This is a genomic window from Pedobacter sp. GW460-11-11-14-TSB4 (genome assembly GCF_059423705.1).
This window is the reverse complement of sequence record NZ_JBWKYI010000006.1, coordinates 173,014-230,684: the sequence shown is the minus strand read 5'-3', so window position 1 is coordinate 230,684 and position 57,671 is coordinate 173,014. Positions and strand designations below refer to the sequence as shown.

The 57,671-nt window shown below is 40.6% G+C and carries 39 protein-coding genes (2 of these 39 only partly in view); 36 read left to right on the top strand and 3 right to left on the bottom strand.

Translation table 11 applies throughout. The features are described 5' to 3' along the window. A protein-coding gene (locus AC07YT_RS08735; protein ID WP_086544974.1) for a GumC family protein crosses the window boundary here: on the bottom strand, window positions 1-1,836 show its 5' portion. It extends 570 nt beyond the left edge of the window; the window shows 1,836 of its 2,406 coding nt (coding positions 1-1,836); it begins with the start codon at window positions 1,834-1,836; its stop codon lies off the left edge, out of view. After that, on the bottom strand, window positions 1,836-2,651 hold the full coding sequence (locus AC07YT_RS08730; RefSeq protein ID WP_086544975.1) for a polysaccharide biosynthesis/export family protein: 816 nt from the start codon (window positions 2,649-2,651) through the stop codon (window positions 1,836-1,838). Before AC07YT_RS08730 ends, AC07YT_RS08735 begins: the two co-directional genes overlap by 1 nt. 497 nt (window positions 2,652-3,148) lie before the next feature. Between AC07YT_RS08730 and AC07YT_RS08725 the strand changes: the two genes are divergently transcribed. From AC07YT_RS08725 to AC07YT_RS08640, 18 genes are all read left to right on the top strand, one after another. Beyond that, entirely contained in the window at window positions 3,149-3,523 is a 375-nt protein-coding gene (locus AC07YT_RS08725) for a hypothetical protein (RefSeq protein WP_086544976.1), read from the top strand. Window positions 3,524-3,703: 180 nt separating this feature from the next. After that, window positions 3,704-4,099 carry a hypothetical protein gene (locus AC07YT_RS08720; RefSeq protein ID WP_086544977.1) on the top strand — a complete coding sequence of 132 codons (396 nt, stop codon included), beginning with the start codon at window positions 3,704-3,706 and terminating at the stop codon, window positions 4,097-4,099. A gap of 569 nt (window positions 4,100-4,668) precedes the next feature. After that, window positions 4,669-5,010, top strand: coding sequence for a hypothetical protein (locus AC07YT_RS08715; RefSeq protein ID WP_086544978.1), 342 nt, complete (start codon window positions 4,669-4,671; stop codon window positions 5,008-5,010). Between the two features lie 672 nt (window positions 5,011-5,682). Further along, a complete protein-coding gene (locus tag AC07YT_RS08710) occupies window positions 5,683-6,423 on the top strand; it encodes a glycosyltransferase family 2 protein (RefSeq protein ID WP_086544980.1) in 741 nt (246 codons plus the stop codon). A gap of 183 nt (window positions 6,424-6,606) precedes the next feature. Then, a complete protein-coding gene (locus AC07YT_RS08705; protein WP_086549233.1) occupies window positions 6,607-7,644 on the top strand; it encodes an MraY family glycosyltransferase in 1,038 nt (345 codons plus the stop codon). Between the two features lie 648 nt (window positions 7,645-8,292). Next, complete coding sequence (gene gap / locus AC07YT_RS08700; protein WP_086544981.1) at window positions 8,293-9,279, top strand: type I glyceraldehyde-3-phosphate dehydrogenase; 987 nt, start codon at window positions 8,293-8,295, stop codon at window positions 9,277-9,279. Between the two features lie 167 nt (window positions 9,280-9,446). After that, window positions 9,447-10,772 (top strand): paraquat-inducible protein A, encoded by a 1,326-nt coding sequence (locus AC07YT_RS08695; protein WP_086544982.1) that lies wholly within the window; start codon window positions 9,447-9,449, stop codon window positions 10,770-10,772. Between the two features lie 35 nt (window positions 10,773-10,807). Next, window positions 10,808-12,145, top strand: coding sequence for a paraquat-inducible protein A (locus AC07YT_RS08690; protein WP_086544983.1), 1,338 nt, complete (start codon window positions 10,808-10,810; stop codon window positions 12,143-12,145). A 1,357-nt stretch (window positions 12,146-13,502) separates the two neighbouring features. Further along, a complete protein-coding gene (locus AC07YT_RS08685; RefSeq protein WP_086544984.1) occupies window positions 13,503-13,940 on the top strand; it encodes a GNAT family N-acetyltransferase in 438 nt (145 codons plus the stop codon). A 5-nt stretch (window positions 13,941-13,945) separates the two neighbouring features. Continuing rightward, the gene (locus AC07YT_RS08680) at window positions 13,946-15,139 is read left to right on the top strand and encodes a phosphoglycerate kinase (RefSeq protein ID WP_086544985.1); all 1,194 of its coding nucleotides are present in this window, start codon (window positions 13,946-13,948) and stop codon (window positions 15,137-15,139) included. 289 nt (window positions 15,140-15,428) lie between these two features. Then, window positions 15,429-16,403 (top strand): 3-keto-disaccharide hydrolase, encoded by a 975-nt coding sequence (locus AC07YT_RS08675; protein ID WP_086544986.1) that lies wholly within the window; start codon window positions 15,429-15,431, stop codon window positions 16,401-16,403. A gap of 188 nt (window positions 16,404-16,591) precedes the next feature. After that, the gene (locus AC07YT_RS08670; RefSeq protein WP_086544987.1) at window positions 16,592-17,245 is read left to right on the top strand and encodes a M23 family metallopeptidase; all 654 of its coding nucleotides are present in this window, start codon (window positions 16,592-16,594) and stop codon (window positions 17,243-17,245) included. 109 nt (window positions 17,246-17,354) lie between these two features. Then, on the top strand, window positions 17,355-17,735 hold the full coding sequence (locus AC07YT_RS08665) for a carboxypeptidase-like regulatory domain-containing protein (RefSeq protein WP_086544988.1): 381 nt from the start codon (window positions 17,355-17,357) through the stop codon (window positions 17,733-17,735). 1,019 nt (window positions 17,736-18,754) lie between these two features. Next, complete coding sequence (locus AC07YT_RS08660; protein ID WP_086544990.1) at window positions 18,755-21,190, top strand: glycoside hydrolase family 95 protein; 2,436 nt, start codon at window positions 18,755-18,757, stop codon at window positions 21,188-21,190. Between the two features lie 65 nt (window positions 21,191-21,255). Continuing rightward, window positions 21,256-24,168, top strand: coding sequence for a DUF8487 domain-containing protein (locus AC07YT_RS08655; protein WP_494945279.1), 2,913 nt, complete (start codon window positions 21,256-21,258; stop codon window positions 24,166-24,168). Window positions 24,169-24,539: 371 nt separating this feature from the next. Next, the gene (locus tag AC07YT_RS08650) at window positions 24,540-27,866 is read left to right on the top strand and encodes a SusC/RagA family TonB-linked outer membrane protein (RefSeq protein WP_494945278.1); all 3,327 of its coding nucleotides are present in this window, start codon (window positions 24,540-24,542) and stop codon (window positions 27,864-27,866) included. A gap of 11 nt (window positions 27,867-27,877) precedes the next feature. Beyond that, window positions 27,878-29,683, top strand: coding sequence for a RagB/SusD family nutrient uptake outer membrane protein (locus tag AC07YT_RS08645; protein ID WP_494945277.1), 1,806 nt, complete (start codon window positions 27,878-27,880; stop codon window positions 29,681-29,683). Window positions 29,684-30,112: 429 nt separating this feature from the next. Then, entirely contained in the window at window positions 30,113-31,543 is a 1,431-nt protein-coding gene (locus tag AC07YT_RS08640) for a sulfatase (RefSeq protein ID WP_086544992.1), read from the top strand. Between the two features lie 106 nt (window positions 31,544-31,649). Here the strand turns inward: AC07YT_RS08640 and AC07YT_RS08635 are convergent, their stop codons facing one another. Beyond that, the gene (locus tag AC07YT_RS08635; protein ID WP_086544993.1) at window positions 31,650-33,221 is read right to left on the bottom strand and encodes a PepSY-associated TM helix domain-containing protein; all 1,572 of its coding nucleotides are present in this window, start codon (window positions 33,219-33,221) and stop codon (window positions 31,650-31,652) included. A gap of 438 nt (window positions 33,222-33,659) precedes the next feature. Between AC07YT_RS08635 and AC07YT_RS08630 the strand changes: the two genes are divergently transcribed. From AC07YT_RS08630 to ftsZ, 18 genes are all read left to right on the top strand, one after another. Further along, a complete protein-coding gene (locus AC07YT_RS08630) occupies window positions 33,660-36,785 on the top strand; it encodes a SusC/RagA family TonB-linked outer membrane protein (RefSeq protein ID WP_086544994.1) in 3,126 nt (1,041 codons plus the stop codon). 25 nt (window positions 36,786-36,810) lie between these two features. Continuing rightward, a complete protein-coding gene (locus AC07YT_RS08625; RefSeq protein ID WP_086544995.1) occupies window positions 36,811-38,673 on the top strand; it encodes a RagB/SusD family nutrient uptake outer membrane protein in 1,863 nt (620 codons plus the stop codon). A gap of 83 nt (window positions 38,674-38,756) precedes the next feature. After that, window positions 38,757-41,054 (top strand): hypothetical protein, encoded by a 2,298-nt coding sequence (locus tag AC07YT_RS08620; RefSeq protein WP_086544996.1) that lies wholly within the window; start codon window positions 38,757-38,759, stop codon window positions 41,052-41,054. Beyond that, window positions 41,035-41,463: a hypothetical protein gene (locus AC07YT_RS08615; protein ID WP_494945276.1), complete on the top strand. Its 429-nt coding sequence runs from the start codon at window positions 41,035-41,037 to the stop codon at window positions 41,461-41,463. The genes AC07YT_RS08620 and AC07YT_RS08615 overlap by 20 nt, the downstream gene beginning before the upstream one ends. A 102-nt stretch (window positions 41,464-41,565) precedes the next feature. Next, on the top strand, window positions 41,566-41,841 hold the full coding sequence (locus AC07YT_RS08610; RefSeq protein ID WP_494945275.1) for a PIN domain-containing protein: 276 nt from the start codon (window positions 41,566-41,568) through the stop codon (window positions 41,839-41,841). Window positions 41,842-42,300: 459 nt separating this feature from the next. Next, the gene (gene mraZ / locus AC07YT_RS08605; protein WP_086544998.1) at window positions 42,301-42,768 is read left to right on the top strand and encodes a division/cell wall cluster transcriptional repressor MraZ; all 468 of its coding nucleotides are present in this window, start codon (window positions 42,301-42,303) and stop codon (window positions 42,766-42,768) included. Continuing rightward, on the top strand, window positions 42,758-43,663 hold the full coding sequence (gene rsmH, locus AC07YT_RS08600) for a 16S rRNA (cytosine(1402)-N(4))-methyltransferase RsmH (protein ID WP_086549235.1): 906 nt from the start codon (window positions 42,758-42,760) through the stop codon (window positions 43,661-43,663). The genes mraZ and rsmH overlap by 11 nt, the downstream gene beginning before the upstream one ends. Then, a complete protein-coding gene (locus AC07YT_RS08595) occupies window positions 43,660-44,082 on the top strand; it encodes an FtsL-like putative cell division protein (RefSeq protein WP_086544999.1) in 423 nt (140 codons plus the stop codon). The genes rsmH and AC07YT_RS08595 overlap by 4 nt, the downstream gene beginning before the upstream one ends. Beyond that, window positions 44,072-46,168 carry a penicillin-binding protein gene (locus tag AC07YT_RS08590; protein ID WP_086545000.1) on the top strand — a complete coding sequence of 699 codons (2,097 nt, stop codon included), beginning with the start codon at window positions 44,072-44,074 and terminating at the stop codon, window positions 46,166-46,168. The genes AC07YT_RS08595 and AC07YT_RS08590 overlap by 11 nt, the downstream gene beginning before the upstream one ends. Before the next feature lie 74 nt (window positions 46,169-46,242). Beyond that, window positions 46,243-47,700, top strand: a complete 1,458-nt coding sequence (locus AC07YT_RS08585; RefSeq protein ID WP_086545001.1) for a UDP-N-acetylmuramoyl-L-alanyl-D-glutamate--2,6-diaminopimelate ligase — start codon at window positions 46,243-46,245, stop codon at window positions 47,698-47,700. Continuing rightward, entirely contained in the window at window positions 47,700-48,947 is a 1,248-nt protein-coding gene (gene mraY, locus AC07YT_RS08580; RefSeq protein WP_086545002.1) for a phospho-N-acetylmuramoyl-pentapeptide-transferase, read from the top strand. Before AC07YT_RS08585 ends, mraY begins: the two co-directional genes overlap by 1 nt. Window positions 48,948-49,135: 188 nt before the next feature. After that, window positions 49,136-50,524 carry a UDP-N-acetylmuramoyl-L-alanine--D-glutamate ligase gene (murD, locus tag AC07YT_RS08575; RefSeq protein WP_086545003.1) on the top strand — a complete coding sequence of 463 codons (1,389 nt, stop codon included), beginning with the start codon at window positions 49,136-49,138 and terminating at the stop codon, window positions 50,522-50,524. Window positions 50,525-50,539: 15 nt separating this feature from the next. Further along, on the top strand, window positions 50,540-51,727 hold the full coding sequence (locus AC07YT_RS08570; protein ID WP_478358660.1) for an FtsW/RodA/SpoVE family cell cycle protein: 1,188 nt from the start codon (window positions 50,540-50,542) through the stop codon (window positions 51,725-51,727). 84 nt (window positions 51,728-51,811) lie between these two features. Then, the gene (murG, locus tag AC07YT_RS08565) at window positions 51,812-52,915 is read left to right on the top strand and encodes an undecaprenyldiphospho-muramoylpentapeptide beta-N-acetylglucosaminyltransferase (protein WP_086545004.1); all 1,104 of its coding nucleotides are present in this window, start codon (window positions 51,812-51,814) and stop codon (window positions 52,913-52,915) included. Between the two features lie 80 nt (window positions 52,916-52,995). Next, entirely contained in the window at window positions 52,996-54,351 is a 1,356-nt protein-coding gene (gene murC, locus AC07YT_RS08560; protein ID WP_086545005.1) for a UDP-N-acetylmuramate--L-alanine ligase, read from the top strand. After that, window positions 54,344-55,594 (top strand): cell division protein FtsQ, encoded by a 1,251-nt coding sequence (locus AC07YT_RS08555; RefSeq protein WP_086545006.1) that lies wholly within the window; start codon window positions 54,344-54,346, stop codon window positions 55,592-55,594. The genes murC and AC07YT_RS08555 overlap by 8 nt, the downstream gene beginning before the upstream one ends. Before the next feature lie 5 nt (window positions 55,595-55,599). Continuing rightward, window positions 55,600-56,958 carry a cell division protein FtsA gene (ftsA, locus tag AC07YT_RS08550; RefSeq protein WP_086545007.1) on the top strand — a complete coding sequence of 453 codons (1,359 nt, stop codon included), beginning with the start codon at window positions 55,600-55,602 and terminating at the stop codon, window positions 56,956-56,958. 130 nt (window positions 56,959-57,088) lie between these two features. Continuing rightward, on the top strand, window positions 57,089-57,671 hold the beginning of the coding sequence (gene ftsZ / locus AC07YT_RS08545; RefSeq protein WP_086549237.1) for a cell division protein FtsZ. Its footprint extends 1,049 nt past the window's final position; 583 of the gene's 1,632 nt are visible here — the first part of the coding sequence; it begins with the start codon at window positions 57,089-57,091; its stop codon lies off the right edge, out of view.

Here is a 57,671-nt window from a genome sequence, read left to right as displayed (position 1 = left end):
CACTTTTTTGTCAATAATAGATAAAGTACCGGCAAGATTTAGACTTACGAACGATTTCCCTTCTCCTGAAACCTCTGAAGTAATACAAATTACCTTAGTTTCCTGATCACTGGCCATAAAACTTAGGTTCGTTCGCACCGACCTCACCGATTCGGCAAATATAGATTTTGGGCGTTCTATCGATAAAACGCTTTCACCAAGGCCAACTTTTTTAGGGTATTTTAAAATTACCCCAATAATAGGAGTTGCGGTTAAGCCCTCAATCGTCTCAATATCGTACAGATAAGGATTTAATATTCTGACCAATAAAATTAAACCCAGGCCCGAAAACAAACCCATAAATAAATAAGAAGAATAAATTTTCTTCGGCACAGGAGAGATCGGGAAAAAGGAAGGCTGTGCGACACTGATAATGGTGGCGCCCGAAATTACGGCTGCTGAGCTAATCTGCGCAGAGAGTTTTCGTTCAAACAGCATCGAAAACATACGCTGGTTGATGTCGAAATTGCTTTGTAATTTTGCAAAATCATTTTGTTTGGCTGGTATACTACCCAGAGCCTGATTGGCCAGGCCAATTTGTCCGTTAATGTAACTGATGGTTTTTTGATTACGCTCGTGCAATAACCGGATATTGGTTACAATAGCCTGTTTCACTTCATTAATTTGCCGGTTAATATCTTGTATGGGTTGAGCATCAGCATTGAAATTCTGTAACTTATTTTCTCTATTAATGATAAGTGCATTGAGTTGTGCTATTAAACCAGTTAAGAGCGTACTGTTGGTGCCCTCTAAGTTAAGGTTAAGCTGTATCCGATCCTTATTGTTTTTTACTTGTGTTTCTAATTGCTGAATACCCAATTCTTGCAGTTGTAATTCAGCAATCTGGTTTTGTAGATTGCTGATTTTCGAATTTCCCAGTTCCCTATCGCTAGTTGGATCGATGAGTTTGTTACTGCTTTGAAAGGTGGAAAGTTTGTTGCCCGATTTATTTACCTGGGCATCTAAAAACGCAATCTGACTATCCAGATAGTCTATAGTTTGTTTAGCTGACCTTTTCTTAAGCCTTGCATCATTTTTTACATATTGTTTGATAATCTCATTCAATACATTGGCGGAAAAAACCGGATTACTATCGGTATGTGTAACCCCCATAATATTGGTGTTTTTCTCCTGTTCGAACACATTTAAGCCACCAGCAGCCCGGCCATACAGATCTCTGGTTCCATTAAATTTGAAGCTATAATTACCAGTAGCTGGGATTTCTGTTTTAACGGTAAAAACCATATTCCCCATGCTTATGGCCTGCCCATAACGATATTTTTTCAAATGCTGATTATTATCGTCGCTGCTTGATAGTTCGAAAGTCCGGTTATCAACAGGTTTAACTGCATAGGTAGCCCTGCTGAAATTAACAGAATCTTGCGTTAAAATATCAACCTGAAATGGCTGTGTGGGATAAAGTTCGGTTACCCGTACTCTCCCTTCCAAATAATAGCTAATTTTATAATCAAGATTCTTTAATGCATTTAAAATTACATCTTCCGATCGCATAATAATACCTTCGGTTTGAATCTGATTCTGATTAAAAGGACGATAATTTACAGGAGAACCAGGCAGAGAAGTCATTTGTTGCTGCTGGTCGCTGTCTAGTTTTAGCGAAGCCGAAGTAATATAAATAGGGGTAATGCTCCGCACATAAAGCCAGGCCATTACAAAGCTGATCAATACTGTTCCGGCAACCCAATACCATCTACTCAAGAAAATCAATACGATTTTCCAATAGTTAATGGTCTGGCTGGCTAACTTTCTATTTTCGGTTGGTGTAGTGTTATCCATTAGCGGGTTAAGGTAAAGATTAATACAGCCAGATTGACTACCACCAGCAAGGGTTGTACAATGTTATTCACACTGGTTAGCTTTTCGCTCAATGCCGAGCTCTTGGTTTGTTGCAATACGATAATATCGTTATTTTGAAGAATCAGCTTTTTACTGGCTAAACTGTTAATGTCGTTTAAGTTAACGTAGATAATTTCAGGATGGCTTCTGTCGCCACGAATAATTTTTAGGGTCTTAGGATCAGCGGTTTTGTTAATACCCCCTGCTTCACCAATAATATCAATTAAGGTGGTATTTTCCCGCTCGAGTAAAAAATTCCCTTGTTTGCCAAACTCTCCTAATAAGGTCACTTTTAAGTTTACTACACTTAATTCGATAATGGGGTCGCGAAGCAGTTGTTTTGCATATAAATCCTGAATTTTAATGGCCGCATCCCGTCTGCTTAAACCGATCACATCCACCTTTCCTATAGCTGGCAGGTTAACTTTACCATCAATATCTACCGGATAAGAAAGTATATTATTTATGGAACCTCCTGCATTTTGGGAGTTGTTCGAACCTGATCCAGATGATGCAGTAGCCCCAAATTCTTTGTTCTGTACATTTCGGATGGCCAATTGATCATTCACCTTTATTTTATAATAGGCATCACTAATACCCTGATCGTTTACCACATACACCTGCTTAATGGTATCGGTAACGACATCACTTGGGGCGTTAAATAGACTATGCTCTTTTCTGGCGGCACAGCTGGCAAGGGCAATAGTAATAGATAAAATACAAAGAAATTTTAAAATTGCTTTTGTCGGGATCATATTTAATTCGGGATGTAGGATGTAAGCTTAGGGCTTACGTACAAAAATATGGGTTAAAGATGCTTAAAAAAAATTAAATTAGAATTAAGGCTCGTCGATTGCCTTTTATGTACCTAATGGGCTCACTTGATTTTTTTAATCATTAATTCCAGATATACTTTGTAAACAACACTTTCCGATTTTTAATTGTGCTGTTTTTAACTCATGATGAGGCGTGTCTGAATTCAAAGCCATTTTTTGTGTTGATATAAATCAACGTAAAAGTTTAACTGTGTAGTTTTGATACTACAGTTATAAGGTATATTTGTCCATATTTATTTAAGCTATAAAGCTGGTTTATTGTTTTTATGCTTATTTAAAAAGTCGCTATCCCTGTAAGTATAATTCAAGTTGCATATCGCCTGCAGGCGTGTTGTTATTCGGATTTGCCACTATTTTAAGGTTGTTAGGGGCTGTTATTAACCTAAAATGAATAACAACTTTAAGATAATTGGTGTATGAGGTGTTTAAGATTTTCTCTGCTGGCTGTATTTATTTGTTTTATAGGAAATGTTCAAGCTCAATCGGGTTGCATAAAATATTATGGGCCGGGATTCGAAGCAATTTATTACCCAACTAACTTAGGTACTACCGGTGTATTTGGCCCTGATTATGGAGGAAGTCCCCTTAGCATTCCTGCTGGTTGTTCTCCAACCGAACCAGCAAGCACACTCACAAGAGAATGTACTATAGGAGGGATTTACGGAGGCCTGCTCTTGCAAGATCATATTCGGTGTCCTATCGATGATTATGTACCTTTCTTAACATTGTTAGCCAGTTGTGCCGGAGCAATGTTTATCAGGAACAGGTTATGGTTTAGTGAAGGTGAATGAATATGAAATCGTTGATCGGTAAGTTTTGAATGCTGCACGTTTTCTTTTTGGTTAAAAGGTTAACAGGAGGTATGGCGTACTCATAATTGATACCGTAAATATTTTATTTGTATTATTTTATCTACATTTAAGTATTTTTGAGTTGCTTTTTTTAATCTTTGCGAGGTAATGCTCCCGAAGATGCTCAAGATCCTTTTATCCTTTTTAATTTCACTGGTCATTTCGCTGACTGCGGCTGCCCAGACAGGCTGTTTAGTGCTGAATTTTGATACCTATAATAAAGTTTTTAATAACCATGAAACGGCTACCCAATTTTATACCGGAGATGGGAATAACTTTGTATGGTGGGAAGGAGTATGTGGTCCACACACCTACTTGGCAACATCTGGCTCTCCGCAAGGTACCTGTACTTTAAATGGTTCTTCAAAAACTGGCCAGATTTACACCATTTCAACTACTTTTGAAGCGCCATGTGGTTTACCACTAGATGATCATGACATTTTCTTGTTAGCTTTTGCAGGGCTTTTAGGAGCCTGCATGCTGAGGAGTAAATGGAGGTTAAAATATCTGTCGTAGGCCAGGTCCACAATCTATAGATCTTTTTTCTTTTGTTGGTGCAATTAGCTTTTAATATGTTCAACAACCTTGCTTTGATTTTCACCTTTATCAAAGCATATTGTTTAGGGGCTTCGAAATTTTGGGTAAATTACTTAACGTTTATGTATTGCTTCTATAAAAAGAACGTTTGAGTGAGTCGAAATTTTAGCTCAAAATTTTTATTAACCTTGCGATTTCTACAGTTACTGTTGAAACTAATCTTTTAATAATCTCCTGTTCACTAAGCAATTTTCAATTTACTCGTTCATTTTGTTCATGATATTTATCAATAAGTTGATTTGTACTAACTAAAACGTTTTTTAACTGAAAATAGCGCTAATTGTAGTTTTAAATGAGATTTCTTATCATTTGTCATTAATTCTATTCCTTTAGTAGTGTTTTTTAATTGTCTTTTTTGAAAACCAAGCTGAAAACGCCATCGTATATAATTCATTTATTTTCAATATTTGTATTTATTGTAGTTTTTATAATACGTTTTTATGCGCTTCCTGTTCATTTTTACAGTCTGTTCAATAGGTCTTTTTTTTATGCACATACCCATAGCATCTTCACAATCAGGTTGCATTGATAATAATCATGGCGGCGATTATATTTATACCGTTATAATTTCAGGAACAGAGTATGATGGCAATAGCGCGAAGGTGCCGCATACTTATAACAGCACTACTGATTGCAATGCTGTAATTTTACCTTCTTCACCATATAGTAGCTGTACCATTACTAAAAATGGTATGCTTTATGGTACTGGATCTTTGGTTAATTATTCATTGGAAAATTGCCCTCTGGATGATTACAGTATTTTTTCGCTATGTCTATTAGGAGGAGCTGGATATTATTTAATTAAACGAAAACACTTAATACTTTGTTAAGATTTGTTTAACTCTTTAATGTATAAAGATTGCAACTGAGTTTAATAATTTACTACTAATGTAGTTTTTGTCTAATAGCCTAGACATAGATGGCACCTATTTATTGAACAAAAGGAACAACGAATCCATAATGCAAGCAAGCTAATTTTATATCGAATCAGTACCGATATGAAATGAAGGAATGTTTGCTAGCCATCATATTACTTTTTACTTTAAATCCTTTAAGTGTAACTGCTCAGGGAACAGTAGACGGCTGTTTGCTTTCTGATAATTTAGTTTACACAGACTATACTTCACTATTAGGTGCACGACTCTATAGTTCAACACCGACTACGTCTCTGTCGGCGAATTATTGTTCGTGGACAGCTTCCTCCACTGTTTCATGTAATGTGTGCTTTGGGGCTATAAATGCCCTTGCATTGTTATGTGTGGGTGGACCAGTGGTTGGTGGGCAACGAGGCGTTTATACCATGGTAGAGTGCAACCTCGATGACCATTCCTGGGTTTTAGGTGCAGCGGCAGGCCTATTTGGTCTCTTCATTATCAAAAGAAGAAATAAACTGTAAATCATCTTTGTGCGCTTGATAGAAAACCATTCGGCATATGTAAGGCTATTGTTTATCTTTACCCAATTTTTAAGCTTAAAAAGCCAAAGAATCCCGTTTGGTAAACATGAAAATATCCCTAATCACAGTCGTTTACAACGGCGAAGCCTTTTTGCAACAGTGTTTTAGTTCGGTAATGGCGCAAACTTATGCCGATATAGAATATATTGTGATTGATGGAGGATCGACAGACCGAACCCTGAATATTATTCAGGAAAACCAATCTGCCATTGATTATTTTATTTCAGAAAAGGATAAAGGTTTATATGATGCGATTAATAAAGGAATTAATAGGGCAACAGGAGAAGTAATCGGGATTTTAAATGCCGATGATTTATTTGCACATCCTGATGTATTGGCTTCAGTAGCCAAAACCTTTATCGATCAGCCAGAAATAGATGGACTTTATGGTGATCTGAATTATATCCATCCCACAACGCATAAAATTATCAGGACCTGGAAATCACGTCAAAACACAGCGGAAGATCTTAAAAAAGGCTGGATGCCCGCACACCCTACGCTGTATTTGAAAAGATCGTTGTTTGAAAAGAATGGAAATTATGCCTTAGATCTGGGCACGGCTGCCGATTACGAATTAATATTACGTTACTTTTATACCCATAAAATCGAAGCGGTTTATTTACCCATCTTAATGGTGAATATGCGCACAGGTGGTGTAAGTAACCAATCTTTAAGGGGCAGGATCTCTGCTTTTGTTAATGATTATAAAGCGCTGAAGAGAAACAGCATACCATACCCGCTTTTTGCCCTCATGAGGAAAAAGCTGAGTAAACTCAGTCAATTTTAAATCTTTCCTGATTAATTTGGCTACAGCTCCGGTTGAATCATTCTAAAACTGCTTCTCTTTGATTTATGTCATGTTAAACATTTATAAACGACAGTTTGTTATGGGGACATTACTTATATTTGTGTATCAAGTCATCCCGTTTTGCTTAAAGATATCCTGAATACCAATCCAAACTATTTCTGTATGGCCATATTTATTTTGGCCTTTTCTATCGTGGTGATCAGTATTCCAAGTGTAATCTATACCTCATTAAAATATGGCCTTTTTGATAAAAACGACCTGCATCGTAAAAACCATAAACGTAATATTTCACGCTTAGGTGGCCTGGCCATTGTAGGTAGTTTTACCGTAAGCATCTTGCTTTTTTCTGCCATTATTAATTTTAAAGAAGCTAATTTTTTAATTGCGTCGTGCATTATCCTTTCGGCGTTGGGGTTAAAAGACGATGTTTATGGTACCAATACCAGTACAAAATTTATTCTGCAGATTGTGGTGGCTTTTATTCTGGTTTTTTTTGGTGCTTTCCGTTTAACCAGCCTTTACGGTGTATTGGGCATAGGAGATATGTTACCTTTATGGGGAAGTCTTTTTTCAATTGCATTGATTATTTTCCTCAATAATGCATTCAATTTAATAGATGGTATTGACGGGTTGGCAGGTGGAATCGGCATTTTGACGAGCCTGGTTTTCGGTATTTTGTTTTCTTCTATGGGGCAGATAGCATATGCATTTATTGCCTTTGCCCTGGCGGGTGCCATAGCTGGTTTTTTAAAGTACAATTGGTTTCCAGCTAAAATATTTATGGGCGATACGGGTGCATTAATCATCGGACTTATTTCTGCTGCGCTGGCCATTAAATTTATAGAGCTTAATAAGTTCACCGGTGGGAGTAAGCCTGCTTTTTATTCTGCACCAGCCATAGCGGTAGCCATACTCATTGTGCCGGTTTTCGATTCTTTAAGGGTGTTCACTATTCGTATTTTAAAGGGCGGATCTCCGTTTAAGGGCGACCGTAACCATATTCACCACCGTTTAGAGCAGTTAGGCTTAAAGCCCAGCTGGATCGTAATTTCGACTGCGGGGTTTAATCTGGCTACGATAGCGGCTACCATTATTCTACAGCATCTTGGAAATTTTGTGCTGATTCTGCTTATTATTGGCCTCTGCATTGCCTTCAATAGCCTGCTCACCTTAAGTCTGCTTAAAAAGAAAGGCAGGTAGTCGTCTAATTGTTTCTGTATTGTGCAGATCAGAAGTTTCTAGCCCCGGTCGCAGCGGCATCCCCAAAGTGCAACGAAGGGATATAGCGGAGAACGGGAGCCAACACTAATAGTAGCTCAGTCTTTGCGCTTCAGAAAATAAATTTTATTTTTTTGTAAAGCAGGTGTTTGCCTATCGGTTACGGCAGTCCTTCTTTCCGCTCCTATCTTTTTGTGATGGTTAGTGAGATGTTTTTAGATTGGTAGAACAAAAAGGATAGCCGCTACAATAAGGTTTATTTAACGGAGGTTTGTGAAGCAAAACAAAGTAGTATTTCAACTATAAAATGGTGAGCAGTTTTGTGTTTGCCTCCTTGCAAATCAGAAATGCCTAGCCCCGGGCGCAGCGGCATCCCCAAAGCGTAGCGGAGGGATATAGCGAAGAACGGGAACCAACACTAATGGTAGCTCAGCCTTGGCGCTTCGAAAAAAAAAATATTTTTTTAAAAAACGCGTGTTTGTTACCCGGCTAACCTTCATCATTTTGTAAGAATATTAGCACATTTTTGGCCTTACAACCAAAAAGCATCATCCCTTTTCCATCTTATATAATCAGGTCTTTGCTTTGATAAATAAATACTAATTTTGCGCTCTAATTTTTATAATAACAATGAGGCTGGCAATAAATGGTTTTGGTAGAATAGGAAGAACATTTTTACGCTTGGCATTGGCTGAGGGATTTGAAGTAGTGGCCATTAACGACCTGGCAGAAGCCAAGACGATGGCTCACTTATTTAAATACGATACTGTTCATGGTGTTTTCGCGGGTAATGTTTCAGCAAAACCCGATGCCTTGGTGATCAATCAGCTTTCTATTCCGGTTTTCGCCATTAAAGATGCCGATGAATTACCCTGGTCGGCACTTAGGGTAGATCTGGTTATCGATTGTACAGGCAAAAATTTAACCAAATCGCTCGCTGAAAAACACATTACCTCAGGGGCTAAACAAGTGCTGATTTCAGCGCCGGCAGCCGAAGATATTCCGATGGTGGTATTGGGGGTAAACGATCATCAGATTGATTTAACCAGTGCTGTACTATCAAATGCGAGTTGTACTACAAACAATATTGCCCCGATGATTAAGATTTTGAACGATAACTGGGGGGTTGAGGAAGGTTATATTACCACCATCCATTCCATGACCGGCGATCAGAACCTGCATGATGCAAACCACAAAGATTTGCGCAGGGCAAGGGCAGCCTCATCTTCCATTATTCCAACCACAACTGGGGCAGCAAAAGCCATTACCCATATTTTTCCTGAACTGGATGGTCGTTTAGGTGGAGCAGGGATCAGGGTTCCGGTTTTAAACGGATCGTTGACCGATTTTACCTGCCTGCTCAAGAAAAAGACAACCATCGAAGAAATTAATGCTGCTTTTAAACACGCTGCCGAAAATGAATTAAAAGGCCTCCTGGAGTATACTGAAGATCCAATTGTATCTGTCGATATTATCGACAACCCGCATTCTTGTATTTTCGATTCGCTATTAACTTCTATTGTTGGCGATCTGGTTAAAGTGGTAGGCTGGTACGACAACGAATTTGGTTATAGCAGCCGTTTAATCGATGTGGTAAAGAAAATTGATCGATTGTAAAATATAAGGTTTTAAGTAATTTTAAAAAAGGTTTAGCTTTTGCTAAACCTTTTTGTGTTTTATTGGTTTTATCTGCCAATAGCTGGTCAGATTTTGCATTTCCTAAATGCAAGGACTTCAATCTGGACAGGAAGAAGAAAAGAGACTAAACGTGTAAACTGAATCGCTTGGAAACACAAAAAACACACCTTAAAGAGCGGAAGTCTTTTCTTCCCAAATTATTGCTCATCCTCTCACTAGCCGCACTGCTGGTTGCGGAAGGATATTTCGGACTGAGGCTGCACCAACTTTCCGATCAGCAGGAACGCATAAAGGAAGATTATTCCAATATCAATAACATTACCTACGGACTGTTTTCTGTGCAGCAATGGAAAGATAATGTTTCAAGGATTGTGCACCATCAGGTACGCAACCTGAAAATGACCAAAAAACAAAAGAAAATATTACAAACAGAAGTGCAAAATGTGCTGCTCGCCCTTATAGACAAAGCTGAGGCACTGGTTAATAAACCCAAAAAAACAATCAGTGGCAAGATTCAGAAATTTGCGATACGCAATTTTGTAAACTCCGACAGCATCAGGGCACAGGTGCCGGCTTTTGCCAAAAAGATTATTGCCGAGGTAGATAATCCCAAAAACAAGCGGCAACTGAGTAAAATGGCCATGGGCGAGTTTAACGAACTGGCCAATGAAGAAAAGCTCGATAGTGCATTTGTGGCCAACGGAGCTTCTGTAAGGGCATTGTACAAAAAATATCATGTAAGCTCTACCGATGCATTGAATAAAAACCTTGTTCAAACGTTATCCGAAATTCGTAGTAAAACCTACAGTTATTCATTTGGTATGCTGGCTTGCGTGGTGGTGGTGCTGGGTTTTTGGTGGGGGCTTCGCAAACGCCGTGATCTGCATACCACACTCTTTGTCATGTCGTTGCTCTTTGCATTTATCCTCCTGGCTGTCGGCCTCACCGCATCAATGATAGAGGTTGATGCCCGTATCCGTTCGCTGGATTTTGTGCTGCTCGGCGAGCATGTGGTTTTTAAAGATCAGGTGCTGTTTTTTCAGAGCAAAAGTATCATGGACGTGGTAAGCGTACTCATCAGTCAGCCTGGCATCGATTCTATCCTGGTCGGTGTGCTGATATTGGTTTTTAGTATTCTGTTTCCGGCAGTCAAGTTAAGTTCGACGGGAATACACCTCCTGGGGAATAAAAAGCTGGCCGAAAATAAGGTAATTAAATACTTCGCATTCCAATCGGGTAAGTGGAGTATGGCCGATGTTATTGTCATTGCCATACTCATGGCTTATATCGGGCTGAATGGCTTGCTCGAAGGGCAACTTCAGGCACTTAATATCAAAAACGATTCGCTTACCATTCTAACCACCAACAATACGGCATTGCAGCCCGGATATATCATATTCATCAGCTTTGTGTTATATGGCCTCATTCTCTCAACGATATTGAAGTTCATTACACCGCACGATGCCCATTAATCCAATTTAATTGCAGCTGTTTGATTCATTTTTTTATGGCAACAACAACACATAATCCTAAAAATACTCCGGCAAAAAAGAACTGGTTAGCACCTTTTGTGCTAATTACAGCACTTAGCCTGCTTTTAATTGGAGAAGCCTATTTCGGTTACCGCTTCCACCAGCTTTCTTACGAACAAAAACGGATTAAGGAAGATTACAGCCTATCGAACAACATTACCTTTGGCATCTTCTCGGTAGATCGATGGGGAGAGAAGATTTCGGCTGTGGTAGACCGACGGGTAAAAGGCTTCAAGTTAACTGCCAAACAGAAAATAGAGATGCGCAAGGGCATTGAAAAGGAGCTGCACGGATTGGTTAATCAAGCAGTTTCCGAAGTAACCAAGCCTCAGAAAACCCTTGGTGGCAAACTCAAAAAACTAGCCTTTAACAGCTTTGTAGACGTTGATGAACTCCATGCACAGGTGCCATCTTTCGCCAAAACTATTGTAACAAAGATCACAAGTCCGGCCAGTTTAAAGCGGCTCAAAAACGTTGCGGCGAGCAAAGTAGACGAGCTGGAAGAGCAAACCTACGATAGTACCGATACCACCATTACCACGGTAGAACATAATATTTATCAAAAGTACCATGTTGCCGGAGCAAGCGCTTACAATCGTTTGGTAGAGGCCAAACTTGCACAAATTAAACACGATACTTTTCAATGTGCATGGGCGATGCTGGCTTGCGTTGCCATTGCATTAATGCTCTGGCTCTTTTTAAGAAAACGGGTGCAATTGCACGTTCCATTGTTTGTGATGTCGCTGCTCTTTGCTGTTGTTTTGCTTACAGTAGGGGTTACCTCCCCAATTATTGAGGTTGATGCACGTATAAAAACATTAGAGTTTGCATTGTTGGGCGATAAAATCGCCTTCACTAATCAGGTGCTTTTTTTTCAGAGTAAAAGCATACTGGGCATTATCGGAACATTAATCGAACAGCCGAAACCAGATGCCGTGCTCGTTGGTGCATTGTTGCTCTTATTTGTTGTGGCATTGCCGCTACTCCGCATCGTGGCAAGAGGTGTACATGTATCCTGCGGACATCTTTTCGGAAGTCAGAAAGTATTGCGCTTTATGGCATTCGATCTCGGAAAATGGGATATGGCTGATGTAATGGTGGTGGGCATTGCAATGACCTATATCGGCTTAAACGGAATATTGAAAAGCCAGCTCTCCGGCCTGAACATCGAAAACGATACGCTAACCACTGTTACGGCCAATAATTCGGCACTGCAGCTCGGGTTCTTTGTGTTTGTGGCTTATGTGGTTTACGCAAAGGTATTGTCCTTTTTACTTAAGCGGATGGATGAGCGAAACGGCTCGTGTGAGTAGAAAGGGAATATGGTGCTTTCTTAAAAAAAAAAAACGTGATTATGCATTTGTCTAATCTTTTTTAGAAGCGCAGTGCCTGTGCAGCTATTCAAGTTTGTTCCCGTTCTCCGCTATATCCCTTCGCTGCGCTTTGGGGATGCCGCTTCGCCCGGGGCTAAACACTTCCTTTTTGCAAGCAAGCCGATGCAATTCGCCTATTTATTTGGTTGTAATGTAGTTCTGTTGTTTAACAGGCCTTTGTTCAATAAACCTTATTGAAGCGGCTATCCTTTTTGTTCCACCAGCCCACAATATTCCACTATACGATCACAAAAAGATAGGAGCGAAAAGAAGGACTGCCGTAACCGATTAGCACATCACTCGCTTTCCTAATAATGATATATGATCGATTGTTTTAATCTTTTTAGGAGCGCAGCGCCTGTACAGCTATTAAAGTTTGTTCCCGTTCTCCGCTATATCCCTTCGCTGCGCTTTGGGGATGCCGCCTCGCCCGGGGCTAAACACTTCTGATCTGCAAGGAAGCCGATGCAATTCGCCCGTTTATTTGGTTGTATTGTAGTTCTGTTGTTTATAAGCCCTTGTTCAATAAACCTTATTGAAGCGGCTATCCTTTTTGTTCCACCAGCCTACAACATTCCACTTAACGATCACAAAAAGATAGGAGCGGAAAGAAGGACTGCCATAACCGATTAGTACTTCACTCGCTTTCCTAATAATGATATATGATCCATCATTTTAATCTTTTTTGGAGCGCAGTACCTGTACAGTTATTCAAGTTTGTTCCCGGTCTCCGCTATATCCCTTGCTGCACTTTGGGATGCCGCTTCGCCCGGGGCTAAACACTTCCTTTTTGCAAGCAAGCCGATGCAATTCGCATGGTGATAATGTCGTTTTTCTCTTCCACAAGCCTTTGTTCAATAAACCTTATTGAAGCGGCTATCCTTTTTGTTCCACCAGCCTACAACATTCCGCTTAACCATCACAAAAAGATAGGAGCGAAAAGAAGGACTGCCATAACCGATTAGCACATCACTGGCTTTCCTAATAATGATATATGATCCATTGTTTTAATCTTTTAGGAGCGCAGTGCCTGTGCAGTTATTCAAGTTTGTTCCCGTTCTCCGCTATATCCCTCCGCTTCGCTTTGGGGATGCCGCTGCGCCAGGGGCTAAACGCTTCTGATCTGCAAGGGAATCGACACCAAGCTGTCCATTATCCCTTTCTTTTTAATTCAAACCTAACGGTAGCTAAAATGTTAGAACTTTCTGACGGATATTATTATTGGGTTTCAATTGCTTTATTAACTTTGCAAGCGTTGCGGCGCTATGTCTTCAGATATAGCTAATGATAAAAAAATATGGTGAAATTTATTCTTCCAGAAGAAGTACTGCCCTTAAGAAGCCTGGTTTTACGCAATGGCAAACCGTTCGAAGCATGTGTTTTTGAGGGCGATCTTGCCTACGATACTTTTCATCTTGGTTTTTTAAAAGATGGAGAAATAAAATCCATTGCTACTTTTATGCGGAACGATTTTTTTCCGGAAGAGGGAGAGGGCTATCAGCTAAGGGGCATGGCTACACATCCTGATGCCGTTGGCAATGGCTACGGCGCTGCATTGGTTACTTTTGCCATCGAATATTTAAAAGAATATAAAACCGATTATTTATGGTGTAATGCCCGTTCAACAGCGGCAGCTTTTTACAAGAAAATCGGCTTCACGACCGAATCGCCGGAATTTGATATCCCTGGCATCGGTTTCCATTACGAAATGAAATTAAACTTAAATCAAAAATAATTAACATGAATACAATTGACCAGTTTGACTTTAAAGATAAAAAAGCATTAATCAGGGTAGATTTTAATGTGCCTTTAGATGATGAATTTAAAATTACTGATGATAAAAGAATCAGGGCGGCTTTGCCAACCATTTCTAAAATCTTAAAAGATGGTGGTGCGGTTATTTTAATGTCTCACTTAGGTCGCCCGAAAGATGGCCCTACTGATAAATACTCTTTAAAACACATTTTATCTGATTTATCTGCACTTGTTGGTGTTGAAGTTAAATTTGCTGATGATTGTATTGGTGAAAGCGCCGTAAAACAGGCAGCCGATTTAAAATCTGGTGAAGTTTTATTGTTAGAAAACCTTCGTTTTTACAAAGAAGAAGAAAAAGGTGATGTTGCCTTTGCAGAGAAATTATCAAAATTAGGCGATGTTTATGTAAACGATGCCTTTGGTACGGCTCACCGTGCACATGCCTCCACTTCAATTATTGCCCAGTTTTTCCCGGATGCGAAATACTTCGGTTATTTAATGGCCTCGGAAGTTGAAAATGCCGAAAAAATATTAAACCACGCAGAAAGACCTTTTACAGCCATTATGGGTGGTGCTAAAGTATCTGATAAAATTCTTTTGATCGAGAAATTATTGGATAAAGTAGATAATCTGATTATTGGTGGTGGTATGGCTTACACCTTTGCCAAGGCACAAGGTGGAGAAATTGGTACCTCTTTATTAGAAGCCGATAAACAGGAACTTTCTTTAGAACTGATCGAAAAAGCAAAAGCAAAAGGGGTAAACCTGATTTTACCTGTTGATACGGTAATTGCAGATAAATTTGCAAACGATGCCGATAAAAAGGATGTAACATCAGGTCAGATTCCTGCAGATTGGATGGGATTGGATATAGGTCCGAAATCAGTGGCATTATTCCAGGATGTAATTAAAAACTCTAAAACTTTATTGTGGAATGGCCCAATGGGTGTTTTCGAAATGGAAAGTTTCCAGGTGGGTACTAAAGCTGTGGCTGAAGCTGTTGTGGCCGCAACTAAAGATAACGGTGCATTCTCATTGATTGGTGGTGGTGATTCAGCTGCAGCAATCGCAAAATTCGGTATGGAAGATGAAGTAAGCTACGTTTCTACAGGTGGCGGTGCTTTGCTTGAATATATGGAAGGTAAAGAATTGCCGGGTGTTAAAGCCATTAATGGATAAAATGTCATTCTTCACATAAACAGGGCCCTTGCAGATCAATTTGCAAGGGCTTTTGTTTTTAAAATTATTTTCAACACATACACCTTTTGCGCTTGGTGTCAACTCTGCTTTTTTACAAAGTCTTATTATTATTGTAGTGCAGTATATCTTGTAACGATACTGTTCAGCAGCCAAAAGGCACTTGCGCTTAAAACAAATAAGTCCTACCTTACTGGCAATTTACCTTGGTCTGTAACGTAGTGGTGGTCTTGGGTATAAAACATCAATTCATTATAAATCAAATTACAATATGAGAAAAGAAATCTTTTCGTTTGGTATAAGCTGCCTGCTCCTTGCTGCACCGTCTCTAAAAACATCAGCTGCAACAGTTACTAAAACTGATCACCTTCAATTGGCGGTTGAGCCTGCAGCACTGATCGGCCGTTGGGACATTACAGTCGATATCAACGGAAAACCGGCACCAGCATGGCTGGAAGTAAAACTGTCTGGTTATAAAACCTTAGTAGGATATTTTGTATCTACTGCCGGTAGTGCGCGTCCGGTAGCGGAAGTAAAGTTCGACAATGGAAAGTTTAGGTTCGAAATCCCGCCACAATGGGAAAACGGGTCATCGAATTTAATTATCGAGGGCACGGTAGCCGATGCAGGGATCCAGGGGACAATGACCAATTGCGATGGTAAACAATATAGCTGGAAAGGTGTTAAGGCACCTTACCTGAAAAGGACTACTGCACCAACCTGGGGCAAACCTGTTAATTTGTTCAATGGTAAAGACCTGTCAGGATGGAAAGCCAGCGGACAAAATCAATGGGTCGTAAAAAATGGCATTTTAACCAGTCCGAAAGCAGGTTCAAACCTCGTTACCGAAGAAAAGTATAATGATTTTAAGCTCCATGTCGAATTCAAATATGCTAAAGGAGGAAATAGCGGGGTATACTTAAGGGGCCGCTACGAGGTGCAGATTGAGGATAGCAAAAAAGATGCACACCCTAACAGCGTACTTTTTGGTGGTATTTACGGTTTTTTAACGGCCAATGAAATGGTTACCCTCGGCCCCGGCGAATGGCAAAGTTACGATATTACCCTCGTGGGACGTCTGGTAACTGTGGTAGCCAACGGCAAAACCATCATCAGTAACCAGGAAATTCCGGGCATAACGGGTGGCGCGCTGGATAGTAATGAAGGTGAGCCCGGACCTATTTACCTTCAGGGAGATCACGAACCGATTGAATACCGGAAAATCGTGATTACACCCGCAAAATAATGATGTACATTTCATCATGTTAGATGCTACTATCTGGCATGATGAACATTCAGTTATCATTTAATAAATTGTTTGATCAAGTTTTTTATTAAGTCCAAATAAAAAAATACAAATACAGGCAAACGTACATTATCATACTATGTTTCTACTGAAAATAACTTATCTACAGTGCTAAATAGTTGGCAAAAATGTATAAAAAGAAAATTTATTTGATTATAGCTTTTTTTGTTGTAATCATTTCTCTCCTCAATATAAAAGATTTTTACACGAAAATAGCCGTTCCGGTAGATGGTGCTAAACCGATCATCAATTGGAATCAGAAAAGTTTTTGGTATTACCCTTGGGGAGAATTAGGTAGCCACCGGGGCATTGATATTTTTGGCGAGTTGGATGCGCCAATTTTAAGCCCAGTCAGCGGTATCGTCATCAAAAGTGGGTTTAGTACCAATGGCGGTAATTATAATTATTTAGATCAAAAAGATTCTATCTCCATAATTGAAGAATCATTGCATCATATTTTAGGTAAAAAAGTTTTACCAAAGGAATATTATAATCAACCTTTGCAAATTATCATACCTGAAAATTTACAGCATACCGAAATCTTTATAGATGGAAAGAAGTGTATTCTTTTGCCCATAAATACAGATGTGAAACAGCTCATGAAAGGGATGGATATTTTTAAACCAATTACATTGGTAGAATTGGGGGATTTGAAATTAGATAATAAACTCATTTTTATTGAACTAATTTTCAGAGCCACTGGACATAATTTTTTATTAGAACTTAAAAAAGATAAAAGTGGAAGGTTCAAAATTATAAATGTACGTGAAAGAACAATATAAAATATAATGACCTTATTAATCTATTGGATTCGACCAATGTTTTTAATACTTACAAAAAGCGATGATAATAGCTTAAATACTCACCATAGAAAGAAATTGATTTAAAAAGATGAAAAATAGAATAATTTTTGTGGTAAATATTGTTTTTGTGCTTTTTCTTAGTAATTGTGCTATAAACAGAAATAATTATTCAGTAAGTAAATTCAAAACAACTTCTAATAAAATTATCATTACCGGATTAGTTTCAGATGGAAAAAGCAAAATAAGCTTGGGCGGCTCTGGAATTCAATCAACAAACTATGAGTTGTTAGGTAAGAGTGATTATCTAAGTGGAAAATATAAAATTGAGGTATCGAAAGGTACTTATATTTTTCGTGCAGTTGCAATCGGATATAATCAATTATCAACTAGAAAAATTACTATTGTCGAAGGAGATTCTTTAGTCATAAACTTTAGGTTAAAGGAATCACTTCAACAAACTGTAGATTAAACTATCTGAAACCAATCAAATACCGGAAAATCGTGATTACACCCGCAAAATAATGATCTAATTTTAGAGGCCTGGAAAAACCCAGGCCTTTTTTATGACCAAAGTTTCCAGTTTTCATGAGCTGGCCTGTAACTTTGAATGGTAAGCAATAAATAACATTAAATTTATAGCTAACGCTGTTTATTTGAGATTGAAAGATCTCCATTGCAAAAACTACTTTAGAATAAATGCTTAAAATAATTTTGTTATTCTATTATTAGTTATTAAATTAGTTTCTACGATTGCATAATCTATTAAATCCCTTTAATGGTAATGGCAATCTTTCTTTATCAGGTATTTCAACCTGAATCACATCCCAACTGAGGACGGAAGTCCAATCATCCCACATTTATATTGCTTTGGCCAGTGGGCCCGGAGCATGCTGTTTTTATATTTTATTATGCCGTAGCTGACCGAATGTTGGCTGTAGCAAATAATTTGTAGTAAACTGACAATTGATCGTGGAAGCCAGGAATTATTCCTGTTGCTTTCGCATTTGATAAGGTCAGCGTAGAAATTGATGCTGAAACTGTAGAAATCAATGCTGGAAAACTGATACAGGTGCGCGCATAGCGCATACCTGGCGGCTGGAAATTCGATGGAGCAACAGCGCATAAGCGTGATTAACAAAAGATAACCATTTATAAACCTTTATATAAAAATAGAATGATGACTCAGAAAGATGAAAATACTTAGCCCTGGCGATCATAACACTTCTAAAAATTCAGGCAAACAGACCTGCTTGAACCAAACAAGACCATTACCGAGATCCAATAATGTGAAAAAATTACGGCCTGACTGGCTGTAAACTGCTGGTTATAGCCTGATGTATTGTATGTGCCTCAATTCCTTTAAAGGACAGGAATACAATGCGATCAGTTGTTTTGCCAGTTGCTAAGAGATTTAGGTTACCAAACGAATTTCATCCAAATCTTATACGCTGCCAGTCAGTCCTCCTGAAAATATTAAAACATATAAAAATGAAAAATTACATTGCTGTACTGGCAATATTTATTCCATCACTAACTTTTGCGCAGGACAACCTGAAGCTTTGGTACAAGCAACCTGCCAAAGAATTTACAGAAGCTTTGCCGCTAGGCAATGGCAGGCTTGGTGCTATGGTATATGGCGGGGTAAAGCATGAATTGATCCAGTTGAATGAAGCTACTTTATGGTCGGGCGGCCCTATGCGTACCAATATGAACCCGGGAGCTTACGCCAACCTGCTGCTGGCACGCGAGGCCCTCTTGAAGAATGAGGATTATGCGGCGGGAGATCAATTAGCCAGAAACATGCAGGGCAATTACAGCGACTCCTATTTCCCTTTGGGCAATCTTTCCATCACGCAGGATCTCCCTGACAACGATCCATCTGCCTATTACCGCGACCTGGATATCAAAAATGCCATAACGACCACCAGGTTCACTATCGGTGGAATAACTTATACCCGGCAAATGATCAGCTCAGCACCCGACCAGGTAATGGTGATCCGCTTTACGGCAAGCAGGCCAGGCGCCCTAGGTTTTAAGCTGGCCACCAGCAATGTATTAAAGCACCAAAACGTAGCCATCTCCAATAATGGATTAGCCATGAGGGGCAAAGTACCTGCGCATATCCAACCCAATTATATCAATACCAAAAACCCGATTGAGTGGGACGACAGTCTGCATCAACGCGGCATGCGTTATGAACTATTGGTGAAAGCGATAAACAAAGGCGGCTCGGTAAGCACCGATACATCAGGCATCACTGTAAAAAATGCCGATGAGGTGCTGGTTTACCTTTCGGCAGCGACCAGTTTTAACGGCTTCGACAAAAGTCCGGTTACCCAAGGGAAGGACGAGAATAAACTCGCCACAAAGTACCTTGCCAAAGCATTGATGAAAGCATGGCCTGCTTTGCTGAGTGCGCATACAGCAGATTATCATCATTATTTTAACCGGGTAAACTTCAACCTGGCCGTTCCGGCAGATAATTCAAATGCCACGCTACCTACTAACGAACGCCTGATAAAATACACGAATGGTGTACAAGACCCATTGTTCGAAACATTATATTTTCAATACAACAGGTATTTGCTGATATCCTGTTCGCGGCCGGGTGGGATGCCAGCCAATTTACAGGGGATCTGGAACAAGGACCTCCGCCCCGCCTGGAGTGCAAATTATACCACCAACATTAATGTACAGATGAACTACTGGCCCGCAGAGGCAGCCAACCTGTCGGAAATGCAATTACCATTTATTGATTATATAAAAAATGCGGCCGTAACCGGCAAAATAACGGCTACCCAATATTACCATGCACGCGGATGGGCGGTGCATCACAACAGCGATATCTGGGCCATATCTAACCCGGTGGGCGAGGGTACAGGAGATCCAAGGTGGGCTAACTGGGCCATGGGTTCGCCATGGCTGTCGCAGCATTTATGGTGGCATTACCAGTTTACACAAGATAAAAACTACCTGCGCCAAACTGCTTATCCTTTGATGAAAAGTGCAGCACAGTTTTGTATGGACTGGCTGGTGCCTCATCAGGGTTACCTGGTAACGGCCCCCTCGGTATCGCCAGAGAATGCTTATCGTGATCAGAATGGAAAGGAGCAACATGTGTCTATCGCCACCACTATGGATATGTCTATCATCCGGGATCTGTTCACCAACGTTATTAGCGCTTCTAATATATTAGGTTATGATAAGGCTTTCCGCGATAGCATTATAGCTAAACAGGCTTTGCTTTATCCGCTGCACATCGGCAAAAAAGGCAATTTGCAGGAATGGTATAAAGATTATGAGGATATCGAACGGCAACACCGCCATGTATCGCACCTGTTTGGATTATTTCCCGGAGCCGAGATATCGCCTGTTAAAACACCCGAATTTACGGCAGCAGCCAAAAAAGCACTGGAGTTAAGAGGCGATGGCGGTACAGGCTGGAGCCTGGCCTGGAAGATTAACTTTTGGGCACGGTTGCTGGATGGTAACCACGCTTATAAAATGATACGTGCGGTGATACACCACATCAGCGGAGAAGGTGGATCCTATCCTAACCTGTTTGATTCATGTCCGCCATTCCAGATAGATGGCAACTTTGGCAGCTTATCCGGTATGTGCGAAATGCTGTTGCAGAGCCAGTCGGATGAGATTAATATGCTGCCCGCCCTGCCCGATGCCTGGGCTGAAGGCAATATTAGCGGACTAAAAGCGCGTGGCAATTTCACGGTGGATATGGATTGGAAAAATAAGCGGCTCGTGAGCGCTTCTGTATTATCAGGAGCGGGCGGCGCATGCCGAATCCGTACGGCCAACCCTGTTAAAGTTGCGGGTATTGCGGCCAAATCAACAAAAACTGCAAATGGCTATATCACTACGTTCACTTCAAAGAAAGGGCTAAACTATCGCATTACAGCAATTTAATTTGAATTAAAATAGATAAAAAACCATCACCTGCAACAGTTGACCAAATGTTATTTTCTCATACCATGAAAAGAAGTACAATGTTTAATTTCTGCAAGCGCATGCCTGTATTTACTTTGTTGTTTTTCAACTTAAGTGTAGCTGTTGAGCTGTATGCACAGGCACCTCTCACTCAAAAATCTTCTGCTGATATTTCGAACAAATTATCCTTAGCAGGAAATTGGCGGGTATTACTCGATCCGATGGATGAAGGAAAAAAAGCCATGTGGTTTTCAAAAGATATTGACACTATCCGTATAGAAAAATCCCTGGCAGAACGGTTTATCAAATATCATGGAGCAATTACACTCCCCGGATCACTTGAACAGGGCGGTTATGGAGAGCCTATAGGACAAGAGAATTTTAGCTTATTTGAACATAAACTCCCGGGTCCGCTGGCAAGATTAAACAGAACCCGTCGCTACACCGGTAAAGCCTGGTACCAGCGGTCGATAGTTGTTCCCGAATCGTGGAAAGGCAGCCAGTTGTCGGTTTCATTGGAAAGATGTATGTGGAATACCGAGTTATGGGTAGATGGCGCATCCTTTGGTTCACAATCGAGCCTCTTGTCACCTCACGATTATCAACTGGGGCAGTTGACTCCGGGCAGGCATACTATTTCCATCTGTATTGATAATGCAAGAATTTTTAACATAGGGGAATGGAGCCATGCCTATTCCGATGAAGTACAAACCATTTGGAACGGTATCATCGGCCGGATGGAAATGTCTGCACATAAAAGTATGGCTGTTGAAAGTATAAATGTTTATACCAATCCTGATCTAAAACAATTTGAGGTACATGTAAAAGCGCATAACTCGCTTGACAAAGGAGTAAACGCCAATATTGAACTGCGTATTTCAGGTTCTAAATCAAAGGATATCATCTATAGCATAAATCTTCAGCCACATTTAAAGAGCGGGGATACTACACTAAAAGTTGTTGTGCCCATCGCAAAGGGCTTTAAGTTATGGGATGAATTTCATCCGAATCTGTATATGGTGCAGGTCAGTCTGGCAGCAAAAAATATCAGGTGTGTGAGCACGCAGTTATTCGGCTTACGGTCATTTGAAACCAGGGGCGGCAATTTCGTGATCAATAAACAGCCTGTTTTTTTAAGGGGGACACACGATGAAGGCGCCTTTCCGCTAACCGGTTATCCCTCAACGGATAAAAAAGACTGGATTAGAATTATGGGGATCATCAAAAGTTACGGCTTGAACCATGTAAGGTTCCATTCTTTCACCCCGCCCGACGCAGCCTTTGCAGCGGCAGATGAGCTTGGAATCTATCTTCAATGCGAGCTGCCTTTGTTCAATATCAATGCGCCGCCTATCGGTAAAGATGCCGCCCGCGATCAATTCCTGAAAGATGAACTGAAGAGGATACTGATCACCTACGGAAACCACCCTTCTTTTTGCCTGATGAGCATGGGAAATGAATTAACCGGAGATTACGGGATATTGGATCGGCTGGTGGTTTATGGGAAAGCCATCGACAATAAACGTCATTTATATACCCGCACCACAAACCCAGAAGCTGGGGGTGCTTTAAAGCCGGGCCAGTTTGATCAATACCTTGCGCTTCATGCCGGATTGGAAAATGGAAGGCGGATAATGAAACGAGGCGAAGATGTTTTCGATCGTTCTGTCCCTCAATCATCTTCAGATTACCGAAATGCACTCTCTTACTTAACTATACCCTGCATTTCCCATGAGATAGGACAATGGTGTGTGTACCCTAACTATAATCAAATAAAAGATTATACGGGTATACTCCGTCCATTAAACCTGGAGTGGATGCGACAATCCATGCAGCAAAAAGGCCTGCTGCCATTAAATCAGGCTTTTTCGGCCGCATCGGGTAAGTTCGCCCTGTTACTTTACCGCGAAGAAATAGAACGTTCTTTGCGTACCCCGAATTATGGTGGCTTTCAACTCCTCGATCTGCATGATTATCCTGGACAGGGCACAGCACTTGTTGGGATTCTTGATGTTTTTTGGAAATCAAAAGGCATAATCTCACCTGCTGAATTCAGGCATTTCTGCTCGCCGGTTGTACCACTCTTGCGATTGGAAAAATATGTTTGGCTGAATACTGACACCATAAAGAGTGTGGTAGATTTTGCGAACTATTCAATGGAAAATATTACCCTCAAGCCCTATTATGTAGTTCTTGATCAGCAAAAGAAAATAATCGGACAAGGGCAGTTGCAAAACAAGCCCATTCTATCGGGTGGGTTAACACGGGTTGGAGCCGTTCATTATTCGCTAACAGGTGTAAAAAAAGCACAGCAACTAACCATTCAGATTCGTACCTCAAATGCAACAATTGTTAACGAATGGAATATTTGGGTTTATCCTTCAGATCAATCAGTATCGGTAACGGGTTTATCGGTAACCAGGCGGTTGGATGCTGCAGCCATGAAGCGTCTTGAAGATGGCCAAACGGTAGTTTTATTGCATCCTGAACTAAAACAGGCACAGGCAATACGATTCCCGACGCCGTTTTGGAATGTACTTCTTTTTTCAGCTCAACCTAAAACCTATGGGATATATTGTAAGCCTAAAAATCCTGTTTTTAATTATTTCCCAACCGCAGATCATTCCGAATGGCAATGGTGGAATTTAACCCATGCCGATGGCAGGACAGACAGTTTTAGTAATGGTGCAATGGTACTGGATGAACTTCCCCATGAGCTAAATCCATTGGTTTACGTGATTGACGATCCTACATTAAACAATAAACTGGCCCTTTTATTTGAGTGTAAGGTTAAGAAAGGCAAATTAATCGTCTGCTCACTCGATTTGCAAGGCAGACTTAAGCAGGATATTGTAGCCAAACAACTTTACAAAAGTATAATGATGTATGCACAGTCAGCGGCATTTAATCCCCCGGTGACCTTAACTAAAGCACAACTGGATTTAATATTGAAATGACAAGCGCTTTGCTAAACAGCTAATAAACAACTAACACAAATGAGTTGAAACACCAAAGGGATGTTGGGCAGCAGCAGTTTGAGAAGTTCTGAATGTTGCCCTCTCCCCTAGGTTGGGTAGGCCTGAGTGACTTATTTATAAACCAAGAATAAACCAAATAATAATAAACTAAAAATTAATGTATGGAGAAAAAATACAACAGACATGAAAAAGTGAGTCCGTTACAGGGTTAGCTCCGCAGGCCTTGAAAATCTTTCGTTTTTCCTGAAAAAATAGGTGACAAATAGCCTGAATGACGCTGTTGTATGCTGTTTTCAGGTTCTGAAAAGGCCTTAATTAAAAAAAATGATTACTGATTAAAAAAATTAATTATGAAAAAAAAATCTCAGACCGCACTCTTTTTTAGTGTTGTGGTTATAAATACTTTCATGGTATTTTTATATGGTGGTGCAGAAGCACGTGCGCCGATCCATATTGATGCTTTTCGAAATACTTTGGGATCTTATAGCCCTGGTGTATTGGATCATTCAAAAATGATCAGTCGGGAAATCCCAAAAGACAAAATAATCACCGGTAAAGTTACCGATGATAAAGCAAATCCACTTCCTGGAGTGGGGGTAACGCAGCGTGGCACAGGGAAGGGTACAGTTACCAATACAGATGGCAGCTATTCATTAACCGTATCGGGAGATGATGCGGTGCTCGTATTTTCCTATATGGGCTTTGATACACAAGAAATCCCTGTAGGTGGTCGAACAGTGATTGATGTGAAGATGCAATCAGATAACCGGGTACTTAATGAAGTGGTGGTGGTAGGATTTGGTACCCAGAAAAAAGTAAATTTGACTGGCGCCGTTGGAACCGTTAGTGGTAAGCAACTGGAAAACCGGCCCGTTATTAATGCCTTACAATCATTGCAGGGCATTGTACCGGGATTGAATATTACGCAATCAAACGGTGCATTTAATACACCGCCGTCTATCGATATTCGTGGAACCGGTAGTATTAGCTCGGCTTCGAGTGCAGCGCCGCTGGTTTTGATCGACGGTATGGATGGATCATTAACCGCACTTAACCCCGCAGATATAGATAATATATCCGTTTTGAAGGATGCTTCCGCCTCTTCTATATATGGCTCAAGGGCAGCCTTTGGCGTAATTTTAGTCACTACCAAAAAAGGAAAGATTGGTAAAGTATCAGTGAATTACAATGATAATTTCCGCTTTACGAGCCCTGTTACATTGCCAAAAACGGTCGACTCCTACACCTTTGCGCTGGTTTTTAATGAAGCCAGCAGAAATGGAAATTCTTCGGATATATTTCGGGCAGATCAATTGCTGCGTATACAGGATTATATGAGCGGCAAGATTACTACAGCTATTATTCCTAATCCAAATAACCCATCACAATGGGGTGATGGATACGCGTATGGCAACGATAATATTGATTATTTTAAGGTGGTTTATGCCAATTCTGCCTTTTCACAGGAACATAATTTAAGTTTAACCGGTGGCGATGCGAAAACCACCTATTACTTATCCGGAAACTATCTGGGCCAAAAGGGTTTGCTGGCCTTAAATCAAGATCTGTATAGCCGTTACAGCGTTACCGCCAAGATCAGTACAAAAATTTCTGATCATGTTACGGCTAACTACACTACCCGTAACGTACGCGAACAGATACAGCAGCCCAGTGCATTGGGCGGTGGGCTTTATGAGAGTTTGGCAAGACAAGGCTGGCCAACATTACCACTTTATGATCCCAATGGCTTTTTATTCGAATCTCCCTCATTTGCAGCACCCTTACTAAATGGAGGGTTATATAAACACCAGCAAGATCTGATGGTGCATCAATTGCAGTTAGTGGCAGAGCCAATAAAAGGCTGGAAAACCTTTGGGGAATTTAATTTCCGTACGATGAATTATTTTGATCATACCGATTATCTGCAAAGATATAACCATGATGTAGCGGGCAATGCCATCATTTATTCAACAGGTTCAAGCGTGAATGAAAAAGGATATAAAGAAGATTACCTGGAAAGTAATATTTATAGTTTTTATGAGAAGAATATTAAAAATCATTATTTCAAGATAACCTTAGGTGCACAAACGGAATCTTTCAAGTATCGCGATATATATGCTTCGAGAGATGGAGTTATTGTACCAGAGTCACCCACAATCAATACCACTTCGGGTTTAAGCTACACCGGATTGGTAATTCCTCCAAATGTTAGTGGCCAATATCAGAAATGGGGTACAGCCGGATATTTTGGACGGATCAATTACAGTTATGACAATAAGTATCTGTTCGAAGCAAACTTAAGATACGATGCTTCATCAAGGTTTCGTGAAGACAAACGCTGGGCTTATTTTCCTTCTTTTTCTGCAGGATGGAACGTAGCAAATGAAGATTTCTTTAAAGAGCATGCCAAATTTTTAAATACTTTTAAATTTAGGGCTTCGTACGGCAGTGTAGGCAACCAGAATACAAACCTCTTTTATCCAACCTATATTATCATGCCGGTAGGCACTGCTAATGGCAGTTGGTTAGTGAATGGCATACAGCCCAATACCGCGGGCGCTCCCAGACCTGTAAGTACAACGCTCACCTGGGAAACGGTTAGAACATTAAATTTAGGTATTGACTATGGATTTCTTAATAACCGGCTAACAGGTTCTTTCGATTGGTATAACCGCAAAACTTTAAACATGCTAGGCCCTGCAGTAGAATTGCCGGTGACTTTTGGTATTGAAGTACCTCCCACAAATAACACTGATTTAAAAACAGAAGGCTGGGAGTTAACGGTTGCCTGGGAAGACCGTACAAAGGGTGGACTTGGTTATGGTTTTAACCTTGGTTTATCTGATGATCAAACGACCGTCACCAGGTACCCCAATATTACTGGTACAACTAACACCTATATACCAGGGCAGAAAATCGGAAACATTTATGGTTTCACCACAATAGGAATAGCCAAAACCGAGGCAGAGATGGATGCACACCTGGCTAGCAGCAGCAATGGCCAAAGTTATTTTGGTTCTTCCTGGGGCGCCGGCGATATTATGTATGCCGATTACAACAACGATGGCAAAATAGACGCAGGCAATGGAACAATAGGCAATCTGGGCGATCGGCATGTTATTGGTAATACAACACCACGTTATAAGATTGGATTTAATATGCATTTTGACTACAAGGGTTTTGATATGAGCGCCTTTTTTCAAGGGGTATTAAAACAGGATTTCTGGCCTGGTGGTACTAATATTGACAATTATTATTATTGGGGAATCACGGATAATGTATACTATTCTACAGTTCTTGAAGGAGAGCAACTAGATTATTTCCGTGCTGATCCTAATAACCCTTTAGGCCAAAATTTAGATGCTCATTTTCCGAGACCAGTGTTTGGCACAAATAAAAACCACAATATGCAAACCGCTTATCTACTTAATGGCGCCTATTTGAGGTTGAAGAATCTTCAGCTGGGATATAGTTTATCGCCATCATTAACCAAACGTATCGGCCTGCAAAAATTGCGAGTGTACGTTTCAGGTGATAACCTGTTTACCTTAACCAAAGTTCCGTCCCAGTTTGATCCCGAAACTATAAACGGAGGTGCAAAGGACACGCCCAGAGCGAGAGGAAACGCATATCCGTTAACAAAAGTTATCTCCTTCGGTTTAAATGTTACATTTTAAATAAATAAGAAATGAAGAATTTAAGAAATAAAAACTATGCCTGGTTTATCATCATTGCGTTAGCTGTGTTAATAATTCCATCGTGTAAAAAGAATTTACTTGATGTAACTCCCCCCTCTGATATTACACCGGATGATTATTTAATTGAGGAATCCCAACTGGGCGCTTATGCCATTGCCCGTTATGGTATGCTACCATCGCACGCGCAGGTGGGTAATTATACTTTTGGAACTTTTTCACTTGATCAGGCAACCGACAACCAGGTGGGCACTTCTCAGGACAACAGATTTGCACCTGGTTTAGTGAAAGTTCCTTCAGGTTTGGATGGCAACTGGAACTTTACTGATATATTCCAGTGCAATTACTTCCTTCAAACGGTTATACCGCGTTGGAAAGCCGGAAAAATAACCGGCAGCCAAAACAATATAAACCAGTTCATTGGAGAAATGTATTTTTTACGGGCTTTCGCCTATTTTAGCAAGCTGCGGAATTTAGGCGATTTTCCCATTATAAAGACAATATTTCCCGATGATAGCCAGATATTAACGGAGGCTAGCAAACGCGCGCCACGTTCGGAAGTTGCCCGCTTTATTTTGTCGGACCTTGATTCTGCAGCAATGTTGATGCAGCCTCAGTACAATGCCGCAAAAAACAGACTTTCCAGAAATTGCGCATTACTGCTCAAATCTCGCGTAGCCTTGTACGAAGGCACATGGCTTAAATATTTTAAAGGTACAGCATTTGTGCCAAACGGTCCAAACTGGCCAGGCGCAGCAAAGGCTTATAACGCCAACTACCAGTTTAAATCAGGAAGCATAGACAATGAGATTCAATATTTTCTGGGAGAAGCCATGACCTCGGCAAAAGGAGTTGCTGATGCGGTAACGCTGGTAACAAACACCGGAACCATCGTTTCTCCCAATAATGAAAATCCATATTTTAGCATGTTTGGTGCGCTGGACATGTCGGGTTATAGCGAAGTGCTGTTGTGGCGGCAGGCAACAAACGCTGTAGGGACACATAACGTACCGGTATATGCGCAATTGGGCAACAATGCAATTGGCCTGACGCGCAGTATGGTAGAAAGTTTTCTGATGGCCAATGGATTACCAATTTATGCCCCTGGAAGCGGTTGGGCCGGTGATGACTATATTACCAATCAGCGAACAAACCGTGATGGCCGTTTAAATCTTTTCTTAAAAGAGCCTGGACAGTTAAATGTGTTGATAAACAAAGGCAAAGGGAGTCACGAAACCGATGTTGAACCTACCCCTTTGATATATGCTTCGAACGCAGAACAAAGGTATACTACCGGTTACACCATCAGGAAAGGTATAAGTTATGATGGAGCCCAGGCAAATAATGGTGGAGGTTATACCGGCAGTATTGTTTTTAGGGCTGTTGAAGCTTATCTGAATTATATAGAGGCCTGCTATGAAAAAAACGGATCTTTGGATGCAAGCGCTACAAGTTATTGGCAGAAAATCAGGGCAAGAGCCCAGGTTAACCCTGATTTTAATATCACTATCGCAGCGACCGATATGTCTAAAGAAAAATTAGATTGGGGGGCATATTCGGCCGGTCAGTTAATTTCGCCGACATTATATAATATTCGCCGTGAACGACGTGATGAGCTAATGGCAGAAGGCTTAAGGTACATGGACCTGAGGCGCTGGAGAGCTATGGACCAAATGATTACTACGCCAGCCCATATTGAGGGATTTAAACTATGGGGACCTATGCAGAACTGGTACACCCCTAAGCAAATCGTTTATGGGCTTCAAATAGTGACGCAGTTGTTTCTGACCCCGCATTGAGTGTTTATTTAAGGCCGTTTGAAGTAAAAAGTAATGCCGATTCTTATAAGGGGGTGCGTTGGGCAATGGCACATTATTTAAGCCCTATCGGTATTCAAAATTTTTCCATTACTGCAAACGGCGGAGATTTAGCCTCATCTCCCATTTATCAAAATCCTGGTTGGCCACTTAGCGGGGGGGGCTCTCCAATCGGATATTAAAAAAATCATCATTACATCGGCAAAATGATAATGATTGATAATGGGCCTGGGTTTACCCGGGCCTTTTTATTATGGCTTTAATTCGGGGGCGCTCCAATTGACAATATATCGTTTAAATGAGTTAATAAACTGTTATTATATTTGTTTGGTATTGATGAAAATTGTTGATGTTAAGAAGACGAAGGTCTGCTCATTAATCATTAGTTAAAATCCATTTAAAAACATCCCTATGAAGACATTCATTAAAATATTTTCTTTAGCCGTGTTAATAAGCTTTTCCTGCTTAACCCTTTATTCCCAGAATAAACAGGTGAAAACCAAACCCAACATCCTGCTCATTTTTGCTGATGATCTTGGATATATGGATTGTGGCTTTACCGGCAGTAAGCTTATGGAAACACCAAATATTGATGCGCTTTCGAAAAAGGGAATGGTATTTAATAATGCTTACGCTGGCGCAGGCAACTGTGCACCCAGCCGTGCTTCGTTAATAAGTGGTCATTATACGCCCAGACATGGCGTTTACGCAGTAGGAAGTACCACCAGAGGTCCTGTAGATCAGATGAGGCTGGTTCCGGTACGCAATAATACGGAGCTGAACCCCACATTTGTAACCATAGCCGAGGGATTAAAAGGGCAGGGCTATGCTACAGCTATTTTTGGTAAGTGGCACCTGGGCGAAACGCAGGAAACTCAACCGGAAGCACAAGGCTTTGATCAGTATTTCCGTGGACCAAAAACCAATATGGGAACCGACGGGCAGATTGATCCAAAAGGGGTGTCTACCTTAACTGATGAGGCCATCAGGTTTATGCAAACCAAACGGGAAAAACCTTTTTTCGCTTACCTTGCGCATAATGCCATTCATTCTAAACTGGAGGCAAAACCAGAAACGATAGAGAAATTTAAGCAAAAAGGTTTAAAAGGCAACATGGCACTCTATGCCGCCTGCACCTACGATTTTGATGCCAGCATCGGGGTATTGATGGATTTTATGAAAAAATCAGGGCTCGATAAAAATACCCTGATTATTTTTACAAGCGATAATGGTGCTACACAACAATCTTCGCAAGAACCTTTAAGAGGGAATAAAGGATCCTATTACGAAGGAGGAATAAGAGAGCCTTTTATCGCTTACTGGCCCGGTCACATCAAACCGGCAGCTGTAAATTCTGCACCAATTATCAATTTAGATTTTTACCCTACTTTTATGGCCATCGCTGGCAACAATACATTCAAAGGTGATGGTGAAGACCTGAGTCCGCTTTTATTTGGGCATAAAACAGAAACAAGCAGAAAGGCTATATATTGGTATTTTCCTGGATACCTCGATAATCCGGTAATCAGAGGGCGCGATAAAGTATTTAGAACTCGGCCCGTTGCGGTAATTAGAAAAGGCGATTTTAAATTGCACCTCTACCTCGAAGAGTGGTTGTTGGATGGAGGAAAAGCCAAAATTAACAGTAACCATGCCGTAGAATTATATAATATCAAAACAGACGAGGGCGAACACAATAACCTGGCGGATGCTGACCTGAAAAAAAGAGATGAACTATTGGATGATCTTTTAAGCTGGATGAAGAAAACCAAAGCGCCACTCCCAACCAAAATTACCGCGACCAATAAACCTGTTGAGGGCTCGGTAGCTGGCGAAAACTAGCAATGAAACTGAAATGAATAGCTTGATCTGGGGTAACCTGGTGCGTTATTCCATATTACGATATGTTGTCAGATCTTTCCATCTGACAACATTATATAAATTCCTTTTAGAAAACCTCAAAACCTGTATTGAGCAATAGCATATAAACTGCCAGATAACAGACCATAAATGCGGTTGATAATGCGAAGTAGCGGGTTACCTTGTGGCTTCCTTTTTTAAATGGAAGGAGGAACAGGATATTGAATATTTCTGACAACAATGCACATATAAAATTCAAACAGACCATCACGCAGCTAAAAGCCACTACAAAAATAGCAGGTTGGATAATGATTCCGGAAGGAAGGCCGTAGAGTGCACCCATCATAAAACTGAGGGGAAGGATAATCAAAGCATATTTCAATCCCGATTTAAACTGCAAAAGAAAATACCTGCCTAATTTCGGAAGTGGTGTTTTAATTTTCACTGGTTTTAATTCCTTTTCAACTATTGGAGTTTCCAATGCCTCATTCAATACGGCTTCACTGGTTTTTCGTTTTTTACCTCTCTTTTGTTTCTTATAACGTGGCCACCAAATGATAAAACCTGTAATAAAGAGGGCCAAAGGTATTAATCCGGCAATAATGGCGATAACCTGTGTCGGCCTGCCACCAAAGCTTCCATAATGGATGGGTGTTAACCAGCTGAGATAAGCATTGCCAACATTTGGGAAATCCTTCCGGCTGTTCAGTAACACTTTGCCCGTATATTGATCAACAATAAGCATTTCTCTTTTTCCAACCTTAGGTAGGTTTCCGCTCACTACATCCAAACGATAAGTTCCCATTTTATCGGCCGGAAAGGCAATCCCGCCAATATAACCGTTTGGCATTTTTTCTTTGGCTGCGGCAACAACCTGTTTAAGCGGAAGTGGCACAGCCTGTGCATGCCATGCCGATTTTGCCCCTAACAATTTGGCAACTCCTTGCGGCGACTTCCCGCTAAGCACGAACAACAGTGGAATAATAAGTGTAGAAAAAGTAATCGAAAAACCGGTAAGACTCAGTATTGCCACAATGGGAGAGGAGTAAAAACCGAGTGAATTGTGCCAGTCGTAATTTTGCCGCTTAAGTGATCCGCTAAACCTTACGGTAAGTACCGATTTTAACTGTTTCCATTTCTTAGGGATCCATAAACGTAAACCTGAAATGGTTAAAATTAAAAGACAGAGTGAAGCTAAACCACAAATGTAACGTCCCGCAACAGGAATAAGCAAAGTCCGGTGCAGTTCGGTAACTATATGAATAAAAGAACTGGTGTGTATTCTTTTGCCAGTTGTTTTTCCTGTATAGGGATTAATAAAGGTTTCTCCGCCAGTTTTTAAATTCAGAACGCTATACGCTTCATTAGGATTTTTGAAGTTATTGAGCATCAGGTAATCGATTTTTAACCTGGGGTAATTCTTCTTAATTAAAGGCACGATCTCCTCAACAGGCAACTTTTGTTTCTGTGCAATCACCTCGAACAGCTTAGGGTTTAGTGCACGGTCTATCTCATCCTGAAAAACCAGGATACTGCCGGTAACACCAACAAAAGCAACAATTGCCCCGGCAATAATACCAAGATAAAGATGCCATTTACCAAACCACCTTTTTTGATGTTTTGCCCAGTTTGGCCTTCGAGGAGTATGTTCAGATTTCATTTTTTTAGCTTGGTTTCCTACCCGGGTATCACGATAGGGAATTTGGTTTACGCTTACAAAGAAATTGTTTTAATTGCTTTCATCCAAATTATATTTAATAAGTCTAAATAATAATTCATCAGATATTCTCGAAATGGAAATTGCTATCGCTTTTTAATTCAATACGTCTGGCTTATACGCTCAATAGTTGATTAGAATGGGAAATCGAAATTTTAGCGTATGGCCCCTGCTGCGGGTTTAATTGATGATTCAGGTCATTTTATCCGTAGGAACAAGGGGAAAAGAGGGCAAAAAAAACATTGTAAACGATCAAATTAGTGGTAGTTGCGGCTAGGTATTCTTCTGAGATTTATCCTAATAGCATGGATGGTTTGGTTGGGCTCCAAACCATCCGGCAAAAAACCAAACAAGAAAACTAACCAACCAAAGAATTAGATTATGAAACAGGTATTACAAATGCACTTACGGGTGCTCGGAATCGTCTTCATTTTACTGCAGTCCTATCATGTTTTTGCTCAGGTAAAAATATCGGGAACGGTAGTAGATGCAGAAGGAAAGATCCCATTGGCGGCTGCCACAATTTCCGTTACAGGGAGCGCTGCATCCTCGGTAAAGGCAGACGAGTCGGGTAAATTTACAATTGCTGTACCCAGTGGCGCGATGCTAAGGGTTACCATGACCGGCTATAAAGCGATAACTGTTGTGCCTAAACAGGGAATAGTAATAGAAATGGTCTCTACTGCGATCAATTTAAACGAAACGGTGATTGTCGGTTACACCAAGCAAAAGAAAGAACTTTTGAGCGGGTCTGTCGCTTCTGTTAAATTTAAAGAGACAGACACCGAAATCCCGACTACATCAGTGGGTAACTTATTGGCAGGTAGAATGCCGGGCTTATATGTCTCCACGCCTAGTGGGATACCAGGAGCACAGCCCAGCATTCGCATCAGAACGCCAAGCTCATGGAATACAGCGCCGGTTTTATATGTAATTGACGGAAAAGTAACCAGTGATGCGGCAGAATTCAACAATTTAAGCCCTAATGAAATTGAAGATGTAACCATTTTAAAAGACGCGGCGACTACAGCTGCTTATGGTGCCCGTGCAGGCGGGGGAGTGATGTTGATTACCACCAAACGTGGTAAGGCCGGAAAAGCATCTGTAAACTATTCGGTGAACACCGGAAAAGATGTCCGTGGAAATAACATGGAGCTAACCAGTATCATGGAGTGGGGAGCGATTCAAAACAGAATTTGGGGCGAAGCTGGCGGACCGGCAAATACTCCCTGGACTGCGGATGCAAAAGCATACTTTCAGGATGCGGATTTTGGTGGCGGCAAGGGCTACGGGTTTAATGCCTTAAAAGATGTTTATGTCGATCCCTCTATTACTACGCATAATTTAAGTGCTTCGGGCGGGACAGATAAACTTCAGTATTTTATCGGCGGCTCTTATGTAAACCAGGAAACTTTTATCAAAAACACCAACGAAAAAAAGTACAACGTCAGGGCAAATATAACGGCTAACCTGACCAAAGATGTAACGGTTTTCGCTGGCTTTAGCATAAACAATAATAAATTTAATGCCCCTCAGGGCGATTGGTCGGGAGATATGTTTCCTAAACTTTTGGTATGGCAGCCATATATGCCATCCTTTACGGCTTCAGGCGACCCAGTGTATTACTTCTGGATTACCAATAAACCAGGCGAAGCGCAAGGACTGGCAGGTTACAATAAGTCAGAGGCCATCAAATCTGTTGCGAATTTAAATTTAACGTATAAAGCCCCGTTTTTGGAAGGATTAAGTGCTAAAGTGGGCTATATAAAAAGCTTTACGAACACCAATCAAAAAATATATTCACATCCTTTTACCTATTACGAACTGAAACAGATTACACCAGTTATCTGGGATTTAAATACTGTTGTAGGGAAAAGTCTTACACAACATTCGAATTCTATAGAAAAACTATCTGCCTGGAACCAGGAGGAGCAATTGAACTTTCAGTTAAACTTTGAACGAAATTTTGGCAAACATCACGTAAACGCGGCACTGGTGTACGAACGTCAGGAACGTTCCGGCGACGGTATTGATGCGACCATCAATGGTTTTCCTATTTATACAACTGACCAGTGGTGGGCCTCTACCGGAGGAGCAGGTGTGGTCAACGGTACGGCAACAAAAAGTATCAGCAACACCTATGGTTTCGAGGTAACAACTGGTCGTAAATCGTATGTTGGACAATTTGCTTATGATTATGGAGATAAGTATATCGCTACTTTCACCTATCGTTATGATGGTTCGGTAATTTTTGCCCCGGATAAACGTTGGGGATTCTTCCCTGCCGGTTCTGCAGCCTGGGTGATCTCTAAAGAAAACTTCTTTAGAAATGTAAAAGGAATTGAATCATTAAAATTAAAGGCTTCTTTCGGAATAACAGGTAATGATAACGTTGCACGCTGGCAATATGAAGATAAATATGTTCCGGGAGGCAGTGCATTTTTTGGCGAATCGCCTGCACTTAACCCTGGGATACGATATGATGTATTGCCCAATCCCGACATTACCTGGGAAAAATACCAGAACAAGAATATAGGGATCGATATCAGTTTCTTAAAACATTTTACGGCCTCAGCTGAGTATTGGCATAACCTTACCTACGATATCCTGGCTGCAAAGATCCAGTCTACCCCACCAACCTTTAGCCGCCCATTACCATCTGTGAATTACGGTAAAATGAAAGCTAACGGTATTGATATCGGCCTGAACTACAACAACAGGGTTGGCGAATTTAATTATAGCGTAGGTGCGAATTTCACTTATGGCGATTCATGGTATGTGATGAGGGATCAGAATGTAACTTACGATTATCAGGATATACTCAAAGAGGGACGTTCTGCGAATATGATTACTGGTTACACTGTTGATAAGATGCTCAGGTCGCAGGCGGATGTGGATGCTTTATTGGCGGCTAAACCTGGATATACTTTCAATGGCATTGCGCCTAAACCCGGACAGCTGGCCTACGTGGATTTTAATGGTGACAATAAAATCAACGACAATGACATTACCGTGCTAAACAATAGCAATAATGCCAAAGTAGTCGGTTTAAATTTAAGTGCAGAGTGGAAGGGAATAAGTGTGAATGCCAATTTCAACGGTTCGTTCGGTTATAAAAAATCTTTCAATGACTTATCCGGAGGAGTAGAATGGAACAGGATGTGGCGTCCTTGGTACGATGAGTCATGGAGCCCGGAAAATCCTGATAACTCCTGGTTGCCTTATCGCTACAGTGCAAATGATGCCGTAAGAGGTGTTAATACAGCAGGAAGTAATTTCTGGCTGGCAGATGCAAGTTTTCTACGCCTGAAGTTTTTGAATGTTGCTTATAATGTTCCGCAAAAATTATATAAAAAATACGTAAACAACATTCGTTTTTATGTATCCGGATCTAATCTTTTTGTGATCAGCAAATTCAACAAAAAATTCTATGATCCTGAAATGGGTGGAGGTACGGCTTTCCCAATTGTTAAATCCTACAATGCCGGTCTAAGCGTAACGTTCTAAATTTTAACATTAAAAGGAAATCAAAATGAAATATCTAAATCAAAATAAATTTATCCTTTATATCGCCCTGATTATTGCCCTGGGCTCGTCTTGTAAAAAAGGATTGGATTATGAAAACACAGGAGCGATAAATCCAAAGAATGTATGGACAGATTCTGTTTTAATCAAGTCCTATTTGAACGATGTATACAGCGGCCTTATGCCCGGATGGCCGCTTGGAAGTGGTGCGAATGCTGATGAGGGCATTAATGCATCAGGAGGGAACTTGAGTGGTTTCCAGCGGGGTATCGTCGATTTAGTAGCAAATGCGACCAATCTCAATTATACGAATATTGATAAAACCAATTATTTTATGGATCAGGTGAGGGATTTGCCTGAATCGGTAATCAACCCAAATACCAAAAACAGGTTAATCGGCGAGGCTAAATTTTGGCGTGCCTGGACTTACTGGGGGATGGTCAGCTCGGTAGGTGGGGTACCATTGATCTTAAAGACGCAAAACGGGAACGATGTAAACTCGCTGAAAGTAGCACGGAGCAAAACATCTGAATGCGTTGCACAGATTATAAAGGATCTGGATGAGGCGGCTGCCGTTTTGCCTCCCAACTACAGTGGAGTTGATTACGGCAGGATTAACCGCGCTGCTGCGCTTGGTTTTAAAGCAAGGGTACTTTTATGGTATGCCAGTCCATTATTTAACCCTTCAAACGATCAGGTCAGGTGGGCAAATGCCTATAATGCTGCCAAAGCCGCTGTACAGGCTGCAGATGCAGCGGGTTTTGGTTTGTTTGCCGACTACAAGTTAATCTGGTATTCGAGGAACAAAGAGCATATTATGACCAGGCAATACTATTATCCGGATAGTTACATGAACTTTAACGCCATCAGGCCCCTTCCTTTTACAAATGGAAATACCAATACCGATCAACCCATATTACCTCTACTGATCGCTTATCCAAAACGTGATGGTAGCCCTATGCAGTTTGATAAAAACCAATTATCTAATGCAGCTTATAATCAGCAGTTTCTAACTGATTTTTACACCAACCGCGACGACCGGTTTTATGCAACCATTTGGTGTGGTGGTACAGTGTACCCAACGCCTGATGTGAATACAATAGGTATGACCGCGCCAAGATCCCGTACTTACTGGCAAGCCTGGACCTGGAAAGCATCGGCAACGCCCAGCACTGTGCTCCCGGAGAAAAATACGACCTTATTCTCGGGTATTTCTCCGCTTGTTCAAAATGGAGATGAAAATGGCGTAACAGGTTTTTTTCAGCGTAAAGGTTTAGATACACTTATAGACAGGGCAGCGCTTGTAGGCGTAGCAGCCGGTGCTAAAAGCTGGTTCTCGCCTATGCGTTATGCTGAACTTCTCTTAATGCTTGCCGAAACTGCAAACGAAACAGGTAACAGTAACGAGGCCGTAACGGCTTTATCTTCCATCCGTAAACGTGCGGGTATTGCCGCTGGCGTATCCGGGAAATATGGCATTACAGCAACTTCACAGCCCGATCTTCGTACAGCGATCATGAACGAACGCCAGGTGGAACTCGCTTTTGAAGGTTTTAGATTTAACGATTTAAGAAGGTGGAGACGTTACGATATCCTGAATACCCAGACCACCAGGAGAGGTTTATTCCTGATGCTGAATAAAGGTGAAGCTTTGCCTGGAAATACAGACAACATTATGACTGCTGCGGTAAGGGCTAAATTCTCTGCAGTGATCGTAGAAAATCTGGATAAGACGGCCTCGGCTAATCAGACTTATAACCTTGATCTTAATCATTGGTTTAATGCTTTGCACCCAACGCAGATATCTGCTGAACCTGATCAGTTGCCACAGAACAAAGAATGGGGCGGCCCTTTTGACCCGCTACAATAAAATACAAATAATCAAGTAGGCGGATAAAGAAAGTTCGCCTACTTTTATACAACACAACACAAACACACAAATAGATACCTGAAATGCAAAATAATTCTTTAAATATCGCCGCAAAAGCTACTGTATTGCTAATGGTGATCACCTGCTGGTTTTCGGTGAAGGGATATAGCCAGACCGAGTTTTCGACTGATTATTTTAAAATCAGGGTGGATAACAAAGGTTTCGTCACCAGCATGAAAAATAAGACTAAAGCCCCTTACCGGGAGTTTAGTCCTGCTGACAAACCTTCACCTCTACTAAGTTTATATAGTGATACCAAAAAAAAATACTTTGAACCCACTAAAGCGGTTTATATAAAAGATAAAAAAACACTCGCACTATATTATGCCAATGGTTCGGTGGCAAACGTTAAACTGGAGCCTAAGGCGAAATATTTTAAATTAACCTTGCTCTCACTCACTAACCGAAAAGGTATCGATGTGATTGAATGGGGGCCATTACACACTCAGATCAATAATCTATTAGGCGAAATCATCGGTGTAGCCAGGGATACAAGTGCTGCCGTAAACTACTCTATTGGTATGATGGCATTAAATGATAATACCTTGGGTGGAAAAGCGGAAACCATTGGCGATGCTGCACCGTTTCAATACATTGTTCATACTCCTGATGCTAAGCGTTTTCCTTTGCCCTCGAACCTGCATGAAGGTCAGGTATTTACATTGGGCGGAAACGGGGTCAGCGATGTTGCTTTTTATGCACATAAAGAACCCTGGTACCGCATCATGTATGGTAATGCGGCAACTGTAGATAAAAACGGGAGGATATCACTCGCTTATCAGTCAAGAGACCGTGGTTTTGAAAGAGAGGTTTACTTTTCGCTCATTCCTAATATGGCTGCGAACACGCCCAACCATTTACAGGTACAACCGTTACCAGGTGTAGATTATATCGGATCATCGGTCGCCTTGTGGGGAAGCCCTGACAGTACGGCTTTGCTGGATGTGATCCAGGATATTGTCCTGAAGGAAAAGCTCCCGCATCCAACCATTAATGGAAAATGGATAAAAGACCCGGCTGCATTTGTTCCTGACCTCCTAACAAGTGGTAATTTAAATGATAGCACCATTTCTTATACATCCAGATTGGGCTTTAAAACCATAAGTTTATACGATCAGGGCTTCTTAAGAGCCGACCGAGGCAATAACGGTTATATCGACGGAAAGAATTTTGAGAAAAAGCCGATTAAATTAACAAACGGAAGTGTTTCGCATAAGGAGTTTTCTGATATGGCAGCCAAACTAGGGATCAGTATCGGCAGGACTCCAATTACAAATGCTTTGGCCCCAGGCACCCTGGATGCAAGTCCAATCCCGAGCGACAGCCTGTGTTATCAGCAAAAACGCTTGTTGGTGAAAAATATCAGCGCAACCGACACGGTTATTTTGGTAGACAATCCCACTTATCTTGATGAGATTGCCAGTTGGGAAGGTCATTGTGCCAACTTAAACATGATCAAAATCGGTAAAGAACTTATTCATTATATGGGCGTTTCAAAGGAGAAACCCTACAGGCTGTTGAATGTGAAGCGGGGATACTGGAAAACCACTGCCTCAAACCATGCCAATGGCGATACCATTTACAAACTTCAGGTAACGGTTAATTATGGATACGATGGTCTTATTCCGAATATGCAGCTGCAGGACAAAATCGCTGAACACTTTGCTGAAGTCTGCAAAGTCAATGGCATTTCTTATTACGATTTCGATGGCCAGGAGTTTTTGTTTAATAACGGACATGGTTATTATTCTACTAAACGTTTCTTTGGTAAAATGTTCGAAAAGGCAGCACAGTTAGGTGTCCCATATATCCGTTTCACAGGTGCTACCTTGTCTGAAGGATCCTGGCATTATCAAAGCATCTGGAATGTTGGTGGTGGGAAAAATCTATACGACGCTGAAACCCGCGAATGGGGCAGTACCACCAGTCAGGGAAAGGATCTCCGTGATGTATGTTATGCTAACTTTTTTCCTGTGGGTATGGGGGGCAACTTCCCGATCAATGCCAAATCCAAAGTTGAAGAATATGAGCATATACAAGCCATTTCAGTAGGTGTTGGTACAACATATAGTTTAAAAATGAACCAAAAGGACGTTGAAAGTTGTCCGCAGAAAGAAGCTATTTTTAAAGTAATAAGAACCTGGGAAAATGCAAGAGCCGCCAACGCTTTTCCACGAGCGGTAAAAAGACTGCTGGCAGACCCTGCAAATAGCTGGCAGCTGGAACAGGTTGACAACAATAAATGGAAACTTTATCCAATTGTCAAAGGAGAAAGAAAAACTGTGATCAACTTAAACAGAGATGTGGCAGGAGGGTATTAAGTATTTCCAACGAATTTTGAAGTTCCCATCTTTAAGAGAATACGTTCCGAATATGTCCTCCTCTTTTGATTCCATCAATGGAGAGCGAAATGGACAACCTTACCACCCTCAATTTGAGGATGGTAAGGTTATTGTAGAAATAATTCTTTATTTTTGTGTTATACTTAATATCACATCCATGCACATAGAAACACGTAAATTACTTTTGATTGAAGAAATGCTCAAAGTAAAAAGTGAAGCTACTTTAGTTGCTTTGGAGAACCTATTAAAAGTTGCAAATAATAAAACGGTTAAAAAAACACCAAGCGTAAGAGATTTTTCGGTAATCTGGTCTAAAGCTGAAGCGGAAGAAATGGAACGTATTATCGCAGAATCCTGTGAAACAATCCACCCGGATGATTGGAAATAACCTTTTAGACACTAATATAGTGATCGAGTTATTTAAAGGAAACCCGACGATCACAGCATTTCTTGAAACCTAAAGGAGGAAATCAATATTCCTTTTGCTGTATTGGGAGAGCTTTATCTGGGTGCCTACAGATCGGCTAATCCAAAGAAACACATTAAACAAATCAACTTTTTTCTGGAAAAATGTAATGTCCTTATTGCTGATGATGAAACGGCTAATCATTATGCTTTAATCAAAGCAGCATTATTGCAAAAAGGTAAGCCAATACCGGAGAATGATATATGGATAGCAGCAATAGCAAAGCAATTTGACTTAAAATTGCATACAAAGGATAGGCATTTTAACGAAATTGATCGCCTTAATTTACAAAGCTGGTGACAGATTAGCCAAAAAAAAAATATATATTATTTTTCCTCCTACCGCTTGATTCTCTCGTGACATTCTCGATGTCGTCTTTACGGAGTGGTATTTTTCGGTTTCCTGTCAGACCTAAGCGCCCTACTTTTTGCTATTTCCCTTGCCCGCTCATTAAAGCTGAGATTTTACAGGAACGGTCATTAGCTGAATAATTGTGGCTTCTTTAATACGCTCATTTTTAGCGTTATTTAAATTTTATGGGAAAAACTGGGCCAAGGTGACACTTTTTAATAATCTATTTTTAACCTGCTAATTATCAGTGGATAAAGGTTTTTTGCTTGTGCGGTTAGGCTTATTCTGACTATATTGTGAGACCATTATTGTAACAAAAAGGATGTGGAAAACTTTTTTGTGGTAAAAAGTGGTAAAAAGTGGTAGAACTATTTACTTTTACACTAGATAAAAAGTGTAGATACCACTATGACCCAACTTTTAGGAGAATTCGATTGTAAACTTGACGCAAAGGGCCGCCTTATGGTTCCCGCTGCGCTTAAGAAACAATTGCCTGAATCTGAGAAAGAAGGGTTGATTATTAACCGTGGTTTTGAGAAAAACCTGGTGATCTATCCAAAGAAAGTTTGGGATGCTATCGTTACCGATTTAAGCAAACTGAACATCTACGAAAAAAATAACCGTGAATTTATCAGGTCGTTTACCCGTGGTGCAACCGAGCTTTCGCTTGATGCGGCTGGTCGTGTGCTTTTGCCTAAATCGCTGGTTGATTATGCGGGTATCGGAAGCGATCTTGTACTGGCTTGTCAGTTAGATCGTATCGAAGTTTGGGATAAAAAATCTTACGAAGATATTTTTGATGACGTACCGGAGAATTTTGCAAACCTTGCCGAGCAGGTGATGGGTGGTAAGAAAGGAGGTGCTGATGGCGAATAATTACCATGTTTCTGTAATGTTGCAGCCCTGTATTGATGGGTTGAATATTAAACCTGACGGCGTTTATGTTGATGTAACCTTTGGTGGTGGCGGTCATTCAAAAGAAATTTTAAAACATCTAGGACCGAAAGGGCGTTTGATTGCTTTTGATCAGGATCCTGATGCGCAGGCAAATATCCCCGCTGATGATCGTTTTATTTTTATCGACCAGAACTTCGGTTTCCTGAAAAATAATCTCCGCTTAAAAGGATTTAAGCAGGTTGATGGTATCCTGGCTGATCTTGGTGTTTCTTCGCATCAGTTCGATGTGCCGCAACGTGGTTTTTCGATCCGTCATAATGCCGATCTGGATATGCGTATGGATCAGCACCGCGATTTAACCGCTGCCGAAATATTGAATACCTATACCGAAGATAAGCTGCATAAAATATTTGGGATTTATGGTGAAGTGAAAAATGCGAAATCTTTAGCGCGTGCTATTGTGACTTCGCGTTTGGAGCAGCCTTTTACTGATATAGATAGTTTGAAATCAGCTATTGCTGGTTATATCCCGAAAGGAAAAGAAAATAAATATTTAGCGCAGGTTTTTCAGGCACTGCGTATAGAGGTGAATGCCGAAATCCAGGTGCTTGAAGATTTTTTACAGCAAGCTGCTGATGTGTTAAAACCTGGTGGTCATTTAGTGGTGATGTCTTATCATTCTTTAGAAGACAGGCCGGTTAAAAACTTTATGGCGAAAGGTAAATTTCAGGGTGAGGTAGAAAAAGATTTCTTCGGAAATCAGCAAAAGCCATTTAATGTAATTACACGCAAAGCGATAATTGCCACTGATGAGGAAATTGCTCAAAACAACAGGGCTCGCAGTGCGAAACTAAGAATTGCAGAAAAGATATGAACAGGTTTAGGGAAGAGATAGAGGAAGAAGAGGTTGGGCCTGAACCAGAGTTAAAAGCTGCGCCCAGAAGGCCAAAAACTGCCGAAGAAAAAATGGATAGTAATTCATTTATCAGTAAGCTTTTTAATGATGGATTAGTAAGTAAAGAGGCGGCAACTGATGCTTTGCCTTATTTGTGTTTTCTGGCCCTTTTGGGGATGATTTATATTGCCAATAGTCACTTTGCGGTAAACAATGTTCGCCGCATTGATAAATTAAATAAAGAAGTAAAAGAATTAAGATGGGAGTATAAATCCCTTAAAGCTGACCTGATGTTCAAGAGTAAATTGACGGAGGTTGCCAAAAAGGTAGATACCCTTGGGATAAAAGAACTGATTGAACCACCAAAAAAAATAATTGTTAAAAGCGATGAATATTAGAGCAAACATCTTGCTTCGTGTATATCTGGCATTTGGCTTAATTGTGCTTTTTGCTTTCGCGGTGTTTTTACGCCTCGGTCAGGTACAGTATGTGCAAGGGAAAAAATGGAAAGCTATGGCAGATAGTCTTTCTACACGATATGTAAGCGTGGAGGCTACCCGTGGGAATATTTATTCGAACGATGGTAGTTTACTGGCTACTTCTATACCGGAATACGAACTGCGTATGGATATGTTTGCCGGTGGTATTGCCGAAGATAAGGTATTTAATGAAAAAGTAGATTCGCTGGGTTATAAATTAGCGCAGCTCTTTCAGGATAAAACCGCTAAAGAATATGCGCGTTACCTGCGTAAAGGACGTCAGGATAGTGCACGTTATTTGCTGATCCATCGTAAAGTAGGTTATGCTGATCTGAAAACCATCAGGACTTTTCCTTTATATAACATCGGCAAGTTTAGCGGTGGTTTAATTGCTGTGCAGCAGAACAAACGGATCCTTCCTTTTCAGGCTTTGGCGGCCCGTACCATTGGCTATAAAAACGAAAATGTTAAAAACGGTGTAGGTTTAGAGGGAGCATATAAAGAATACATCAACGGCGAAACCGGGAAAAGACTAATGCAGCGCATTGCCGGTGGGGTTTATGTTCCGGTAAATGAAGAAGCTGAGGTGGCGCCGAAAGATGGTGCAGATATCATTTCGACCATTGATGTAAATATGCAGGATCTGGCCCAGAGTGCATTAGAGAAACAGTTGATTAAGTACGATGCCGACCATGGAGCGGTAATTGTAATGGAGGTTGCTACTGGCGAAATCAGAGCAGTAGCCAATTATTCTAAAGTAGAAGAAGGGGTGTATAAAGAGAAATTTAACTACGCTATTGCGGGTAATCAGGATCCAGGTTCAACTTTCAAATTAGCTTCTTATATGGCTTTACTTGAGGATGAACTGGTTGATACAAACATGATGGTTGGAACAGGAAATTATAAAATTCCTGGTCACATGATCAAAGATTCGCACGGAAGTATTGGTGTTGTGACAGTGAAAAAAGCATTTGAGCAATCATCAAATGCCGCTATCGCTTATTTGATTAATAGTAAATATGGTGCTAATCCTAAAAAGTTCACCGACCATTTGTACAACTGGCACTTAAACGAAAAAATGGAATTGCAGATTCCGGGTGAGGCCAAGCCAACTATTAAAAATCCATCTAATAAAAGCTGGGGCAAAATGACCTTACCACAAATGGCGTATGGCTACGAGATGGAGCTAACGCCGTTGAAAATGCTTTCGTTTTATAATGCAGTAGCCAATAATGGAAAGTATATCGCTCCAATTTTTGTGAAAGAAATCAGGCGGCTGGGCAACCCGATTGAGCAGTTTAAAGCCAGGGTAATTAACGATAAAATATGTTCTGATGTTACACTTAGTAAAATCAGAAGCATGTTGGAAGGAGTAGTTACCGAAGGTAGTGGGAAGCAATATGTACATAACCCGCTTTATAAAATTGCCGGAAAAACGGGTACAGCTCAGGTAGCTGACGCAAACAAGGGTTACAAGGCTAAAAAGCAGTATCAGGCTTCTTTCGTAGGTTATTTTCCTGCAGATAAGCCGAAATATTCAATGATTGTGGTAATCAATGATCCTAAAGGGGGTTATTACGGTGCCTTGGTTTCAGGTCCGGTGTTTAGGGAAGTGGCTGACCGCATCTACGCCAGTGATATGCAGATGTACAACGATGTTCCTACCCGTTTGGTTGGGAATACCGGTACGCCGCCTACAAAAGCCGGACAGAGTAAAGCTACTCAGAAAGTGTATAAAGCATTTGGTTTTAAACCGCTTTTTGCTTCAAAATCTGAATATTACAACATTATAGATACCAGTGCAGGAACAATTTTTCAGGAAAATAACGAACGTAAAGGTGTGATGCCAAACGTGGCGGGTATGGGACTGAAAGATGCATTGTATCTGTTAGGAAATGCAGGCTTAAAAACCAAAGTTTTTGGTTCTGGAAAAGTAGTGAGCCAATCTATTATCGCCGGAACCAAGGTGGGTAAAGGATTGGGTGTACAAATAGAGTTGAATTAAGGTGTAAGGTAAAAGGTATAAGGCTTAAGGTCTTGCTGCTTGATATTAAATACCTGATACTAAAAGAATAAAAAATGCAATTACAAGATTTACTTTACGGCGTAACGATTAAAGAATTGGTTGGTAAAACCGATAGGGAAATCAATGCGCTGAATTTCGATTCGCGTAAGGTAGGTAAGGATGATGTCTTTTTTGCAATTGTGGGTACTTTGGCTGATGGGCACCAGTTTATCGGGCAGACCATTCAACAGGGAGCAGCGGTAATTATCTGTGAGAATTTACCAGAAATCCAGGATTTTACAATTACTTATATTAAAGTAGAAAATACATCGGTTGCTTTGGGGATCATTGCTGGTAATTATTTTGGAAATCCATCAGCAGATTTAAAACTGATCGGTATTACCGGAACCAACGGGAAAACCACCATTGCCACTATTCTTTTTAAATTATTTAAAGATTTAGGGTATAAAACCGGGCTCTTGTCAACGGTAGAGAATTACATCAACGATACGGTAGTGGCAGCAACACATACAACACCGAATCCAATTGCGCTAAACCAGCTTTTAAGAGAAATGGTTGATGCAGGCTGCGATTATTGTTTTATGGAAGTGAGTTCGCATGCGGTATCGCAACACCGGATCGAAGGATTGACTTTCTCTGGTGGGGTATTTTCGAATTTAACACATGATCATTTAGATTTTCATAAAACTTTTGACAGTTACCTGAAGGCTAAAAAGGCATTTTTTGATGTTTTACCTAAATCGGCATTTGCACTAACCAATATCGACGATAAAAACGGTGTGGTGATGTTGCAGAATACCAAAGCGCATAAAAAGACTTATGCACTTAAACAACTGGCCGATTTCAAAGCAAAAATTATCGAAAACCAGTTCAGCGGGCTGCATTTAGATATCGATAACGAAGATGTATACTTCAAATTGGTAGGTTCTTTTAATGCCTATAACCTGCTAGCCGTTTATGGAACTGCCATCTTGTTAGAACAGGATAAATTAAAAGTGTTGACTTTGTTGAGCCGTTTATCAGGCGCTGAAGGAAGATTTGATTATATCACTTCTGCCGATAAAATTATTGGTATTGTGGATTATGCCCATACGCCAGATGCGGTGCAGAATGTGTTGAGTACCATTGCCAATATCCGCAAAGGAACTGAACAGGTAATTACGGTAATCGGATGTGGAGGAGATCGTGATAAAACCAAACGGCCGATTATGGCTCAGGTGGCCTGCGACTGGAGTGATAAAGTAATTCTGACCTCTGATAATCCACGGACAGAAGATGCACAGACCATAATCAACGATATGGAAGCTGGGGTTTCGCCGACAAATAAGCGTAAAACCTTGTCCATTTTAGATAGAAGAGAAGCCATAAAAACAGCCTGCCATTTAGCGCAGCCAGGAGATATTATTCTTGTTGCAGGCAAAGGGCACGAGAAATACCAGGAAATTAATGGTGTAAGGAACCATTTTGATGATAAAGAAATTTTACTTGAACAATTAAAACCAATCAGCTAATGTTATATTTATTATTCGAATACCTGCATAAGCATTATGATATACCTGGGTTGAGGTTGTTTCAGTACATCACTTTCCGTGCATCTATCTCTATTATTTTATCGTTGATCATTACCACCGTTTACGGACGTAGGTTGATTGATTACCTGCATAAAAAACAGGTTGGAGAAACGGTAAGGAATTTAGGTTTAGAAGGACAGATGCAAAAACAAGGTACACCAACAATGGGGGGTATCATTATTTTGCTGGGTATCCTGATTCCAACCCTGTTATTTGCCAATATTTCCAATATTTACGTCATCCTGATGATCATCACAACCATTTGGATGGGTGCAATCGGGTTTCTGGATGACTATATCAAGGTTTTCAAAAAAAACAAAGAAGGTTTAGCTGGCCGGTTTAAAGTGGTTGGTCAAGTAGGTTTAGGTCTGATTGTAGGCACCACCATGTATTTCCACCCCAATATTGTGGTAAGAGAAACGGTTCAGGATAATGTTAAAAGCACTTCTACGGTTCCGATGGTACTGCGCCAAAAAGGCGAAACCTTTTATTATACGCAAGATGTAAAATCGACCAAAACCAATATGCCTTTTTATAAGAACAATGAGTTCGATTATGCCAAGGTATTGAAGTTTTTAGGTGGCGATTATCAGAAATATGCATTTATCATATTCCTGATCTTTACTGTGTTTATCATTACAGCGGTTTCAAATGGGGCCAATATTACCGATGGTATTGATGGCTTAGCCACCGGAACATCAGCTGTAATCGGGATTACCCTTGGTATTTTAGCCTATGTTTCTGGTAATACCATTATGGCCGATTACCTCAATATTATGTATATCCCGAACTCGGCCGAGCTGATGATTTTTGCCGGTGCCTTTGTTGGGGCCTGCGTTGGTTTTCTTTGGTACAACTCTTATCCTGCTCAGATTTTTATGGGCGATACCGGAAGTTTGGCTATTGGGGGTATCATTGCCGCATTTGCGCTCATGATCCGTAAAGAACTTTTGATCCCGATTTTATGCGGAATATTCCTGGTCGAACTGGTGTCGGTAATTATGCAGGTATCTTATTTTAAATATACCAAGAAGAAGTTTGGCGAAGGGCGAAGGATTTTCCTGATGTCGCCTTTACACCACCATTACCAGAAAAAAGGATATCACGAAGCTAAAATTGTAACCCGTTTCTGGATTATCGGAATTATGCTGGCCATTATGACCATCGTAACATTGAAACTAAGGTAAGTTAAGGTTGAAGGTCGTGGGTTTGAAGGTTTAATAGAAAAGCTCAAAGACTAAAGCTGAAAGGTAAAAGAGAGCGTAATAAATAAAATGACCTAGTGGTAAATAAAAAATAAGTAAAAAGTTAAGTGTGATGGTATTAATGTCTTGACTAGATACTCACCACTTGATACTAAAAAATAAAAAAAATAATGAGCACGAATAATATCACATCAAGCAATACGAAGTCAGCAATGACCGGGCAGGGCCGTGTGGTTATTCTTGGGGCCGGCGAAAGTGGCGTTGGCGCCGCAAAACTGGCTCAGGCTAAAGGTTTCGATGTTTTTGTTTCCGATTATGGTGTAATTACCGATAAATATAAGGCTGCTTTAGAAAAACTTTCCATTCCCTTCGAGTCTGAAAAACATACTGAAGAGTTGATCTTAAATGCTAGCGAAGTCATTAAAAGTCCGGGCATTCCACCTACCGCACCAATCATTAAAAAATTGGTGGCCAAAGGGATTTCAGTGGTTTCAGAGATTGAGTTTGCCAAAAGATATACCCATGCTAAAACCATCTGCATTACGGGTTCCAATGGTAAATCAACGACGAGTTTATTAACCTATCACATCTTAAAAAATGCGGGGTTAAATGTAGGCTTGGCGGGTAATATCGGTCAGAGCTTTGCCGCACAGGTGGCTACAGAAGATTACGAATATTATGTGCTGGAAATTTCAAGCTTTATGCTTGATGATATGTTCGAGTTCAGAGCAGATATCGCTGTTTTACTTAACATTACCCCAGATCATTTAGATCGTTACGATTATAAACTGGAGAATTATGCCGCGTCAAAAATGCGCATTGTTCAAAACCAGACAGCAGAAGATGTTTTCATTTATTGTGCAGATGACGAAGAGAGCTTAAAAGCCATCGCACTGGCTAAACCCCTAGCGAAAGCTTTTCCCTTTTCAATTACTAAAAAAGTTGAACCGGGCGCTTATTTAGAAGAAACTACTATACATATCCTTACAGAACCAAATAACCAACTAACCATGTCTATTTCAGATTTAGCCTTACAGGGCAAGCACAACATTTACAATTCTATGGCCTCAGGCATTGTGTCGAAAGTTTTAGAATTAAGAAATGAGTCCATTCGCGAAAGCATGGGGAATTTCAAAAATATTGAGCACAGGTTAGAGCATGTGGCCAAAATTTCAGGGATCGATTTTATCAACGATAGTAAAGCCACCAATGTAAACTCTACCTGGTATGCTTTAGAGAGTATGACCAGCGATGTAGTGCTCATTATGGGCGGTGTTGATAAGGGGAACGATTATAACATGCTTAAGGATTTGGTTAAAAGTAAGGTAAAGGCCATTGTTTGCTTAGGTAAGGATAATAAACGTATCCACGATGCTTTTGAGGATGATGTAGAAGTAATTGTAAATACTTTTTCGGCTGAGGAAGCGGCACAGATTGCTTTTCATTTAGCTAAACGTGGCGATGCGGTATTGTTATCGCCTGCTTGTGCAAGTTTTGATTTGTTTAAAAATTACGAAGACCGCGGTAATCAGTTTAAAGCGGCAGTTAGAGAATTATAATAGGAGGCTCAATATATGTTGCAGGCACTACTTAATAAAACAAAAGGCGATAGATGGATCTGGTTGATCATCATCCTGCTTTCGCTTATATCTGTAATGGCAGTGTACAGTGCAACAGGTACCTTAGCCTATAAAAAAGGAGAAGCCGTAGAGAAGCTTTTGCTCACCAAGCACTTAATTTTTGTGTTGATGGGTATCGGGATGATCTATATCGCCCACCTGCTCGATTACCGCTATTATGCAGGTATTTCGAAGGTGCTGATGATTGTAACCATTCCGCTGTTGTTTTATACGCTGATATTCGGAACCAACTTAAATGATGCTTCCAGGTGGGTTAAAATACCGGTAATCGGATTAACTTTTCAAACTTCCGATTTAGCCAAGCTGGCCTTGATTACTTTTTTGGCCCGGATGCTGACCAAAAAGCAGGAAAATATTAAAAATGTTAAAGAGTCATTTATACCAATTATGGGCTCGGTTTGTGTGGTATTCGTTTTAATCGCACTGGCTAACCTGTCTACAGCATTAATGCTGTTTGGTGTAAGCATATTGCTGTTAATTATTGGTAGGATCAGTATTAAACAGATCGCGATTGTTTGTGCAGGCGGTTTCGTACTGCTGCTGTTTGTTTTCTTTTTAGGACCAAGAAGGAAAACCTACATGTCGCGTATCAATACGTTTATACATCCCGAGATGCAGCATTCAGATAAAACTTTCCAGGCAGATCAGGCAAAAATTGCCTTAGCTACTGGTGGTGTTTTTGGTAAAGGACCAGGTAATAGTACGCAGCGCAATTTCCTACCACACCCGTATTCCGATTTTATTTTCGCCATTATTATTGAAGAATGGGGAACTGTGGGAGGAATTGTAATCATGATACTATACCTGGTGCTTTTATACCGATGTATCAAGATCGTAACCCGAGCGCCCAAGGCCTTTGGTGCGCTGCTTGCAGCCGGACTGAGTTTCAGTCTCACCATTCAGGCCTTCGCCAATATGGCGGTAGCTGTAGGGCTGGGGCCGGTAACAGGGGTTCCGCTTCCATTGGTTAGTATGGGTGGTACATCCATGATCTTTACAAGTGTGGCTTTTGGGATTATCCTCAGCGTAAGCCGTGATGTAGAAGAAAATGCAAAACTCACACCGAAAGAAGAAAAAATAAATAATAAAATAATTGTTGGAGAGATTCCAGCGATAGCGTAATTAATGATTGTATTATAGAATGTAATGATTGCTGTTAAGTACTCACTCAATCAAAATTCACTCATTTAATAATTAAGAAATAAAATGAATAATTCCCCAAAAATTATCATATCAGGTGGTGGCACCGGCGGGCATATTTTTCCCGCCGTGGCCATAGCCAATGCGCTAAAACGCATGGTGCCAGCCTGTGAAATTTTGTTTGTGGGTGCTATAGGTCGAATGGAAATGGAAAAAGTTCCTGCAGCCGGATATAAAATTATAGGATTGAATATTAGCGGGATGCAACGTGGCTCGATTATTAAAAATCTGGCGCTCCCCTTTAAGGTAATCGGTAGCGTGCGCAAAGCCATGCAGATTATTAATGATTTTAAACCCGATGCCGTAGTAGGTGTGGGTGGTTATGCCTCAGGGCCGCTATTGTATGCAGCCTCTTTGAAAGGAATTCCTTACCTCATACAGGAACAGAATTCTTATGCCGGAATAACCAATAAGTGGTTAGGTAAAAAAGCTTCGAAAATCTGTGTCGCCTTTGATGACATGGATCAGTTTTTTCCGGCGGATAGAATTTTGAAAACAGGGAATCCTGTCCGCCAGGAAGTGGTGGATATAAAAGGCAAACATTTTCAGGGCGCCGAACTGTTAAAACTCGATCCATTGAAAAAGACCATTATGGTTACCGGTGGAAGTTTGGGCGCAGGCACATTGAACAAAGCAATTGAAAAACATTTACCAGCTATTCTTGCACAAGATGTACAGGTGATCTGGCAAACAGGTAAATATTACTACAAAGGGATTATAGAAAGATTGGGCTTAGACTATCACCCCAATGTTCGCATCCTGGAGTTTTTAAATAAAATGGATCTGGCTTATGCCGCAGCGGATGTGATTGTGAGCCGGGCAGGTGCCGGAACCATAGCAGAACTTTGTTTAATTAAAAAACCGGTGATACTGGTGCCTTCGCCAAATGTAGCAGAAGACCATCAAACTAAAAATGCGATGGCCCTGGTTAAAAACGGAGCAGCAATATTAATTAACGACCGCTCTGCAGAAGATACCCTGGTTAAAGAAGCATTAGCCCTGTTAAACAATAAAGAGCAGTGCGAAACGCTTGCCGAAAATTTAGCTAAGATGGCATTGCCAGAAGCAGATGAAATTATTGCGAACGAAGTATTGAAATTGATTAAGTAAAGATATGAGAAACTAGATGTAGGATATGAGTTCAGACTATTTGTCTAGTGCCTCAAATCTCCCATCTCAAATCTAATAAAATGGAACTAAGTAAAATAAATAGGGTTTTCTTTGTAGGTATCGGTGGTATCGGCATGAGTGCGCTTGCCCGTTATTTTGCTAAACGCGGACAGGTAGTTTGTGGTTACGATAAAACCAGGACCAGGCTGACCGAAACCTTAGAGCAGGAAGGCATTCTCATTACTTATCTTGATGAAGCCTCTTCGCTGCCTTGTGCATTTTTGGATAATCATGATGATACCCTCGTGGTTTACACCCCGGCGATTCCAAAAGATTCCAAAATTTTAAACCATTTTATAAGTAAAGGTTTCGCGCTTAAAAAGCGTTCTGAGGTTTTAGGGATTATCAGTAAAGGGATGTTCTGTATTGCGGTTGCGGGTACGCATGGCAAAACTACGACATCTTCTATTGTTGCACATATTTTAAAAGATACCGGCTACGATTGTACGGCCTTTTTAGGCGGGATAACCAGTAACTATAACAGTAATGTGCTTTTTGGGAAAAACAACGTGGTAGTGGTAGAAGCTGATGAATATGATCGTTCGTTTCTAACCCTGCACCCGGATGTGGCCGTAGTAACCTCAATGGATGCCGATCATTTGGATATTTATGGCGATAAAAGCCATCTGGAAGAATCTTTCCGTTTGTTTGCCGGCCAGTTGAAAGCCGAAGGGGTACTTTATGCACATGAAGGATTACCGCTGGAAAAAAGCATCAGTTATGCCGCAAGTTCAACAGCAACAGCGAGGGCGGAAAATTTAAGGGTAGAAGGATCGAAATTTGTTTTTGATTATACCGATAGCACCCAAAGTGTCAAAGACATCAGTTTAATGCTTCCCGGTAAGCACAATGTCGAAAATACAACGGTTGCCATTGCTATTGCCTTACAGCTAGGTATCGATGCTGAAAAAGTAAAACAAGCGGTTGCAAACTTCAAGGGTGTTAAACGCCGCTTCGAATATATTGTGAATAATGGCAGTCAGATTTATATTGATGATTATGCACATCATCCTGAAGAACTGAGGGCTTGTTTTGATGCCGTGAGGCAGTTGTACCCTGATAAAAAGTTAACCGTAATTTTTCAGCCGCATCTGTTCACACGGACAAGGGATTTTGCAGATGAATTTGCAAAAGTTTTAAGCACTGCCGACGAACTGATGTTACTGGAGATTTATCCGGCGAGAGAATTGCCCATTGAAGGGATAAATTCACAGTTTTTATTGGATAAAATCACTTTAGCAGATAAGAAAATATGTGGAAAAGATTTTGTGGTTCAGCAGGTTAAGAACACAAAACCTGAATTAATTTTAACAGTGGGTGCGGGAGATATCGATACGATTATCGAGCCCCTTAAAAATATATTAAACAATGCTTAAACGGATAAACTGGAGCGCAATTTTTACTGGCTTTGTCTGGCTGATCAGCCTGGCAGGGGTGGTGGTGCTTTTGAGTTTTATCAATGTGAAGAAACAGACGGTTAAATGTACCGATGTTAAGATTTTAATTCCAGGCGCTGATAATTTTATTGAGCGTGAAGAAATTGATGCCATTTTAAAAGAAGATCAGGGTGTGCTTTTAGGGCGTAACCTCGAAAACATCAATATTCATAAGATCGAGAAAAAACTGCAGTCTAATCCTTACATCGGCTTTGCCAAGGTATATGTAGATATGGATGGAGTACTGCACATCGAAGTAAAACAACGCCAGCCTATCCTTCGTATATTGAACGAAAACGGGCAGGACTTTTACATTGATAATGATGGATTGAAAATGCCTATTTCTTCAAACTTCACTGCTAATGTACTTGTGGCAACAGGACATATTACAGAAGTTTTTGGAAGTCGTGTAGATACCCTGCATACCCAACTGGCAAGAGATTTATATAAAACTGCTCAGTACATTAAAAAAGATACCCTTTGGGATTCGCAGATTGAGCAGATTGTGGTTGATCAGAAAAACGACATCGAACTGATACCAAGGGTCGGTAATCAGCGGATTGTTTTGGGTAATGCCGATTCGCTGGAGAAGAAAATGAAGAACCTGTTATTGTTTTATAAAAAAGCAATGCCTCAGGTAGGCTGGGATACTTATAAAACCATCAATATTAAATATACCAACCAGATTGTTTGCGAAAAAAGAGATTCGACAGAATTAGGAAAAAAAGCAAAAACAATTTCTGCCGCCGATAGTTTGAGGATACAGCGAAACGTGACCGATTCATTAATCAAGAGTACAATTGTTGCTGCGATGGATGACCGGCCTGAGGCAGATGAAGCAGAGAAGGAAGCGCCCAAAAAGCCCGAACCTAAAAAAGTGGAACCAAAAAAGGTAGAAGCACCTAAAGCTGAAGTGAAAAAGGCAGAGCCCAAAAAAGCTGAAGTAAAAACAGTAGTGCCTAAAAAAACGGAACCCATTAAAACAGAAGTAAAAAAGCCGGCAGTTACGCAGGCCACTAAACCAAAGGAAACAAAACCTGCGGATAAAAAAGAAAAACCGAAGCAAACGGTAACAACACAGCCAAAGCCGGCAAAATCTGAGGCAGATTTAAAAAAACAGAGAGAGGCAAGAGAGAAAGAAATCAGGGCCCTGGAAAAACAGTATAAAACTCAGCAAAATTAACGAATATGGACAAGGCAAAATTTACCAGTCAGTCGCCCATTGTAGTAGGATTGGATATCGGTACTACAAAAATTTGTGTTATCGTTGGTCGTAGAACACAACACGGTAAGATAGAAATCTTAGGAATAGGCAAAGCAGAATCGGCGGGTGTGACACGTGGAGTGGTTTCTAACATTCAAAAAACCGTGCAGGGTATTGCTCAAGCAGTTGAAGTAGCAAGCGGACAATCTAATGTAGAGATACAGGTGGTGAATGTGGGTATTGCTGGTCAGCACATTAAGAGCTTACAGCACAGAGGAATTTTAACAAGAAGAGAATTAAATAACGAAATCGGTAAAAAAGATATCGATAAGTTAATTGATGATATGTTTAAACTGGTAATGCCACCGGGTGAGGAGATCATCCATGTATTACCACAGGAATTTACCATCGATAACGAGCCGGGAATCAAAGATCCGATTGGTATGGCAGGGGTTCGCCTTGAAGCTAACTTCCATATCATTTCAGGTCAGGTTACGGCTGTAAAAAATATTATCAAATGTGTAAACAATGCAGGCTTGCAAACTCAGGATTTAATTCTTGAGCCATTGGCTTCTTCTGAATCGGTGTTGAGCGAGGAAGAAAAAGAAGCTGGTATTGCATTGGTTGATATTGGTGGTGGTACTACAGATATTGCCATTTTCCACGAAGGTATTATTCGTCACACAGCAGTGATCCCTTTTGGTGGCAATAGTGTTACCGAAGATATCAGAGAGGGTTGCTCTGTTATGCGTAACCAGGCTGAGTTGTTAAAAACACGTTTTGGTTCGGCATTGGCTGAGGAGAATAAGGAAAACGAAATTATTTGCGTTCCGGGTTTACGTGGCCGCGAACCAAAAGAAATTTCGGTTAAAAACCTGGCTTACGTGATTCAGGCCCGTATGGAAGAAATTATTGAACACGTATATTACGAAATCAAATCTTCCGGATACGAGAAAAAACTGATCGGTGGTATTGTAATTACCGGAGGTGGTGCTTTATTAAAACACTTGTCTCAGGCGGTTGAATATGTAACCGGTTTAGATTGCCGTATTGGTTACCCGAACGAGCATTTATCTAAATATGAAGATATGCCTAAAGCCATTTACGATGACCTGAAAAGCCCGATGTATGCAACCAGTGTTGGCTTGCTGATCAAAGGAATCCAGAAAGCAGAAGAGTTAATTGAAGAAATGAAACAGCCCGGTGTTTTTGTAGAAAAACCAAAAACAGCAAAAGAAAAAGAGAAACGAGGACCAGGTTTGTTTGATAAATTACTGGCAAAAACAAGAACTTTCATTCAGGATGACATGAATGTAAGCGATGAAGATTACTTAAAAAGTTAATTATTTTTCCACAAAAGATGAGTTTTCCACATTATTAACAGTTGTGGAAAACGTCTGTTGAAAAAGTGTTAATATTACATTGAGTAATGAACAGAATTTAAAAATTTTTAAACAACTGATTCATAAAGATATGCAGTTCGAAATGTTAAAAGATAAGTCTTCAATCATCAAGGTAATTGGTGTTGGAGGCGGTGGCGGCAACGCAGTGAACCATATGTACCTGTCTGGTATTACTGGTGTGGATTTTATTATTTGTAATACAGATGCCCAGGCTTTGGAATCTAGCCCTATACCTAACAAGGTACAATTAGGTGCTAGCTTAACCGAAGGAATGGGGGCTGGTTCTATTCCTGAGGTTGGTAAAAACTCAGCTATAGAGAATATAGATGATATTAAGGCAATGTTAGGTAGTACAACCAAAATGCTTTTTATTACAGCAGGAATGGGTGGTGGTACCGGAACAGGTGCTTCTCCAATCATTGCAAAAGCAGCTAAAGAACTTGATATTTTAACTGTGGCCATCATTACTACACCATTTTCTTTCGAAGGAAAAAGACGTAGACTGCAGGCCGACGAGGGAATGGAAGAGTTGAAGAAATACGTAGATTCTTACCTGGTGATCTCTAACGATCGCCTGCGCGAAATCTTCGGAAACTTAACCCTGGGTTCTGCATTTGGTCAGGCCGACGATATTTTAACGACGGCAGCAAAAG

Excerpts from the sequence above, each read along its gene's own strand:
- AC07YT_RS08730 (WP_086544975.1), bottom strand. The coding sequence starts at position 2,651 with ATGATCCCGACAAAAGCAATTTTAAAATTTCTTTGTATTTTATCTATT.
- AC07YT_RS08725 (WP_086544976.1), top strand. The coding sequence starts at position 3,149 with ATGAGGTGTTTAAGATTTTCTCTGCTGGCTGTATTTATTTGTTTTATA.
- AC07YT_RS08720 (WP_086544977.1), top strand. The coding sequence starts at position 3,704 with ATGCTCAAGATCCTTTTATCCTTTTTAATTTCACTGGTCATTTCGCTG.
- AC07YT_RS08715 (WP_086544978.1), top strand. The coding sequence starts at position 4,669 with ATGCACATACCCATAGCATCTTCACAATCAGGTTGCATTGATAATAAT.
- AC07YT_RS08710 (WP_086544980.1), top strand. The coding sequence starts at position 5,683 with ATGAAAATATCCCTAATCACAGTCGTTTACAACGGCGAAGCCTTTTTG.
- AC07YT_RS08705 (WP_086549233.1), top strand. The coding sequence starts at position 6,607 with ATGGCCATATTTATTTTGGCCTTTTCTATCGTGGTGATCAGTATTCCA.
- gap (WP_086544981.1), top strand. The coding sequence starts at position 8,293 with ATGAGGCTGGCAATAAATGGTTTTGGTAGAATAGGAAGAACATTTTTA.
- AC07YT_RS08690 (WP_086544983.1), top strand. The coding sequence starts at position 10,808 with ATGGCAACAACAACACATAATCCTAAAAATACTCCGGCAAAAAAGAAC.
- AC07YT_RS08685 (WP_086544984.1), top strand. The coding sequence starts at position 13,503 with ATGGTGAAATTTATTCTTCCAGAAGAAGTACTGCCCTTAAGAAGCCTG.
- AC07YT_RS08680 (WP_086544985.1), top strand. The coding sequence starts at position 13,946 with ATGAATACAATTGACCAGTTTGACTTTAAAGATAAAAAAGCATTAATC.
- AC07YT_RS08675 (WP_086544986.1), top strand. The coding sequence starts at position 15,429 with ATGAGAAAAGAAATCTTTTCGTTTGGTATAAGCTGCCTGCTCCTTGCT.
- AC07YT_RS08670 (WP_086544987.1), top strand. The coding sequence starts at position 16,592 with ATGTATAAAAAGAAAATTTATTTGATTATAGCTTTTTTTGTTGTAATC.
- AC07YT_RS08665 (WP_086544988.1), top strand. The coding sequence starts at position 17,355 with ATGAAAAATAGAATAATTTTTGTGGTAAATATTGTTTTTGTGCTTTTT.
- AC07YT_RS08660 (WP_086544990.1), top strand. The coding sequence starts at position 18,755 with ATGAAAAATTACATTGCTGTACTGGCAATATTTATTCCATCACTAACT.
- AC07YT_RS08655 (WP_494945279.1), top strand. The coding sequence starts at position 21,256 with ATGAAAAGAAGTACAATGTTTAATTTCTGCAAGCGCATGCCTGTATTT.
- AC07YT_RS08650 (WP_494945278.1), top strand. The coding sequence starts at position 24,540 with ATGAAAAAAAAATCTCAGACCGCACTCTTTTTTAGTGTTGTGGTTATA.
- AC07YT_RS08645 (WP_494945277.1), top strand. The coding sequence starts at position 27,878 with ATGAAGAATTTAAGAAATAAAAACTATGCCTGGTTTATCATCATTGCG.
- AC07YT_RS08640 (WP_086544992.1), top strand. The coding sequence starts at position 30,113 with ATGAAGACATTCATTAAAATATTTTCTTTAGCCGTGTTAATAAGCTTT.
- AC07YT_RS08635 (WP_086544993.1), bottom strand. The coding sequence starts at position 33,221 with ATGAAATCTGAACATACTCCTCGAAGGCCAAACTGGGCAAAACATCAA.
- AC07YT_RS08630 (WP_086544994.1), top strand. The coding sequence starts at position 33,660 with ATGAAACAGGTATTACAAATGCACTTACGGGTGCTCGGAATCGTCTTC.
- AC07YT_RS08625 (WP_086544995.1), top strand. The coding sequence starts at position 36,811 with ATGAAATATCTAAATCAAAATAAATTTATCCTTTATATCGCCCTGATT.
- AC07YT_RS08620 (WP_086544996.1), top strand. The coding sequence starts at position 38,757 with ATGCAAAATAATTCTTTAAATATCGCCGCAAAAGCTACTGTATTGCTA.
- AC07YT_RS08615 (WP_494945276.1), top strand. The coding sequence starts at position 41,035 with ATGTGGCAGGAGGGTATTAAGTATTTCCAACGAATTTTGAAGTTCCCA.
- mraZ (WP_086544998.1), top strand. The coding sequence starts at position 42,301 with ATGACCCAACTTTTAGGAGAATTCGATTGTAAACTTGACGCAAAGGGC.
- rsmH (WP_086549235.1), top strand. The coding sequence starts at position 42,758 with ATGGCGAATAATTACCATGTTTCTGTAATGTTGCAGCCCTGTATTGAT.
- AC07YT_RS08595 (WP_086544999.1), top strand. The coding sequence starts at position 43,660 with ATGAACAGGTTTAGGGAAGAGATAGAGGAAGAAGAGGTTGGGCCTGAA.
- AC07YT_RS08590 (WP_086545000.1), top strand. The coding sequence starts at position 44,072 with ATGAATATTAGAGCAAACATCTTGCTTCGTGTATATCTGGCATTTGGC.
- AC07YT_RS08585 (WP_086545001.1), top strand. The coding sequence starts at position 46,243 with ATGCAATTACAAGATTTACTTTACGGCGTAACGATTAAAGAATTGGTT.
- mraY (WP_086545002.1), top strand. The coding sequence starts at position 47,700 with ATGTTATATTTATTATTCGAATACCTGCATAAGCATTATGATATACCT.
- murD (WP_086545003.1), top strand. The coding sequence starts at position 49,136 with ATGAGCACGAATAATATCACATCAAGCAATACGAAGTCAGCAATGACC.
- AC07YT_RS08570 (WP_478358660.1), top strand. The coding sequence starts at position 50,540 with ATGTTGCAGGCACTACTTAATAAAACAAAAGGCGATAGATGGATCTGG.
- murG (WP_086545004.1), top strand. The coding sequence starts at position 51,812 with ATGAATAATTCCCCAAAAATTATCATATCAGGTGGTGGCACCGGCGGG.
- murC (WP_086545005.1), top strand. The coding sequence starts at position 52,996 with ATGGAACTAAGTAAAATAAATAGGGTTTTCTTTGTAGGTATCGGTGGT.
- AC07YT_RS08555 (WP_086545006.1), top strand. The coding sequence starts at position 54,344 with ATGCTTAAACGGATAAACTGGAGCGCAATTTTTACTGGCTTTGTCTGG.
- ftsA (WP_086545007.1), top strand. The coding sequence starts at position 55,600 with ATGGACAAGGCAAAATTTACCAGTCAGTCGCCCATTGTAGTAGGATTG.